Genomic DNA, 57,671 nt, shown 5'->3' with positions numbered 1-57,671 from the left:
TGCATCACTTCGGCAGCATCGATATCTTCGAGCACGTTTTGCACCTGCTCGAAGTTATCCGCCATGTTTTCATCAGCACAATCAACAATATGAAGCAGCAATTCCGCTTGACGCGTTTCCTGCAATGTTGCCTTAAACGCGGCAACCAGATCGTGTGGTAAATGGCGAATAAAACCTACAGTATCCGCTAAAATCACGGCACCGTCGGGCAGATCTAACTTTCTCAATGTGGGATCGAGTGTGGCAAATAGCTGGTCGGCTGCATAAACATCAGATGAGGTTAAGGCATTAAACAGCGTTGACTTGCCCGCGTTGGTATAACCCACTAATGAGACTGTTGGCATGTCACTACGCTTACGGGCGCGGCGACTCTGCTCACGTTGTTTATCAACACGCTCTAAGCGTTTATTGATATTTTTAATGCGGCCCCTGAGCAAACGTCTATCGGTCTCTAGCTGGGTTTCACCCGGACCACGTAAACCGATACCGCCTTTTTGGCGCTCAAGGTGAGTCCAACCACGCACAAGACGCGTCGACATGTGGCGCAATTGCGCTAGCTCCACCTGTAACTTACCTTCATGGGTCCGAGCACGTTGAGCGAAAATATCCAAGATCAGCGTGGTTCGGTCCAATACTCGGCACTGACACACCTGTTCAAGGTTTCGCTCTTGAGCAGGACTCAAGGCGTGATTGAAAATAACCACATTAGCCTCAGTTGCAGCCACTAATGCAGCTAACTCCTCGGCTTTACCAGAACCAATAAAAAACTTACGGTCTGGTGAGCGTCGACTTCCAGTAATGACCCCGACTGAGCGTGCTCCAGCTGACTCGACTAATAGCTGTAACTCGACTAAGTCTTCTCGGCGTTCCTCATCGGAAAAGTCGATATGGACAAGAACCGCTGTTTCTCCCGCCTCATAACGATCAAACAAGAAGCAAACTCCTCAAACTAAAACTTATTCGCCACTTGGCATATCGTCTTGCGCGCCATAACCGCCCTGGGCATTTTGATGGCCAGCAACGTTAAATGGACGAGCAGGTACTACGGTAGAAATAGCGTGTTTGTAAACCATTTGGCTCACTGTGTTTTTCAACAGAATGACAAACTGATCAAACGACTCTACCTGTCCTTGGAGTTTAATGCCGTTTACCAAGTAAATTGATACAGGAACGCGCTCGCGGCGTAGTGCGTTCAAAAATGGGTCTTGTAAAGATTGCCCCTTAGCCATTTTATTATTTCCTTTTTAATTTATATAAAAATAAATCGTTATCAGTGAAGTTTTTTGTTTAGTTTTAGTATTATACAGCAAGGGCTAATAAGCTAGCGGCATTGACGCATAAGTGTAACTAAATTCCCCTCAGCACCACTTTCAAGCCAATTCAACTCTGGCCAACTACGCAACCATGTTAATTGACGCTTAGCTAATTGCCTAGTAGCGGCAACGGCTTTTTCGACCATAGTATCATAGTCAAATTCACCATCGAGATACTGCCAACATTGTCGATATCCCACGCAACGCATTGAGGGCAAATCTAAATGTAGGTCACCTCTCGCTTTCAGCTGGGCGACTTCATCAATAAAACCTTGCTCTAACATTATCCGAAAACGCTGCCCGATTAACTCATGCAGCACTTTGCGCTCACGGGGCGCAATGGCAAATTGCACCACATCGTAGGGTAAAGGAGCCGACTTGGTTTGAGTTAACTCGGTCAGACTCTTACCGCTTATTCTATATACTTCTATCGCTCTTGAAAGCCTTTGTGGATCATTAGGATGAATTCTTTCTGCCGATACGGGATCTATCTCCCTTAATTGCGCGTGCAGTGCTTCCCATCCGTTTGCGTCCGCTTCGGCTTGAATATCGGCCCGAATCGCCTCATCGGCACTCGGTAACGGCGATAATCCTTCTAATAACGCCTTAAAGTACATCATGGTGCCGCCCACTAATACGGGGGTCTTTCCCATGCTAATAATCTGTTCAATCTCGCGCAGCGCATCGGCTCTAAAATCGGCGGCGGAGTAGCTCTCTGCCGGATCGCGGATGTCGATCAGTCGATGCGGACCTCGCGCTAATTCCTCGGCAGAGGGCTTAGCACTGCCAATGTCCATGCCACGATAGATCAATGCTGAATCAACCGAGATAATCTCACAATTATGCTTTTCGGCTAATTCGAGTGCTAAAGCGGTTTTTCCGGACGCCGTTGGTCCCATCAAAAAAACCACTTTTGGCTGTAATTCTTTATTCAATTGCTTGCTCTTCTAGCCACGATTGCCAAGGTAAGGATACTGCTTTATCGGCAATTTGCTGTCTTTTCTCTTCAGTTAACTGACTATAGGCCGCCCAAATATCCGCAGCCGAGGTAAATCCAGTTAAGCTCTGCTCTGCCAGCCACACAGCCAATGCATTAGGTGCTGGTGCTTCAAAACGTAGCGATTGCAACCACTCGGGGATCACCTTCGCTAACTGGCTATCCCTGAGATATGGGGGCACTTTTTTGATTATCAACTGCTGATAGCGAATTGTTAGTTCTAATCCTAATTGCCGGATAAGTGTTTCATGTTCTTCGAGTAATGCTGGCCAATCCGTATCGGCGGCTATCGACACTGGCATCAATAATGGCTGACCTATCAAACCAGTTGCCAGCTTTGTTTCTATCTCATGGCTACGTGTCGCTAACGCCACAGATTGAATCGGCAACAGACTCAAGTTTTGCCCCTGCGCTAATACCCAATATTGACCATTGAGTATGGCGGGCATTGCAAGCACGGGTTGATACGGCTTGTCCTGCACGCTATAGGATGGCGTTTGCAATAATTCGCCGTAACTGGCGATAGCCGCCTTAGAAGGAAGCTCGGCTCGGGCACGATTTTCCCCTGTCGAACCACTGCGAGACTCCCGCGGAACCGCCATACTGCCGTAGGCATTGCTTTGCACGCCAGAATACGGACGCGCGCTAGCAATATCCCGAGTACGCTCAGTAAGCTGAGAATCCCGTGATATCTCGACGCGAGAAGTATCAACACGTGAAGCTTCATTCCAAGTTGAATGCGTTTTAGATTCAGGCGATTGCAGCTCGAAGGCATGATGCTCTGTTTGTGTCTGCGTCCCAGATTCGGAGAGAGAGACCTCATCCCTAACCTGTGGCGAACTTGGCTCGAAAGGATGCTCAAAACCCAGTTCACCCGCTTCTTCGAGCGCCGATTGCAGTGCCTGCAGAATATAATCATGCACATAACGGCTCTGATGAAAGCGCACTTCGTGTTTCGCCGGATGCACGTTCACATCTACCTGATGGGGATCGATATCCAGCATCAACACATAACCCGGCTGTTCGACCTCGGCTTTTTGGGCAAATGCTTGGCGCACCGCATGATTGACTAAACGGTCGCGCACTAAGCGGCCATTCACATAAAAGTAATGGGTGTCGGTTAACACCGTTGACCAAGGCGACTGTAAATAACCACTTAAACGCAGGTCATCGTGTTGGCATTCGACCCGCAACGCCTCATCGGCAAACTGGCGCCCAGCAACCTGAGTCAATCGCTGTAAATACTGCGGCTCGTTCATCGCCGGACGACAGTTGCGCACGATTTTACCATTGTGAGTCAAGGTAAAGTGAATATCCCCACGCACTAATGCAATGCGTTTTAACCATTCATCGATATGGGTAAATTCGGTTTTATCGCTTTTTAGAAAACGTCTGCGGGCGGGCGTATTAAAAAACAGATCGACAACTTCAATAGTTGAACCAACAGGATGCGCGGCTGGCATCACCTTAACCGCCATGTCGACGCCTTCGGCATAAGCCTGCCAAGCTTCCGTTTGCTCGGCCGTGCGCGAGGTCAAGGTTAAGCGGGATACAGAACTGATACTCGCCAATGCCTCACCACGAAAACCAAAACTAAGAATCGCTTCAAGGTCGTCAAGAGAGTGCAATTTCGAGGTAGCATGGCGCGACAAAGCCAAGGCCAGCTCATCCTTTGGGATCCCCGAACCATTGTCGCGGATCTTAATCAGCTTGCTGCCGCCCTTATCGATTTCGATATCGATACGCGTCGCCCCAGCATCTAGGCTGTTCTCGACAAGTTCCTTCACCACGGAAGCGGGCCGTTCGACCACTTCACCAGCGGCGATTTGGTTGGCTAGTTGCGGCGGAAGGATCTGGATCCCCATAGACTTCATCCTATTAACTCTCAGGAATAACGAGTGTTTGCCCGAGTTGTACCACATCCGTCTTCATGCCATTGGCGCGCTTAATGCTAGCCATAGGCACTTGATAACGCTGAGCAATCGCCGAAAGTGACTCGCCGCGGCTCACCTTGTGCTTGATATTTCCCGAGGAGGATTTCGCGCTCGAGCTGGCCGTTGTGCCGCCGCTATTACGCTTCGCGAGCAAGGTATCTGCCGGCGGGTTATTGTGGAAATAACGGCTAACGCCCTTATAGATAGCGGTTGCGATACTTTCCTGATGGCGACTGCTATTAAGTAACCTTTCTTCCTTCGGATTCGAAATAAATCCTGTCTCCACCAGAATAGAGGGAATATCGGGGGATTTTAATACCGCAAGGCTCGCAGACTCAGGGCGACTCTTATGCAGCTCAGTCACTGAACCGAGATCCTTGAGAATATCCCCAGCAACTGAGTGACCAATAGCCATCGAACTGTTCATGGACATGTCGAGCAGAGTCATTGCAAGATACTGTTCATTATCGGTATTTTGAATAATTTCCCCTGCACCACCTAAGAGTTCTGAGTGTTTCTCTTTTTGCTCTAACCAACGACCAATTTCACTGTTCGCGCGGCGCATCGACAATACCCACACAGACGCTCCTTTTGGCTGAGGCGAGGTAAAAGCATCGGCGTGGATAGAAATCAGTAAATCGGCCTTACTGTTACGGGCGAGCTCGGAGCGCTTGTTCAAATTCACAAAGTAATCGCCGGTACGGATCATCACTGCCCGCATACCCGGCGTGTCGTTGATCTTACTGGCCACTCTTTTTGCTATCTCCAGTGCCACTTTTTTCTCGTAAACACCTGAAGGGCCAATAGAACCAGGATCGTCACCACCATGGCCCGCATCAATCGCTACCACAATATCACGGGAGGATTGCGCCGATTGAGTAACCGTTTTAACGGGAGTCGAACTCACCACAGCTGTTGCCGTCGTTAAGGTTTTATCCTCAAGATCCACCACCAAACGATTACCATAGGGCGCCGTCTCGGGAAGGGAAAACAAGTTAGCATTTAATGGCTTAACAAGATCGATCACCAAACGTAAATCACCTTTAGTGGGTGATTTGCTGACGCGAACCCCTTTAACCAATTTACTGTTGTTATCGATATTTTTCAGGCTCAGTTTTGTCGACGCCTTTTTAAGGTCGACCACTAAACGATTGGGCCCATCGAGGGAAAAATAAGTGTAGTTTGGCGCTTCACTCAAATCGAACACCACACGGGTCGACTCGGGGGCAGCCCAAATACGCACGCCCTCAAGCTGGTTAGCAGCATGAGCTGCTACAGCAAAAAAAGCGCACAGAAAAAGAGTAATAGTCTGAAAGTAATGCTTATTTTTAGTCATCTTTGTTTTTATTTTATTGCGGCTAATAGCTTTTTACCTGATTCTGTTAAGGCTCGAATTTGGATTTCACGTCCTTGGTTAACATAATTTAAATGCAGGTGAATATCGGCATCGGGCAAGAGTCCATGACCTTTGTCGGGCCATTCCACAATGCACAGGCTGCTATCGGTAAAGTAATCACGGATCCCCATGAACTCGAGTTCTTCTGGATCGTTTAAACGATACAAATCAAAATGATAAACTTCGACACCGTCTAGCTCATAAGGTTCAACTAAAGTGTAGGTCGGGCTCTTTACCGCTCCTTTATGCCCCAATCCTTGGATTAACCCGCGGCTCAGAGTGGTTTTACCCGCCCCTAAATCCCCCGTCAAATACAGAGTCAAAGGCGCTTGAATATGGCGGGCCAATTTTTGCCCAACCGCAATAGTCTCGTCTTCGTTATTTAATTGAAAGGTTAACTCTGTCATTTCCGCTTTTATCACTGCTGTTATGGATGGAGGAGGCAACTTAAGCGCGGGAATGTCCTGCGCTTAAGTTTTACAGCGCCTAGAGTAAATCACTATTTACTAATTGGCGAATAAAAGGCATCAAATCGCTGGCTAACATGCCCCGCTCACCCTGCACTGCAGCCAGATCCGCCGCGCAGCCATGAACGACAACCCCAACAACGGTCGCCTGCATGTTATCCATTCCTTGAGCCATAAGTGCGCCTATAATACCAGATAACACATCGCCGCACCCACCACTCGCAAGCCCCGGATTTCCAACAGGTGCCACGACCATCTGTTTTCCATCAAAAATGACAGTACCCGCACCTTTTAGCAGCACCACGCCACCATATTTTTGCTGCAGGGCACGCACGGCAGCGAATCTATCCTGCTCAATATCGGCGACACTGCATCCTAAGAGCCGTGCAGCTTCCCCAGGATGGGGCGTGAGTACCCAGTTAGTTTGCCTGCGCGGTTCTTGACTCAATAGATTTAGAGCATCGGCATCGAGCACACAGGGTTTATCGCTTAAGCCCGCGGCTTTAAACAAGTTATAACCCCAATCGTGTTTTCCTAAACCGGGGCCAAGTACCACCACCTGTGCCCAACCTAGGCGCAGATAGACTTCCATATCAACCAGTTCACAGCCCCAAAACATCAATTCGGGGCGCGAGACATTCACTGTTAATTGATGTTCAGGCCTACTGATCACAGTCACCAATCCGGCGCCCGCACGTAAACAGGCTTCACTAGCGAGGCGAATGGCTCCCGCCATACCAAAGTCACCACCGATCAGCGTTACCTTACCCGATTGCCCCTTGTGGCTGTCCCGTGCTCTTGCGGCAAAATGGCTTTTTAACATTTCACCGCCGACTCGCGTTGCATTCTCAGCATCGAAAAAAGGCGTTAATCCCAGATCGGCAAAGGTCAAATGGCCACAGTGGTGTCTCGCCTTACTGGTCAAAAGCCCCTGCTTTAACCCTCCAAAGCACAGAGTGACATCCGCCATCACGGCGACGTAAAGGGCAACGCCAGTATCGGCAACGATCCCCGAAGGCAGATCTAAACTCAGCACCCAAGCCTCACTCTGATTGACGGCATGGATCAGTGCAGCAATATCCTCACGCACGGCGCCCTTCACTCCCGTGCCCAGTAGCCCATCGATAATGACTGGCGCCTGCTGTATCGCTTCGATATTGGGGGAATCGATAACACCGCCCTGGTTAAGATAGGCAGAAAGTGCATGCTCGAACTCTGCAGTGCCTTGTGTCTTGAGCAAATAAACCTTGACCTGATGTCCTGCTTCTAAGGCTAGGCGCGCGCAAACAAGCGCATCGGCGCCATTATTGCCGCTACCCGCTAATACCAGTAAAGGCATTCCTTCAAGCTGAGGATGCCGTTCACGCTGTTGAGTAAAACACTCAAATGCCGCCCGCCCAGCACGTTCAACTAATTGATATAAAGTGGTTTCCCCTTCTGAAGCAGCGAGCAGTTCGGCGGCTCTCACCTGCTGCTGCGTATAAAGCGCTGTGGGTAAACTCGATAAATCTTGTGCCATAGAGAATCTCCTGCGCGACAAATAATCAAAAGGACTGCTCACCTAACACACCCTGTTATTGGTGAGAACCAAGCATTACTAGGTCAAATCAACCAATGAGATCAAGAAAGTAGCAAAAACCGCCCCAAAAAATTATGACGTAAATCAGTTGCCATGCAAAAAGCGTCCAAAGTGAAAAAGACTCATCCGGTAAAGACAACAAAGCCAGCATTGCGCTGGCTTTGAAAGGTCATTCGGCATCGGATTAGATATCATCCATCCGAATAGTGCTATGCACTAGACGTTGCTGCTGAGTTTTCTCTACCCGAATCAGACCCTCAAGTGCGGTGCGGGCATCTTCGGCAGTCGTTGAGTTAACGGTTTTTTCCAATAAGCCAATTAGTCGATTTTCTAAATCGAGGTGCAGATTCAGAACATCATCTTCAGTCATATTGGCGGGCAACATAGTGTCTTGGCAGCGCTTGGTAAAATCTTCAAATACAAAGTCTTTATACCAAGTATCTAATACTCTAACCGGCGCCTCATCCATATAATCGCGCAATTTTTCAGCCACATGTTTTTGATGAGACTCAAAATATTCCAGCATCATCTTCACGCGGGCAGAATCGGCCTGATTGTTCAGTCGGCCATAGAGTTGCGCCATATCTAAGCGGCAGTTCGCCACATACTCAAGTAAATCACGCAATTGTTGAATACGCATATAATGCACTCCAGTGTTAAGCCAACTACTTGGCGCTATTAACTTTGTCTGGATTCATTATGTAAGTAAAAGCGTTGCGAATATTTGAACAAGGTCATAATTTAACTTTCGCAACGCCATCTAATTTAGGAAATCTTGAAGAAACAAGGCGCAGATCACGCATTAACCTTGCTGTTTTATTTTTTACAAAATAGAAAACATCAGCGACAACAGCCGCAGAGCAGGCAAAGTGTGCCCATACTTAACCGCATTAGCATTAAAAATAACCGTGCAAACTAAGATTAATAGATTACAGCGATGAAAGTGCTAAAAAAGCGCTTGGAACAACCAAGAACGGAACAGACATGCGAAGCAGACAGAAGAGCAAAATAGCGCTACGTAAGTTGTGATATATCAGTTTGAAATGGAGAAGATTTTATGGGGAGACTTACGAGAAAAATTGGAGCAACATATCGGGTTCGAACCGATGACCTATACCTTGAAAAAGAAAGGTATCGCAATATTAAAACCACAACTGAGCTAATGCTAATTGAGAACTTGATTATGGGGAGATTCAGAAAATTGGAGCGACATATCGGGTTCGAACCGATGACCTATACCTTGGCAAGGTATCGCTCTACCAACTGAGCTAATGTCGCATAATTTTGTATTTAATGACTTGGTGAATCACTAAATTTTTATTTGGAGCGACATATCGGGTTCGAACCGATGACCTATACCTTGGCAAGGTATCGCTCTACCAACTGAGCTAATGTCGCATAATTATCGCTGTTACATCCGCTTTCAACATTCACAAAGGTATCGTCTATCAACCTTTATCAACTGAGCTAATGTCGCATAATTCTGTATTTAATGACTTGGTGAATCACTAAATTTTTATTTGGAGCGACATATCGGGTTCGAACCGATGACCTATACCTTGGCAAGGTATCGCTCTACCAACTGAGCTAATGTCGCATTTACATTTTAAGACTGTAACCGTCTGAAATTTGGAGCGACATATCGGGTTCGAACCGATGACCTATACCTTGGCAAGGTATCGCTCTACCAACTGAGCTAATGTCGCAATCACTAAATCACTTATATGAGCAGCGCTTCGTGTCCGCATCAAAAAGTTGAGGCCGCATTATATGAAAAATTTATGCGGCTGCAACCCCTTCTTGCAGATTTATCTGCTGATCGGTCAAATTTTAAATACTTTGCTGCGGTAATACTGTAATTCCGCGATCGACTCTTGGATATCTTGCAGCGCTTGGTGGGTATTTTGCTTTTTGAAACCCGCCATGGTTTCAGGGCTCCAACGCTTCACTAACTCTTTTACCGTGCTAACGTCGAGATTGCGATAATGGAAGTAGTCCTCCAGTTCGCGCATATAACGATTTAAGAAACGACGGTCCTGGCCCACGCTGTTACCACACATAGGTGAGGCGCCCTTAGGTACATATTGCTCTAAAAATGCGATGGTTTGCGCAACGGCCTGTGCTTCGTTCACTTGGCTGGCACGCACTCTATCGATCAGACCCGATTCACCGTGGTGTTTTTGGTTCCAATCATCCATGGCCGCCAGCACATCATCCGATTGATGAATAGCAATTACAGGCCCCTGACCGATAATATTGAGTTCTTGGTCTGTTACTAAGGTAGCAATTTCAATGACTCTATCGACATCGGGTTCTAACCCTGTCATTTCGAGATCGATCCAAATGAGATTATTCGCGTCCGCCGCCATAATTCAGCCTTATCATGTCAGTTAGCCTAAATTCAGGCTTTTTTATTCAAGAGCGTGTATCATACTGCTTTTTTCAGACACAAAAAATCATCTAATTGACGAAGACAAATCAGTGAGTAAAAAGAAACCCCTAAGCCAAGGCCAATTACGCCGTATGCGCGCCAATCACGAGAAACGTCTCAATCGTGACAATGGTGATAAAAATGCGCCTGAGTTACAGGATAGCTCACTCGGCCCAGAACAGAGCGGAACCGTGATCTCCCGCTTTGGCCAACATGCCGATATTGAAACCGAAGATGGCCAAATCGTGCGCTGCAATATTCGCCGCACCATTAAAAGCTTAGTCACCGGCGATAAAGTGATTGTACGCCTCGCCATTGAAACCCAAGCCAACAGTGGCATTGCCGGAATTGTAGAAGCGGTACACCCAAGACGCTCTTCCCTCTCGCGTCCCGACTTATACGATGGCGTGAAAATTATCGCCTCGAATATCGACCAAATTTTGATTGTGTCGTCCGTGCTGCCTAGCTTTACCACCCAGATTATCGACCGCTACTTAGTGGCAGCCGAAGACACGGATATTCCGCCGATCATCATTTTGAATAAAATTGATCTGCTAACGCCAGAAGAAGCCCCCACCATCGAAGCCGCCTTAAAACGTTACGAAGATATCGGTTATCCCGTATATAAGGTCAGCAGTAAATTAGGCGAGGGGTTAGATACCATTAAAGCCCTGCTGAAAGATAAGGTGAGCGTATTTGCAGGCCAGTCCGGTGTAGGTAAATCTTCACTGGTCAATGCCTTACTGCCCGAAGCCGAGTTATTGGTGGGCGATGTCTCCGACAACTCTGGGCTGGGACAACACACGACCACCACGGCTAAGTTGCTGCATTTACCCAGCGGTGGTGATTTAATTGATTCCCCCGGTGTGCGCGAATTTGCCCTCTGGCACTTACCCGCCCAACGTGTCGGTTGGTGTTTTATCGAATTTAGAGACTTTTTAGGTGGCTGCAAATTCCGCGATTGTAAGCATGGCGATGACCCAGGCTGCGCCTTAAAAGCCGCTGTCGATGCGGGTAAAATTAGCGAAGATCGCTTTAATAACTACCATCGTATTATCGCAAGCCTTGATGAGCAGCGCCACGCACGGCATTTCCGCGCCCAAAGCGATGAATAACTAACGCCATCGCCTCGCATAAAATTAACGTAAAACAAGTCTCAACCTAAGTTGAGCAACATAAAGGAAAGGAACATAAATTGGATAAAGTTAAAATTGCGCTGCAGTACATGCTGCCAAAGCACCTGTTATCTCGCTTAGTCGGTAAACTTGCCGCTTCCGAAGCTGGCGCATTAACGACTACCGCGATTAAATGGTTTATCAAGCAATATAAAATCGATATGAGCGAAGCGGCTCAGAGCGAACCCGAAGCCTATAAAAGCTTCAACGACTTTTTTACCCGCGCACTAAAGCCTGGTATTCGCCCAATTAATACTGCGGCCAATATCATGGTGCATCCCGTTGATGGCGCCGTCAGCCAACTCGGCCCCATCAAGGATGGCCGTATTTTCCAAGCTAAAGGCCATCACTATTCTTCACTCACTTTGCTTGGCGACCAAGCCGAAGATGCCAAACGCTTCGAAGGCGGGGATTTTGCGACAATTTATCTGGCTCCCAAGGATTATCACCGCATCCACATGCCGATAAAGGGCACACTGTCGAAGATGACCTATGTACCGGGCGAGTTGTTTTCCGTTAACCCCTTAACGGCGCGCCATGTACCAGGCCTGTTTGCTCGCAACGAACGTGTTGTGGCAATTTTTGAAACCGAGCTTGGCCCGCTAGCTATGGTATTAGTAGGTGCGACCATTGTGGCCAGTATCGAAACCGTGTGGGCAGGCACTATTACACCGCCAACGGGTAAGCAAGTGTTCACATGGGAATACCCAACAGTAGGTCCAGACGCCATTACCTTAGATAAAGGCGAAGAAATGGGCCGCTTCAAGCTTGGCAGTACCGTCGTCATGCTGTTTGCTAAAGATGCTATCGACACCTTCGCCGAAGGCGTTGAGCCCGAAGCAGTAACGCGTATGGGTCAAGCCTTTGCTAATCTCAAAAATCAGGCGTCAGCCGACTAACTACGGCGACCCAATTGAGCCAGACCAGTAAACCTTCGGGATTAATCGAATTACATTTAGCTGTGCTGATGTTTGGCGGCACAGCTTTGTTTTCAAAATTAATCCCCTTAAGCGCACTCGATATCACCTTCTTACGGTGTGTGGTTGCGGCCTTGGTCTTGGCATTACTCATCAAATTCCGTGGTAAATACTTAAGCCTTGCCAGCAAACAGGATTATCTGGTTGCTATCGGCTTAGGTGTGATAGTCAGCTTACACTGGGTCACCTACTTTGCCGCGATGCAACTCTCATCGGTCGCTATCGGCATGATTGCCTTCTTCACCTATCCAGTAATGACAGTTATTGCCGAGCCGTTATTAACTGGCAATAAAATCAAGCTGATGGATATTATCAGCGGTGTTTTAGTGCTGATAGGCGTAGTGCTATTGATACCCGAAGCCAATCTTGGCAACGATACAACCTTAGGGATTGCGGTCGGGATTGTATCGGCGATGTTATTTACCGCCCGTAACTTACTGCAAAAACGCTATTTTTCCCAATATAGCGGCCCCCATGCCATGTTTTATCAGACCTTAGTGGCGGCGGTGTTTCTTATGCCTTGGCATCAAACCGAGTTACAGACTATCTCCCTCGAGACTTGGGGCTTGATTGTGCTGCTCGGAGTGGTATTTACCGCGGCGCCCCATGCACTCTTTACCTCGGCATTACGCCAATTAAGCGCTAAAACCGTCGGGTTAGTCTCCTGCCTACAACCCTTCTACGGGGCCATGTTGGCATTAGTGATCTTAGGCGAAGCACTGAATCTCAATACCCTGATAGGTGGAACCATCATAGTTGCCACCGCCATCTTCGAAACCCATCAATCCCACCAGTCACAACGGCGAAAAAAGAACGTCTGAAACATACCAATCTTGGCCTAAGTTGGCTAAGATGAGTGCGTCTTTCGCCCCTAATTGCTTTTGCTTATATGCCACGTATTTTATTGTTCGTTATTGCTTTTTTCTCTTTTTCTCTCCATGCCAATTCGCCACTGCAATTGGATAAGCGCCTTGGCCTAAACAACCAAAATCAGCAACAAAATATTAGCATTGACGATCAAATTGTTGAGCTTAAAAACAACATTGATAGATTGGCAGCGAATGCCAGCAGTTTTCAGCAGGCTCAGCTCGATTTTGAAGAAAACAAAAAGGTCATCGACCACGGCTTAAAAGAAGCCGCTAAGCCCTTAAAACTCGATAAAGCCACAGATCTCAACCAGCAAGCCTCGATGGCTTATTTACGACTGTCGGAATTAAAAGAGAGCGAAACGGCTCTAGGCAATCAAGTCAGCGAACTGTTGCAACGCCACAATCAGCTGCCCTCCGTCATCGCCAACGCAAGACAGAATGTGCTGCAAAATAAGAAAACCGACTTGGCCCCACTGGATACGCCAACGGGCGAGTTACAGCAAACACAGCGGATTTTCTTCGAGCAAAGCCTCGCCACTAACGAGGCCGAGCTGGCCAGCAGCCAAAAGCGTATCGAACTCACTCAGTTGCAGTTACAGTTGGTTCGCCAGCAATTGAGCCAACAGGAAGCCTTTATTGAAACCATCAATAAGGCGATGAATAAACAGCGTCAACAACAAACCGATGCAACCCTGGCGAAGAATTTAGTGGATACCGCCAAGGTCGTGGATCCTGTGACCCGCAATATTGCCGACACAAACCAGATCTACGGCCAAAAACTCCAAACCTTAACCTTGCAAATCAACAATGTGGTTGAACAGCAAGAGCAGGCCGAACTGCAATATCAATCCCAAGCCAAACAGCTAGCGAATATCCAAGAGCAAATCACTTGGGTCAAAATGAATTCCGCCTTTGGCGAGCGTTTTTTGCAGATGTTGCAATCTCTGCCTAAGCCGCCAAACCATGAGAAGCTGCAAACTCTAATCGCCGATGCTCGCCTCGATAGGTATCACCTCGAGCAACAACAGGCACTCAACGAACAAGAGCTAGAGCAAACCAACCTCTACAACGAGGGACAAATTAAGCTACTGCGCTCACAACAAGCGCTGCTGACGCAGCTGATGCAGAGTTATGACCAATATTTAAGTGAGCTTGGCAAACTCAAAGTCAATTATCAGCAACTTAGCCAGCAACACCTGACCTTAAAAAACACCCTCAACGAGCACTTGTTTTGGGTACCCAACGCCGCGAGCATGAACAAACTCTGGCTCACCGATGTGCAGCGCAGCGCCCTGTGGCTCATCCAAGAGGCGCAGTGGGGACAATTAGGCAAAGCCTGGCAGGAGCAAAATGACTATTGGTCTTGGTGGATCATTCTGTTAGTGCTTTGCTTGGTCATCCAAGATTTAATCCGTCCTAAGTTCAAACGCTTACTCACCCACTATGTCACCTACGTGGGTAATGTAACGCAGGATAAATTTATCTACACCTTTAAATCCTTAGTCCTGAGCCTTGGTTATGCCCTGATCAAACCGCTACCCATAGTGGCGGCGGGATGGATTTTCTATCAATCCGAACGTAACTTTGTGCAAGCCGTCGGCATGGGGATTTTAGCGATAGGATTGGTTTACCTCTTGTATCGTTTGATATTTATCCTCGCCCTCGACAAAGGGGTCTTGGTTGGCCATTTCAAACGCCCCTCGAAACTTATCCAAGCAGGCCAGCTCAGACTCAAACACTTTGTGTTTGTCGCCAGCCCCCTGCTCGGCATTATGGGCTTTACCGAAGTCCTCGACGCATCTCTAATCCGCAATAGCATTGGCCGCGGTGCATTTATCTGTTTTTGCGTAGTTTTATTCTTGTTATACAAGGATATCTTGGTGCTAAGCCGCCAAAATAGCGACACTCAAAAGGATGGCAAAAACAAACGACTGCTGCAAAAAATGCTCTGGGCGCTATTGATCTCTGTGCCTCTGCTCAGTGCCGGACTCGCCTTCAGGGGCTACTATTTCACCGCCTTCCAAATGCTGTTGCAGTTACAGCTGTCCATCGTATTGGGATTAAGTTTCTTACTGCTTTATCAATTAATTAAGCGTTGGATGTTGATCGAGCGCCGCCGTATTGCCTTCGATCGCGCCAAGGCCAAACGGGCCGAACGGTTAGCACAGCGGGAAAAGGGCGAGACTCACCATGTTTCTAGCGATGGTCTAGATACCTACGAAGAGCCCGTCGTCGACCTCGAAACCATTTCGAGTCAGTCACTCGGGTTAGTGCGCTCCCTATTGCTATTGGCGTTTTTAGCAAGCTTGATTGGCCTGTGGACGCAAACTCATACGGCGCTATTTTCCTTCTTGGATGGCATCACCCTCTGGACGACAAATACCAGCGTCAACGGTGTCGAGCAGCAGCTGCCCATCACAATGAAATCGCTGTTATTGGGCTTAGTCATCGTTGGCTTCTCACTGATGATTGCGACCAATTTACCCGGTCTGCTCGAGCTGATGATCCTACAACGGCTCGACCTGACACCCGGTACAGGCTTTGCCATCACCACGGTAAGCCGTTATTTAGTGGTGTTTTTAGGCCTGCTGATTGGTTTTTCGAATCTCGGGATGGAATGGTCAAAACTGCAGTGGTTGATTGCCGCCTTGTCACTGGGTCTAGGTTTTGGTTTGCAGGAGATTTTTGCCAACTTTATTTCGGGCCTGATTATCCTATTCGAAAAACCAGTGCGGATTGGCGATACGGTGACGATCCGCGATCTGACGGGGACTGTGAGTAAAATCCAGATCCGCGCCACCACCATTATCGACTGGGACAGAAAGGAAATTATCATTCCTAACAAGGCCTTTATTACCGAGCAATTGATTAACTGGTCACTATCAGACCCCATCACGCGGGTGATAGTGCATGTGTCGGTTGCCCGCGACTCCGATCCGGCCAAAGTCGAGGCCACCCTGTATCAAGCGGTGCAGGAATGCGAAGATGCGCTACCGAATCCAGAGCCAGAAGTCTGGTTTGCAGGCTTTGGCAAACATACCCAAGATTACGAAGTTCGTGCCTATGCAAAAGAGATGTCGGCCCGTTGGCCGCTACGCCACGATCTGCATAAACGCATCACCCGTAAGCTTAAAGAAAACAACTTAGAACTCGCCTATCCGCAAATGGAAATCCATCTTAAAAATGGCCAGAATCGCGATCAGGTCGGCATTATCCGCAGTTAATAGGACGAAAATCAGATGCTTATTTTTGCTCACCGTGGTGCCAGCGGTTATGTGGCGGAAAATACCTTAGCCGCCATGGCCAAAGCCATCGAGTTAGGTGCCACAGCCATTGAGCTGGATGTGCATAATGTCGAAGGGGAGTTAGTGGTATTTCACGACCGCAGACTCGACAGTAAGAGCTCGGGCCAAGGTATCATCCACTTAGTCAACAAAGAGTATTTGGGCAAGATCACTGTCAAAGGTGAACCGATTCCCACACTCTGGCAAGTGCTCGAACTGGTTGCTGGCCGCGCCACAATCAACATCGAACTTAAAGGGGTGAATACGGTAGCGCCGCTACTCGAGCTTTATCCTAAGGCGATTGCCGAGCTGGGATTCAGCGCGGAGCAATTGCTGATCTCATCCTTTAATCATCCCTATTTACAGCACGTCAAACAGGCGTTGCCACAGGTATTAGTGGCGCCCTTACTTGCCAGTATTCCCCTCGATGGTGCGGCGGTGGTGAGCGAGTTGGCAGCCTACTCCCTGCATTTAGACGTGAGTTTTATCAGCAAGGCCCTAGTGGATGACGCCCACCAGAGGGGCGCTAAGGTGTATGTTTACACTGTCGATCATTGTGATGATATCCATGCCCTTAAGCAGATAGGGGTCGATGGTATCTTTAGCAATTACCCCGACCGTGCCATGCAGGCGCTGTTACAACCCACCAATACGGATTATTGCGGCTACTTCGAATAACCCCATGGCGTGGATTTAGCGGCTTAGGCTTGGCTATTTCGCTGCGCCCAATAACCGATAAAAATGAACATGGCGACGATCAGCAAGAACATCCAATGGGATGGCATGGCAACAATTTGCCTTGCCACCCAAGGCGTAGCTTTAACGATAAGCAACCCATAGCCAAAGGCATTCACAATAATAAAAACAAAGGTTCGCAGGATAAACGAATGGCCAAGTAAATGCCGCCTGAGGATACGATTCACATCGGCTGAAAACACTAAAATCAAACACACGACCATGGCCGTGGCGATATCGAAGGACCAAGGGCGAAGCATATTTCCTAAATGGCCAATAATGGCGACTAACTGATCAAACATAATCACTCAACCTAAAATAACGCTGCAAAATCAAAACAACTACAGCAGCGTATTGAAAAATAACGACAACCAAGCATAAAGGGAGACGAGATGGGGCACAAGTTACTCTTACTGACCAAGGCGAATGAGCAGTATCGCCAGCTTATTGAGGCGCAGCAGTTACCAGAGCTTGAGTTGCTCGATGATAATCCCGCGAATATTGCACAGGCCGACATTTGGCTTGCCGAACCTAAACTTGCCGCGCCGCTGCTGCCCCATGCCAAACAGCTAAAATGGCTGCAATCCAGTTTTGCAGGCATTGATGCCCTGATGGGCCCAAGAGCAAGAAAAGATTATCAACTCACTAACATTAAAGGCATTTTCGGCCCCTTGATGAGTGAGTATCTGTTTGGTTATCTGCTCGCCCACGTGCGAGGACACCAGTTCTACCAAGCGCAGCAAAGGCAAAAATCTTGGCAAGTGCAAAGTACTACGCGCAGCAGCTTGCAAGGGATGCGACTATTACTCTTAGGTACAGGTTCTATCGCCCAGCATGTGGCCAAGACAGCTAAGCACTTCGGCATGCATGTTACTGGGATAAACCGCAGCGGCCGTGAGATTGAAGGCTTTGATGCGATTCAACCGCTCTCGCAGCTTGCGCAATGCTTAAGCCAAAGCGATGTGGTAACCAATTTACTGCCCAGCACCCCAGAGACACGTTTGCTGTTAAATGCAGACATGCTCGCCACGCTCAAAGCCGATGCCATTTTAATGAATGTAGGCCGTGGTGACGTGCTCGACCTCGATGCCCTCAATACCCAGTTGATTGCGCGTCCTGAACAACATGCCGTTCTCGACGTGTTCACGCAGGAGCCACTCCCTGCGAGTCATCCGATTTGGGAAAGACCCAACGCCATCATCACGCCCCATATCTCGGCGCCGAGTCATCCTGAACAAATCGTGCGTATTTTTAGCGATAACTATCGCCGCTATATCGCCGCCGAGCCGCTACAGAATCAGGTCGATTTTATTCAGGGCTATTAATTTAGGGGCGAGTTAGGGTGGATGAATTAAAAGTTAGCTAATCCCGACTCTCACTGGCAAAAAACAAAAGGCAATCAGACTGCTGATTGCCTTTTGATTAAGGGTTATTGCGATAGACGTTAGACTTTAAAACTGCGCTTTAAAAACTGCCCAACTAGCACAGTATGGGAGTCCATTTCACCTATCACTTCATCGTTGAGGCTCACCATTTCGCAGCCGAGTTGATGACTGGAATGGGTAAATTGCGACACATTCACTACGCTGCGATTCATTTCGTTCGCCACGCTCGATTGTTCCTCCACCGCACTGGCAATATGGTGGGTCATATCCGTAATGGTAGTGATCGCTTCACGTATGGTACGTAGCGCCGCGCCCGCAAGATCCGCCGTGGTAATACATTCGCCAGCCGCATCAACGCCCTCCTGCATACTGCGCACGGCCTTGTGAGTGCCCTGCTGCAACAGATTGATCATTGTGTGGATTTCTTTGGTGGCATCATGGGTGCGCTGCGCTAATGCCCGCACCTCATCGGCAACTACGGCAAAACCTCGCCCTTGCTCCCCCGCCCGCGCCGCTTCAATCGCCGCGTTCAGCGCCAATAAATTCGTTTGTTCGGCAATGCCTTGGATCACATCCAGCACTGTGCCTATGTCTCGGCTGTGCCCTTCTAATTCAGTGATCACCTGAGAAGTTTCCTGCAACTGCTGCGCCATGGTCTGAATCGACTGAATGGTGGTGACGACGGTTTTATCGCCGTTGATTGTCTGCTGCGACGCCATTTGCGAAGCGTTCGCTGCATCGGCGCAGTTTGAGGACATATCCCCAAGCGTCGCCGTCATCTGTTGCATAGCCGTGGCAACCTGTTCAATCTCAGCGAGTTGTGACTGACTTGTTCCTTGAATTTCTTCACCTTTCGCCGCAGAAATCTTGGCTTGCTTACTCACCTTATCGCAGGAGTCCCGGGCGCGACCCAACACTGACTTTAACTCTGAGGTTTGCATTTGCAGCGCCAGATCGACAGCGCCCAAATCGTCGGATTGCCCCGTATAGATATGTGCCATCAAAGGGTTATCGTAGATTTTCTTTGCCTTAGCAACCAGCGCCCGATAACGCCCTAAGACCAAATTACCGCCGATGAACAGCACGAGGGCACTGATGGCAAGCGCCACAAATCCTACCGCCCCAATCTGCAACGCCAAATACAACATGGGCAACAGGGCGACTAAGGCGAGTAGCATCAACTTAGTCGGCATATCTAAGGTGCGTTTTAACGCTTTAACATTACCGCTTTTATTCAATTCGGCGTAGGCAGCTTCTGCTCTGTTGATCTGGTCACGGCTGGGTTTAGTGCGTACCGATTGAAATTCGGCCACCTGACCATTGACCATAATCGGCGACACATAAGCATCGACCCAATAATGGTCGCCATTGGCGCAACGATTTTTGACTATGCCTTTCCAAGGCTCGCCTTTACGGATGGTTTTCCAAAGATCTTCAAATGCTTGGGGAGGCATATCGGGATGGCGCACCATATTATGGGGCTGTCCCAACATGGCACTCAGCTCGTATCCCGCAACGGTGCAAAACGATGGATTGGCGTAGGTGATATGACTCTTAGTGTCCGTCGTAGACAATAAAATCCAATCCGCTGGATAGTCATATTCCCGCTGTGTCACTGGCAAATTCTTTCTCATGATAACCCTTGGATCTATTGTAAATTTATTATTCCATCGTCCATGAGTTATCCATCCTTGATCGCGTCCAATGACCCGTAATCGCTAAATCATCCCTCTTTTTCTTGTCTTCTGAGCACTGAGCATAGACTAGAAAATGTGCGATGTGTAACAAAACAGGAAACCAGCACAACAAGTTTACTACTAGGATTGCATTTGATAAGCGTTTTCATTTAGAATTAGCTCAATTCGTTTTGGAGTCCAAAAAATGTACGTTTGTCTCTGCCATGCCATCACAGATACGCAAATCAAAAACGCAGTAAGTCAGGGTGACTCTAGCCTTGCTGACGTTAAAAAGCGTTTAGGCGTTGCCGATCAATGCGGCAAGTGCGCAAGAATGGCCGTACAAATTATTCAGAACCAATTAGAAATTGAACCTAATTACTACGAAGTGGCTTAACTTCGAGCCTCCAGCTCCTTTTCTGTCAAACTAAACCTGTATTTCAATGCTTGTTCCTTGAGCGATGCCATCGCCTTAAAGGGGCTGTCACAAATCTCAGCGCAGATGCCTATTTTGCGATAATTGTATGACCCCTTAATGACACATCCCACGTCCCCCAAAGCATTAATTCTTTGAGTTCAATGGGATGCATATCTTTACCAGCGAATTATCTGCGTGTTAATAAATACGCGGCTTCATTCAGCCAAGGGACTTCTTTCTTAACGAATCTCGGGTTGTCCGCAAGCACGTCCTGACAATCCAAGAGCTGGATTTCAAAATCGTCACTTAAATGTGTTTCAACCCAAGTTGGCGACACCGCAAAAGGTGGCCCACTTAAAGCGTCCTGCGGGTAATCTAAAGTCACCAATAAACCCACACTGCCCGAAGGCAATAGCTGCGCTAATTGCTTGGCGTATTGCGCCCGCATACTCTCAGGCCAGGCAATCAAGGCCGCGCGATCATAAAAACCACTAACCTTGGCCGTAATCGACTGGGGTAAAGTGAAGATATCCCCTTGATATAAACTGACCTGCTCAGTGTGGTAATGCTGATGCTCGCCCAGCGCACTTTGCTGCATAGGTAATTGGTTATCTTCGAAAAACTGCTGCACTGCGAGTTCATTTAACTCGCAACCAATCACTTGATGCCCCTGCTCGGCTAAAAAGCACATATCTAAAGATTTACCACACAGGGGAACGAAGACTTGAGCCTCGGCGGGTAATGCCAAGTTATGCCAATACGTTACGAGAAAGGGATTGATATCTTGCTGGTGAAAACCAATCAGCTGTTGCTGCCACTTCTCATGCCAAAAACCGGGTTCCATAGGTATATCTCAAATGACTAAAGTTATCCTTACTCTAATGGCATTCACGGGTGGATGCAAAATCTCAGATACCGTATGTTAATCATAGAGATGTAAACAGTTAATGACTAAGCCAGTGCCGTTTGTACCCGGCGGAGCCAAACGCAATTCTCACACTGGCATTGGCGGCGCGACAAATGATGCGGACTTAGGGATGAGTCGATAAAGTCAACGGCGATCAGCAACTGCTGCTTAAGCTCGGCGACGGATTTTTGCTCGACGGCTACCAGCTCATCGTTCTGGTTCATCCAGATACATTCCATGCCCTGGTGGCAAGTGAGACACTGCTCATCGCGATCATTAAAAAATACCGCATGTGGACAATGGGTCACCTCCATTGACTGCAAAATTCGCTTACGCGGAAACTCTAACAACTCGATCAATAAAGCCTTATCTTGGGCGGGCATATGCCCTCCTTTCATCCACTTTGTCCACGGGAAATTTAACAAAAATGTATCCCATCCAATGTGCTTAAGATTACCTAGACTCCATACGATTTAACTTGATATAAATCAAAGTCAGCGACGAAATGATGGGATAGGTAAGCCCTAAAAATCACAAGTTTATCGCAGGCAACATCAGCCACAGCATCCTAAGCCGATTTGCTTATCAGCCTCGCTTACTGTTTAAATAACCAAAACAAGGAGTCGCGCATTGCAAACACCCCAATTACAACATTTTTACATTTCCGAAGAGCAATCCATTTACTTGCTCAAAGCCAACGATGCCCGTAAACACAAGGCGTGGATCCGTTTATGTAAACAACAGTTAAGTAAGTTGGGTTATCGCGACATTGAGTTTATCGGTAAGGGGGCTTACGGCTTTGTGTTTGCGGGGATTAATCAGGCCGACGAAGCCCATGTATTTAAATTCTCAAGAATTAATCTGCCGCAGCATATTCAAGATCGCTTAGAGGAAGAAGCCTTTATGCTGTCCTTACTCAAACACCCTAACATTCCGGGGGCGATCAAATTTGAGCGGGTCGGCAAACAAGGGATCTTAGTGATGGAGCGTGCTAAGGGCGAAGATCTTGAGCAGCTTTGCCGCCGCTTAGGCGCCCTCCCCCCCGCCATGGTGATGAGTATTGCCCGCCAACTGGCCGATATTCTCTACTATCTGCGAACGGGTAAACCCTTAGTGCATGGCGACATTAAGCCCTCAAACCTTGTCTATGATATTGAAAGCCAACATTTATCCTTAATCGACTGGGGCTCGGCGGTATTTGCGCAACGGGATGAATATAACAAGGCCGTTGAAGACAATGTGATGACGCTGATGTCGAGCGATCAGCAGCACACTAACGCCCGCATGGGGGACGTGTATTTTATCGGTGAAGAACAGCTAAATGGCGCGCTCTCCAGCCCACGTTTCGACGAGCAAGGCGTAGCAGCGACCTTGTATGCCTTGGCCTCAGGACAGGCGAGTCGCTTCGGCGCACAGGTGATCCCGCCCACCAGCATAGGCTTACCCATGGAGTTGGCGCGCACCTTGGAAGGCATGCTCAGTATTGATGCCGTGCAGCGCAATCTGGCGGGGGATTATTTTCTCAAAAGCATGCGCCACAGCCATAGAATACACTTACCAGAGTTGCCCAAAACCGAACTGCTGGGTGAAATCCCAGTCTGGGTACAATCCCGCGAAAAAGATGTCGAAACCGTCAGTTATAGCTCGCGTAAATCCTTTTTAAAGGAACATAACGCGCAGGATCCCATCGCTAAGATGGATGACATTCAGCTCGAAAAATACTATCGCAACTTCTTAGCCGGCATGGGCGATACAGAAAAGGGCTTTATCGCCGCCGTGGGGCGACTCGGTCAATACCCTATCGTGGGTGGCCTTGCTATCCATTGGCAGGAAACAGGCGTGTTTATCGACTCCAACCTTGCCATCTACGATGCTAAACAAAAGAGTGCGCTTATCATCGCCGTTAATAATATGGTGACACTCGCGCGGGGAATTAAGCGTATCGGGGTGTTTAAGGCCTGCTTCTTTAACGCTAGGGACACGCTGCATATCGAGCGCGAAAACACCTGCGAGCCCTTTGTCGCCAGCGCCGATCTCCAACTGCCCTTCGAAGTCGGAGATGTACCGACCCTTGAAGATAAATCTCGGCTGCACTCTTACTTTGAAGACGGTAAAGATCCGGATGAAAACCTCGAATTACCGAGTGAAATCATGGAGGAATTGGCACGTATCAACCAAATCCACCACACGGGCTGCATCATTTTCGAGGCGCTGCCGAATCACTTAAAGATCCACAGCTACTTAAAACTGCTCAATCCACGTAAACAGGCGGCGTTTCGCGCTAGCCTCGACCGCATTTTGCATTATGTAGGTAAAATTCAAGGTCATGGGGTATCGGGCTTTATGAAACTGCCCTATAAAAATACTCGCCGCTTTACCCATATTGAGCGTAAAGCCGAACATTTTTATCCTAGAAACCCAAAAGAAATAGGCGCATAACGAATCACCTCGTTAGCGCCTATGATGCTGAAAACCAAACTTAGATAGGTGAACCTGGCGGCAATCTCAAGGGTTTTGGAATGAGTTTGCTGTTGGCATCCGTGAGTCCTGCACTCAGCCCCAGTTGCAACCAAGTGTAGTGGGAGGCCACCTTAGCATTCGCGCGATTCGCTTTGGCTTTAAGCTGTTTAATCACGAATTGGGCGCGCTCGTAAATTGCCGCCTTCACCTCTGCTGAGGTTTGCGGATTGTGATACGCAGACAAGAGTTCATCAATCACCACCGCATTTACCCGCATCCACACACCTTCAATCAGAGCGAGCTTATCTTCTTGATAAAGGGTCGCGGCAAACAGCTTATTGAGTAAGGTTTCGACCGAGAGCTGTTCATTATCTGCCATAGCCCCTTGGCTGACGCGATTTAAGCGCTGTGGCATCAGCATCTGACCCACAGTATGGCGCGCTAACACTTCCGCCATGCCGAGGGGATCGCTCACGACTCCAAGCCCAGACTCGAAGGACTCCCGCGTCGCTTGATAATTGCCCGCTTTAGGCACTAGCGTATCGAGTAAGGTTTGCGGAACCGTTAAACTGGCCGCATCTAAGGTGCTGAGCAGCGCATCGAGGGCCGACATTTGTAACTGCGGCGCAATGTAGCTCCAGCGACTGCCCTCACCGATAGACAGATAGTTATAGTCAGTGCCGCCAATAAACTTAGTGACCGCATCGATTTGATAACGGTTAAGCAAATAGATAGGCACAAAGGCATCGGCTAATTCACCCTGTGGCTCGCCCGGCAACAGTGCTGTGCTGCTAAAACCTTCGATGGCCTTAGCGCGAATACGGTTCAAATCCAGCAGCTGCGCGATAGGGTCGTCACCGCTGTCCCACAAACTCGCATAGGCTTGGCTGGCATCCGCTTGGCGCGAATCGGCTTCGCCAATATAGCGCAGCCCTTTTCGAGCCACTTCGGCCAATAACTGATTTTGCAGCGCCTTCTGCGCCGTGGCATCGCCTTCATCGCTATAGCCGTAAGCGATAGCAAAGTTATCCCATGGCCCGACACCTACACCATAAGGTGCTGATATATCAATGTCATTGCCTTTCAGCATAATCCTAGGATGGGGATAATCCATCACTGAGGCGTCCTGATTGGTCGAGGCGGCAAAGTTATGATCTAAGCCTAAGGTATGGCCGACCTCATGGGCGGCAAGTTGGCGAATACGTGCTAAGGCTAAGTCATTAGCCGCTTGCTCGGCGGCGCTTCTATCACGCCAGCCCGCAGTTAAGCCTTTGGCAATCAAGTAATCTTGGCGCACTCGCAAGCTACCTAAGGTCACTTGGCCTTTGATGATTTCGCCGGTACGCGGATCGGTTAGCGCCGCGCCGTAGGACCATCCGCGCGTGGCGCGGTGTACCCACTGGATCATGTTGTAGCGAATATCCTGCGGATCGGCATCGGGCGGCAAGAGTTCAACCTTAAAGCCGTTGATAAATCCCGCTTGGGTGAAGGCCGTTTCCCACCAGCGTGCGCCATCGAGTAGTGCCGAGCGGATAGGCTCAGGCACACCTGGGTCGAGGTAATAGGTGATGGGCTTGACCACTTCGCTCGGTGCAGGGCCAGGATTCACCTTTTGCAGTCGGTGGCGCAAAATAAACCGCTGCACCAATGGCGCCGAAAACGGTGTGGCATAGTCGCGATACTCATCGGATAAATAGCCGCTCATAGGATGATAAGCGCGGGGTTGATAGCCCTCATCGGGCAGCTCGACAAAGGAGTAGCGCATCCGCACCGACATTAAGGTGCCATCGGGCGTCACCTTAGCCACTTGCTCACCCGCCGCATCGGCTTTAAAGGTAAGCTGCACATCCACATCACTATTCTTTTCAAAGGATTTCACCCCAGCGGGTAAAATTGCCGAGCGGGATAAATCGAGGCGATAATTCCCTTGCCCGCGATGCAGGAGAGCATCCGCGACGCCATGCAGATCGTTGAGTACCAACTCGCTGAGCGCCACCATATCTGGCTTACCATCGAGTAACTTACCCTGCCACAATACCGAATCGGCAAAGGCCTCATCCACGGCGCGCTTTTCGGCGGCATCTTGGGTATTAGCGCGATACTGGGTATTCAGTTGCTTAAGTTGAATATAGGGACCTTGGCGCTCAAACTGCACCATGCGGGTTTGACCTAATTGACCACGGTCGAGACCGATATCGTTAGAACCGACCCCTTCAGGCAAGCTAGTCACCAATAAAAAAGGCTGATTTAAACGGCTCACCTCGAGGTATAACTCTCCCTCGCTTGGCTCATAGTAAAGATTAAGAAATCCCTTAGCGGCTTGGCTCTGCTTAACGACTTTAGTGCTCGGCAGATCCGCGGCGACGCTCAGCGCGGGTAAACCTAAGAGTAGGATGGCGAGGGCTAGGCTATGGGGTTTCATCTTTCCTCCTGATTAGGCTGTCTACATGGTCATGTTACACAATAAGTGAACCACGCGGGGCCATCATTGGCCCCGGGCAAACAATTAATGATGATTATTCTTATGTTTTATCCAATGCGATAAGGTTTCAAACAGTTCAGTTAACACTATCGGCTTAGTAATATGGGCATTCATCCCAGCCGCGAGACTCTTTTCTCGATCGCCCGACATCGCATGGGCCGTCATAGCGATAATAGGCAGCACGTCGGCACTAAAGCGTTCACGCAGTGCCCGCACCGCGGTTAACCCGTCCATCACTGGCATTTGAATATCCATTAATACCGCATCGAAGGGGCGAGAGTCGATAATATCGAGGGCAATTTGGCCATTCCCTGCAACAACGACTTCGTATCCTGCGCTCTTTAGCAGCTCAGTCGCCACCTGTTGGTTGATAAAGTTATCTTCCACCAAGAGCACAAGCCCTGTGTGTTCGCCCTCTTCGACAGGCACTTCATCAATAGGCTGCACCACATTAAGCCTTGGCTCATCGGCAAAGGCGGCGATGATCTCATCGAACAGACTCGATGCCTTAAAGGGTTTTTGCAACACGGCAAACACATTGGCACTGTCGACTTCGTGCTGTAAAGGTTCCGCCGCATAGGCGGTCATCATGATGATAATGGGGCGTTTCGCGATACGGCCTTCGGCCACCATGGTATCGATGGCGCTGATCACATCGCCACCATCCATCTCTGGCATCATCCAATCGAGCAACAATAAATCGATAGGATCCCGCGACAACTTATACAGCGCCTCGGCGCCGCTTGCTGCCGTATCCACCTCGAAGTGGAAATCGCGCATCAACGCTGAGTAAATTTGCAGCGCCGTCGGGTTATCATCCACCACAAGTGTGCGTAAATTATTGAGTTTTTCAGGCACCACTAAGGGCTCAACCTTAGCCTCTTCGGCAATCTCAAAGCTGATGGTAAAGCTGAAGGTACTGCCAACGCCTAACTCACTCTGCACCTGCATCTTGCCACCCATCATGGAGACCAAATGCTTACTGATCGATAAACCTAATCCCGTACCACCGTACTTACGGGTCGTCGAACCATCGGCTTGGGCAAAGGCATCGAACAGTTTTTCCTGCTGATCTTTACTGATCCCAATACCCGTATCCCGCACCCAGAATTTTAAGGTAATTCGATGGTCGCGCTCGCCCACATCTTCGCAGCCCAGTTCAATCTCACCGGATTGGGTAAACTTCACCGCGTTCGATAACAGGTTAATCAACACTTGGCCTAAGCGCAGCGGGTCGCCCTTAAGAATGAGGCCTGCCGTGACTGGCGCATACAGTAATAACTCGACGCCTTGCTCCTGCGCCTTAAGCGCATTGAGATCGAGGGCATGGTCGAGCACTTTATCCAGTGGGAATGGCACCCGCTCTAGCTCTAACTTACCCGCTTCAATCTTAGAGAAGTCGAGAATATCGTTAATAATCCGCAGTAACGACTGCGCCGAGAATCCGGCCTTTTCGAGGTAATCCTTCTGCTGCGCCGTCAGCGAGGTACGCTGCGCTAACTGCAACATGCCGATAATGGCGTTCATAGGCGTGCGGATTTCGTGGCTCATGTTGGCCAAGAACTCACTCTTATACAGGTTCGCCAGTTCCGCGTCCTGCTTCGCCTCCAGCAGTGCCACTTCGTTACTCTTATGGCGCGTGATGTCCTTGTGGGTACCGACCATACGCTTAGGCTGACCATCGGCGGTAAATTCCACCACCCGGCCGCGGGAAAGCACCCAGTGATAACTGCCGTTTTTGCCTAAAATCCTAAACTCGATCTCATAGGCATCGACGGGATTTTGTAGATACTGATTACGGTATTCTTCGACGCGAATCCTATCGTCGGGATGCGTCAGCTGGTCGATAGCCGACACTAACGCAGGGAATTCATTGGGTTTATAGCCCAGCATCGAATAATAGGATGGGTTGCAAATAATATGCTCTGAATCCAGATACCAGTCCCACAGACCGTCTTCTACCGCGTCCATCGCTAAATGGTAACGCTCCTCCGACAGGCGTAACTGCTCGGCGGACTCGTACTCACGCGTCACGTCGCGCCACACGGCAATCAAGCCTTGCAGTTCGCCACGGCGGTTATAGAAAGGCAGTTTAAGGGTATCGAGCAATACAGGTTTGCCCGCTAACTCGACTTTCTCTTGATAACGCAGCGGCGTGCGATCTTTTAAGATCTGCTCATCCTCGGCGCGAATACGAATGCCCATCTCTGGCGAGGTTAAATCCTCCGACGACAGACCAATCATCTCGCTTTCGGTGTAACCCAGCATCCGCTCGGCAGCCTTGTTACAGCCGAGGTAATTGCCTTCTTTATCTTTAAAGACAATGGCTTCTGGGATGGAGTCGAGTAAGGAGCGCAACAACGCATATTCCCGCTCGCGGCGCTCGGTCGCATCTTTTAAGCGCTCGGTGCGGCGCGCGACCAATTTGTCGAGTCGCTTATTCTGCTCGGCCAAATGATGGGTATATTGCTTGTTTTCCTCAAAGATGCGGCTCACCAGCAGGAACCAAGGTTCCCACCCCGGAGTGATTTTTTCCGGCGGTTTACGCGGCTCTTGGGAACAGCCCTCTAAGTGCGACAACAGGCGCGATGCTGGGCTCACGAAGGAGCGGCGCGTTTGCCAGTGCACTATGGTGACCAGCACCGACAGAGCGATCACTACTAGGATAAAGGTCAGCTGCAGTTTTTCGACCGAATCTTGGAACAGGTCGTCTTCATTTTGCAGATACAACAAGCGCCACGGCGCGTTATGCAGCGCAACCGAGTGAATATAGTAACCGTTGCGAATAATGCCTTCATGGGCATCGAACAATTCGGACTCGGGGAGCGAATGCAGCTCAGACGGAATACGCTGGCTAATGTGATACACCCGATTGATATCTGAGCCATCGAAGTCGCTGTGGGACAAAATATTGTTCTGCTGATCGAGTAGGATCACAGTCCCCGGCATTTTGAAGTACACCCGAATTTGCCGCGCCAATGAGGCCAAGGTCATATCGAGGTTAATTGAGCCCATAAACTCATCATCGAGATAAACGGGCACACCTAAGGTGGTCAGCAAGCCTTTGCCCGTCGAATCGACATAGGCCTCACTCCAAAACACGCTGCGCTGCGGGTTCATCGCCGGGGTAGCGTATTGGAATTGTTTCTTATTGAGCAGCTCATCCCTAAAACGCTGGTCGCCGTTGGTCCAAGGGAAGTAGGACATCATCCGCTGGCGCGATAAATAATAAATCGCCGAGGCTTTAGGTGCAGCTTCCTTAGCGACGGGGAAAGACAGCGACAACTCGAACAGCATTTCCAGCTCTTGGTAGAACTTATCGCTGCGGCCATCGAGGGAGCCTGCGCCCGTGATCCGCCCCATGTTGGTAAAAGGTTTACCGCCCTTTGCGTAGTTAGGCTCTAAGGTAAAATACTGACCACTCTCGTTAAATTTGCCGTATTGCGGTAAACGATCCTTACGCACTAGCTCACCTAAGCGCAGGTGATCCACGGCCACATCCCGCAGACTCTTGACCGCGCGGATGCTCGACTCCAACAGCAAGTCGATTTGCAATACGTGACGCTCGACCTGTTCTTCGCGCTGCTCCATTTGCTGGGTTTTCTGGCGATCGAAAAACATCCATGCCGTCAGCAACGACAGGACAATCACGCCGATATAGGTATAAAAAACGGCGCGGTTATAGTTCTTTTGGATCGGCGATTTTAATTGGAGATCCGGCTCACTCGATTTCATCCACTACCCTTGATTGCAGCGCTTGATTTTAGCCATCGGTGGCAAAAGTGACTGAGTACATTTATGGCTTCATATATTAGCAGGAAGAAACCCCGAGTCGCATCAAATAATTGCCGTACGAAGGCTGTCAAAGTCTATGATTAGTTGCTTGAAAAATCATAGAAATGCGTAAAAACAAAGGTCCCACGAGTGAGACCTTTTGTAACAATAAAGTAAATAGCTAGAGATGTTCTTCGGCGTATTCGGCCAAGCGTGAACGCACCACCCCATTCAAGTACAGGTTGGCGCTGCCTTCAAAGTCTTTAAAGCGTTCAACAATGTAGGTTAACCCCGAGGTTACCGCGGTGAGATAATTCGAATCGATCTGCGCTAAGTTACCGCAACAAATCAATTTTGTGCCTTCTCCCATCCGAGTGATCATGGTTTTGATCTGCGACGCCGTCAGGTTTTGACATTCATCCAAGAGCACGATGGAGTTTTGGATCGAGCGGCCGCGCATAAAGTTGATCGACTTAAATTGGATATTCGCCTTCTCCATGATGTAGTTCAAACTGCCAGTGGGATTCACATCATTCTTATGCAGCACTTCTAAGGTATCGGTAATCGCCGCCAGCCATGGCATCATCTTCTCTTCTTCGGTACCGGGTAAGAAGCCGATGGACTCGGCAATTTCTGGCGTATTACGAGTCACAATGACCTTATCGTAACGATTGCGCTCCACCACCAGCTCCAATGCCGCCGCCATTGCTAATAAGGTTTTACCGCAACCCGCGGGTCCCGTTAAGATCACCAGATCGATATCGGGATCGAGCAGCGCCTGCAACGCCATCCCTTGGTAAACATTCTTAGGTTTAACGCCCCACGCCTCGAGGTTTTTTAAGCGTTCGCGGCCCAGATCTAAAATATGCAGATGGGTATCGCTACGCTCGGTGACACGACCACAAAAATCAGATTCGGTATCAATCAGATACTGGTTTATGTAGAAGGGTTCGTTGTCTAAATCTTTCAGGGGGACTTCGTGAATCGTATGTCGACCATGGCGCTCGGTGGATACCTTGTTTAAATGCTCCCAAAAATTCCCTTCGAATTGATAAAAGCCCTTGCTGAGGAAACGAATATCATCGATCAGCTGGTCGGTTCGATAATCCTCAACCAATTGAATGCCCGCGCCCTTGGCCTTAAGACGCATATTGATATCTTTGGTCACTAACACAACGGTACGTGGATGGTGGAGGTTTTGCAGGTGCAGAGCGGTATTGATAATGCGGTTATCGTTGCCATCCCCCGGCAGGGCGCCTAGGGTAAAATCGACAAGATGGTCAGGGAAAATAGACAGCGCCCCTATCGCATCGGCATGCCCTTCTCGACTCGGTAAAGGGACACCATTAATGATTTGTTCCGGTGTTGTATCACCGCCTAGGGTATCTTCCAGCGCCCGTATGGCAACCCTAGCATCCCGACTCACATCACTCTTTCGATCTTTAATCTGGTCTAGCTCTTCTAGCACTGTCATCGGAATGACCACATCGTGCTCTTTAAACGAATAGATCGCCAAAGGTTCATGTAGTAACACATTGGTATCCAGTACAAACAACTTTCTGTCGTCTTGTTCCATGGCGCCTCCAGAGTGCTCGATTGTTTTTATGCTACATCTCTTTCCCGGTGAGTGGATATGGCTCCTATGTCAGTTGGCGAAGTAAAGAATGATCTTAAAGTTCAAGCCTCTACTTAATAAAGACGGCTAGCGGCTTAAACTAATATTGGCACCATTCTCTCTGAATGCCAACCGAACGAACCTGTGTTTAAGTCGGTGACTCGAGGGCAGTGTAGGTCCCTCGATATGACAGTAGCATGACAAATCATCGTACGACTACAGAGAATTTTCTTCACTGTTCAATTTGTAATCTAGTGTGTGGGGAATTAGGCTCTAACGGGTGAGAGGGCGATTCAAATATCCCTAGTATTGATATAACATACGCGCCCTTTGTTAGAGTCCGCCCAGAGATGAGAATTTAAGATGCCGTTTGCCTTAGGACAACGTTGGATAAGTGATACCGAGTCAGAGCTTGGTTTAGGAACAGTCGTACAAGTTGAAGGCCGTATGGTCACAGTGTTATTCCCTGCGACTGGTGAGAACCGTATGTTCTCGCGCAACGAAGCCCCCCTGACCCGTGTCATATACAACCCTGGCGATACGGTTGAAAGCCATGAAGGCTGGAGCCTCTCGGTTGAAGAACTCACCGAAAAAGACGGCCTCGTCGTCTACCACGGAATCCACAGCGAAACAGGTGATAAAACCAGCCTGCGTGAGACCCTGTTAAACCACAACATTCGCTTTAACAAACCGCAGGATCGCCTGTTTGCTGGTCAGATTGACCGCCTAGACCGTTTCGGTATTCGTTATCAATGCCAGTTACTGCGTCATCAACTGGCGACCTCAGATTTACTCGGCTTACAAGGTCCACGCGTCGGCCTTATCCCCCACCAGATGTGGATTGCCCATGAAGTGGGTCGCCGTTATGCGCCGCGTGTATTGCTGGCCGACGAAGTAGGTTTAGGTAAAACCATCGAAGCGGGTCTGATTATCCATCAACAACTGCTCACTGGCCGCGCCGAGCGGGTGCTGATTATTGTGCCGGATACCCTGCGCCACCAGTGGTTAGTAGAGATGCTGCGCCGCTTTAACCTGCGCTTCTCGGTATTTGATGAAGACCGTTGTGTCGAGGCCTTTGCCGACCATGACAATCCTTTCTACACCGAGCAGTTAGTGATTTGTTCCCTCGAATTACTGCGTAAAAAGAAACGTCTCGACCAAGCACTCGATGCCGACTGGGATCTGCTGGTCGTCGACGAGGCTCACCACTTAGAGTGGACCGAAGAAGCCCCGAGCCGTGCCTACCAAGTGGTTGAAGCATTAAGCGAAGTAGTGCCTGGCGTATTGTTGTTAACGGCAACACCGGATCAACTCGGCCATGAGAGCCACTTTGCGCGCCTGCGCCTACTCGACCCGGATCGTTTCTACGACTACGATGCCTTCCTCGTCGAAGAAAACAGCTACAAAGATGTCGCCGTTGCCGCCGAAGCCTTAGCGGGCGACGCAAAATTATCCGATGCCGCCATCAACAGCCTCACCGAATTACTCAGCGAGAAAGACATAGCGCCGAGCATTCGGTTAATTCAAGCCGAAGATATTGATAACGAACTGCAACAAGCGGCCCGCAGCGAACTGCTGCAAGAGTTGCTCGACCGCCACGGTACAGGTCGCGTGCTTTATCGCAACAGCCGCGCCTCGGTAAAAGGCTTCCCGAAACGTATTTTCAACGCCTATCCCCATGCAATGCCTGAGCAGTATCTTACCGCTGCCCGCGTGAATGAGATGATGGGTGGTCGTAAGACCTTAGAAGCGAAAGCGGCACAAGCCCTAAGCCCTGAAAAACTCTACCAAGAATTTGAAGACAACAGCGCCAGTTGGTGGAAGTTCGATCCTCGCGTGGATTGGTTAATCGAGTTTTTAAAGTCGCACCGCAGCAAGAAAGTGTTGATCATCGCCAGTGGCGCCGATACCGCCCTGAGCTTAGAAGAAGCCCTGCGTACCCGTGAAGGCATTCAAGCTACCGTATTCCACGAAGGCATGTCGATCATCGAGCGCGACAAGGCGGGAGCCTACTTCGCCCAAGAAGAAGGCGGCGCCCAAGCGCTGATCTGTTCTGAAATCGGCTCCGAGGGTCGCAACTTCCAGTTTGCCAGCCACTTAGTGCTGTTCGATCTGCCATTGAACCCAGATTTATTAGAGCAACGTATCGGCCGTTTAGACCGTATCGGTCAAAAGAACGATATCCAAATTCACCTGCCTTATCTGCAAGATACGGCGCAGGAGCGTCTGCTCAACTGGTATCACCAAGGTCTGAATGCCTTCGAGCTCACCTGTCCAAGTGGCCATGTGCTGTACAGTGAATTTGCCGAAGATCTGTTGAATGTTCTCGTCGGCGGGGATGAAGATGAGCTAACCAATCTGCTCAACCACACTCAAAGCCGTTACAAAGAACTGAAACACGCTATGGAGCAAGGCCGCGATAAGCTGCTGGAAATCAACTCCCACGGTGGCGATAAGGCCAAGGCGATTGTCGAGCGTTTAGCCCAAAGCGATCAGGACACTAAACTGATTGGTTCGGTGATCCGCTTGTGGGACATTATCGGTGTCGATCAAGAAGATAAAGGTGAGAACTCTATCATCCTGCGTCCAAGCGAACACATGATGTTCCCAACCTATCCGGGACTGCACGAGGATGGCGTGACGGTCACCTTTGACCGTGATACTGCGCTCTCCCGTGACGATATCGCCCTGATCACCCAAGAGCACCCGTTAGTGCAAACAGGCTTAGATCTGATCACTGGCTCTGACACAGGCACGACGAGCGTCGCGATTTTGAAAAACAAAGCCTTACCCGCAGGCACCCTGTTCTTAGAACTGATTTATATGGCGGATGCTTCGGCGCCTAAATCGAGCCAGTTATATCGTTATCTGCCACCAACGCCTATCCGCGTACTGCTGGATAAAAACGGCAACGATTTATCTGCTAAGGTGGATTACACCAGCTTTGACAAACAGTTAAGCGCGGTTAACCGCCATATTGGCAGCAAGTTAGTCACAGCATCACAACCGATTCTGCATCCATTATTTGCTAAGGGTGAAGAATATGCCCAAGCCGCAGTGAACGAGTTAGTGGCGCAGGCGCGTGAGAAAATGACCAGCCAACTGACGGGCGAATTGGACCGTTTAGAATCCTTGAAAGCGGTTAACCCAAATATCCGTGAGGAAGAGTTGGAATACTTGCGTAATCAAATGCAGGAACTGAGCACTTACCTCGACGCGAGTCAGCTACAGCTCGACGCGATTCGTATGGTACTGGTTAGCCATGTCTAATCCGTAATAACGGTAAGCAAGAGTCTCCTTAGGCTCGCTTAAGCGAATATGCAAACGCCCAGCAAATGCTGGGCGTTTTTATTTTCTCTTCACGATAAGTATGGCTGTAGGCTGGGCCTAGGCACTGCTGTGCGCGGTCGCCGTCACGAGCTCAAGCAAAAATTGCTTCTGCAACGCCGCTTCAGGTTATACTCTAGCTAATTGAATTTATGAGACTACACAGGTGGTTATCAATTCTATGGCGCGTATTATCCCCTCGGTATTGAGCCTAGCCTTAGCTCTCGCCAGTGCGAGCTTACTCGCCGCCGATCCCAGCACTCAAGCGCCAGCCCCCAATACTCAGGTGCCAGAAACAAGTACTCAGGCTCCTGAATCTGCACCAGAATCCAGCCCGCTGGCGCCAGAATCTAATGCTCAGGCGCCAGAGACAACTCCCCAAAACGCCGAGACGAACCAAGCTAGCAAAACGCCCAATGGGCAAGCTGCGGCGAAAAGAGCGAGCAGTTATTTACCCGCGAGTGAAATCAAGCAGATCACCATAGATGATCAACCGCTCGAACTCTTAGTTCGTTCATGGGAAGGCCGCAAAAAACTCGGCGCCGCGATTATCTTACCCGCCACCAATGGCACTGCCGATGCGCCCGGATTAATGGCTTTTGTCAGACGTAATATTAATGCTGCTGGCTGGGCCAGTTTAAGCCTTACCCCGCCCACAGAGCCGCCCGCCCCCAACTTCGCCACTCCGGCGACCGAAGTGACCTCCGCAGGGGCGGCGCAGTTAAGCAGTCCTTCGAATAAACCGAGCCAAAAAGTGAAACCCGAGCAGAGCAATAAGCATTTGCTTGAACAGGAAGACTTTTTAGTCAAAAGCATGTCTCAGCTCGACAGCGTAGGCACCGACTTTCCCGGTAAACGGGTGCTGATCACCGCCGATCAAAGTGCGGGATTATTGATAAGTCTATTAAGCCAAAAGAAAATTGCCGATCCCGATGTATTAATCGTCATCAACCCCTACAGCGAAGATGAGGCGCGTAACCAAGCCCTTGCCGAAAAACTGGCCAAGCTCACTATGCCAATACTCGATATTCAATCGCCCGATGGTCACCCCGCATCGTTAGAAACGGCGGAGCAACGCAAAAGCCTCGCCGTGACGTTAGAGGCGCCGAATTATCGGCAAACGACATTGGCATTAAATCTGGATAACGAGAGTGCATGGCAGAACTGTTTGAGCGCCATAAGGGGATTCGCCGCCCGTATGAGCGGCGCCAATTGAGGTGCAAGCCTTTCTAAAGCTTAAGTAATCCGTTATGGGGCGTTATCGAAATAGAGTTACGCTGCTACCAACCCGATTGGCGATCTTGATAGGCTTTGTTGGGATCCTTTAGCTGACGCGTCGCTGCAATCGCGCGATTTTTGCCGAGTAACAGTCTCACTTGGCTCCACGACTCACGGCAAAGAAGTGCACGAATCGAAGCCGTCCAGCTACGATTGATGCTCAACTTGATCGCCGCTGCGGCATCGGGGGAGGTGTTGAGAAGCTCCTGAGCCAATTGCTGCGCGCTTAACATCGGATGATCACTTAGCTGAGTCACTAACCCTAAGCGACTCGCCTCTTCGCCCGACAACACTTTGGCCGTAAGGCTGAGTAACATTGCCTGATCCTTGGGCATTATTTGCCTCAGCGCCACTAAGCCTGCCATGTCCGGCACGAGTCCCCATTTGGCTTCCATAATAGATAACTTGCTGTCTGGGCTCGCTATTCTAAAATCAGCACCTAAGGCGATTTGCATGCCACCGCCATAGCAGCAGCCTTCTAACACCGCGATGACCGGCACGGGTAAACCTTGCCACCCAAGGGAGACTCTCTGCGCTAAGTTGGCATTGCCAGGCAGCCATTTAAACAGCAATTTGAATGCTTGCATCGGTGCCGACATCACGCTCTTTACGTCCAGCCCCGAGCTAAAATGGCCTCCAGCTCCAGATAAAATAACCAGTCGAATCTGCAAATTTGATTTAATACGTTTGATCGCTCTATCCAACTGGCTAAACATTAAATAATTAATTGCATTATATTTTTCTGGTCGATTGAGCTGGACATATGCAATGCCATTCTCAATCGTTACTTGCACACAAGGCTCACTCATGAAATATTCCGTTACTGGTCAGGCCAGAACGAATGTTAACACGTTTGGAATAATTCACCAAAGGATGTAACATAAGCCTAAATTTTGACATCCGTCAAAATACTGTCGACTGTCATTAAGTTTTACTGGGTGAGTATGCTAGGCTTGCGCTGAAGCATGAGAACCTCAAAAGTATTAACCCCTTATGTTCAACCATGGGTGCAACTTGTCGTTTTAACGAGTCATCTTCTCTGAACATCGGTTGCATCACCAACGGCGCTGCTTACCCACAAATTTGCATAATCGTGTCGAGATGGGTCCCGTGGGGAAACAGCCTATTGCAGGATTGAGCATCGAGCTATTCGCAAAAATCGATGCCCTGCTTACGACAAATTCGCGAAATTTGATTTAATTCTCCAAGGCTTTTTACTGCCAGCGCCTCGCGCTCGAGAGATAAATAAATTGAATTAGCAAATAAAATCTATAGGTTACATATAGATGTTATAAATCAAACTTGCCCGAAGAGCTTAATTCGTCATTCAAAGATTTAGAATTAGTGTTATCTTCAATAAATGGGCAATTAAGGATCAGTAGTCAGCATGACAATCTCTGTACTCATCTGTGACGACTCCGCCATGGCGCGCAAACAAATGGCTCGCACCCTACCGAAAGAATGGGATGTCGAGATCACCTACGCTACCAATGGCGCCGAAGGTTTAGATGTCATTCGCGCAGGTAAAGGCGAAGTTGTCTTCCTCGACCTTAATATGCCAGTCATGGATGGTTATGAAGTGCTGCAAACCGTGCAGCAAAACGATCTTCCCGCGCTGATTATTGTGGTCTCGGGTGATATTCAGATCAAAGCCCATGAAAGAGTGAAAGCCTTAGGGGCATTGGATTTTATTCAAAAGCCCGTCAGTGCCGACGCCATCAGTAATATCCTGCAGGAATACGGCATCCTCACCCTAACGCAGAAAGATCAGGCGGAAGAAACGCCGATGATCAAAGTCGATATGCGTGACGCCTGCCAAGAGATCGCCAACGTCGCCATGGGGCGCGCCGCCGATCTGTTAGCCAAACTTCTCGATGTTTTTGTCCTCTTACCAATTCCAAACGTGAACGTGCTCGAAGTCAGTGAGCTGACGATGGCGCTCAAAGCGACGGAAGAAAGCTCAACGGTATCAGCCCTCTGCCAAGGATTTATTGGTGCGGGCGTAGCGGGTGAAGCCCTGCTGCTATTCCACGATTCGAGCTTTCAAGACATGGCAAAACTCATGGGGCTAGCCAATCCAGAGGACATTAGCACCGAGATTGAAGTGTTGATTGACACCGGCAACGTATTGATTGGCGCCTTCCTAAACGGGATCTCAGAGCAGCTCGACATGAAGTTCAGCCAAGCTCACCCTGTAGTGCTAGGCCGCCACTGTACGGTGAATGATCTTATCCATGATAACTCGGAAAAATGGCACAGAACCTTAGCAATGGAGATTAACTATCGTATTGAAAACCATAATGTTCAATGCGATTTGTTACTGCTATTTACCGAAGACTCTATTCCGACGCTCAGTTATAAGCTCGGTTATTTACTCGATTAATCAGTTGGATTTTACCTTATGTCAAACGATCAAAGCGCAATGAACGAACTCCATTGGCTTATCGATATGGTGCAAACCATCGAAGTGGGTCTAGTGGTATTAGATCGCGATTATAATATCCAACTGTGGAACGGCTTTATGGAAAACCATAGCGGCGTATCCCCTAATTCGATTAAAGGGCAAAACCTGTTCACCCGTTTTCCTGAGCTACCAGCGACTTGGTTAAAGCAAAAGATGGAATCGGTTTTTATGCTGAAAAATCGAGCCTTTATCAGCTGGGAACAAAGACCCTACGTGTTTCAGTTTAAAAACTACCGCCCCATTACCGGACGGGCCGATTTTATGTACCAGAACGTGACGCTGTTGCCTCTGGCCTCACTAACCGGAAAAATCACCCATATCAGCGTGATTATTTATGATGTCACCGATATCGCCGTCAACAAGCTACAGCTCAAGGCCGTCAACGAGCAGTTAGAACGCCTCAGCCAGACCGATGGCCTGACACAGCTCCACAATCGCCGCCATTGGCAACAATGTTTAGAGCATGAGTTTGACCTCCACGCCCGTTATTCGGGGATGTCGAGCTTGGTCATGATAGACATAGACCATTTCAAAAGAATCAACGATACCTACGGCCATGTCGCGGGTGATAAGGTGATTCAGCATATCGCCCATATCCTAAGCCATTCATTACGGGAGACCGATTGTGTCGGCCGTTATGGTGGTGAGGAGTTTGCGGTGGTCATGCCCAATACCTGTGGCGCCGATGCCCTCAACTTTACCGAGCGTTTGCGGGAAAGAATTGCCGACTCCACCATAGTGTACGAAGGGCTGAAGATAAAAGTCACAGTAAGCCTAGGCGTGTGTGAAATTGGCAAACATATTACCAGCAGCTCTGGCTGGATTTCATGCTCAGACAAAGCCTTATACGAAGCCAAGCAAAAGGGACGTAACTGTAGCGTCCTGCACACCGCACAAACTAGTGGTTACTAAAACCAAAAAGCCCATCGATGATGGGCTTTTTGTTACTGAAATCTCAATGGTCGCGAATTAGTGCGGGAAACCGTCATCTTCTTCGTCGTCACCTTCTTCGTCGTCGATATCGTCACCAACGAAGTAAGTGCCCCAACCGTCGTAATCCACTTTCTGTTTAGCCGCGAGTTGCAGTAACTGCTCGGTCGCTTTGTCCAGTAAAGCCACTTCCAGCTTGTGGTAAGCAATAGCATCAAAACAGAAAATCACTGAGCCATCTTCCAGCTCCATCTCTTCGGCGTCGTTGACTTCAAAACCGAGTTTGAATGCATCAACGGCGGCTTTTTCTAAGCGGTCGAAGTTGCTAGATGAGAAATGGTGCTCAATGGTGTATTCCGCATCTGGCTCTGAGCCATCGTCAAGCAGGGCTTGCACTATGTCACGATTCTCGGCAAGTTGGGCTTTTAATTGACTTTCAATAGACATGGATTTGTCTCCGTTAAGGTAAAACTGGCTCAAGTTGACGCTATTATACGTCATCGCCTTCGAGAGTTTTACCCATTAATGTTGCCGCTTCACGATTTATCTCGTTAAATTTGGCTGACATAGTCTCATACACTTGAGCAGAAAAGGCCTTCACATCGGCTTTATCTAACCCTTCGGTCGGGATAGGCGCCATCATCTCAATGATCACCACCCCGTTATCCCAACGGTTTAAATTAATATGGCTCTGACAAGAGGCAAGCACTGGCACTATCGGCACCCCTGCGGCAATCGCCGTATGAAACGCGCCAGCCTTAAAGGGGAGCAAACCGCGGCCACGTGAGCGGGTACCCTCAGGGAAAATCCACACTGATAAACGGTTCTGTTTAATCTTTTCGGCGGTTTTAGCCATGGTATCGAAGGCACTGTTGCGATTTTTTCTATCGATCAGAATATTGCCCGATAACCAGTAGATCTGCCCGAATAGCGGGATCCACACTAAGCTCTTTTTGCCTAAGCTGACCGTGCTTTTCGGCACTGCTTTAGTATGAGTGAACAGATCGAAGTTATTTTGATGGTTCCCTAAAAAGATATAAGGGCCATCCTGAATTTCTTTATGCCGACGCACTATGACTTTAAGCCCTAGAATAGGGGCGACGGATGAGAAGATCTTGGCGAACATATGTACATTGTCACGGTGACGGGGCCGCATCAAGCAGACCAATCCACCAAAAATAAACGCGAGTAACAATGACACAGCCAACAACACAGATCTGACGAGTAACAGCACGACATACTCCAAGGATGAAAGTGGCGACAGTATAGCCACCCAGCCCTAGGGACTCAATATAATGTTTACATCTGTAAGCTGAGTTGCTAACAATCCAAACAAAAGCCCATCGATACACGCGCAATCATGCACGACGATGGGCTTTTAAATCAATATCTAAGCTTAAACGGCTAAGCTAAAAACCTAGTTTGCGACCTGGCGCACTGCCGCGGTTTGACTTAAGCCTAAACGGAAGACCAAGGCACTAAGGGCCAAAGTCGCGACAATTGCCGCGCCGCTCGGTAAGTCCAACGTTGCCGAGAGCACCAGCCCCAGCAAGTAACCCATAAGGCCGACCAGATAAGCGTAAAATAGGCCGTTCTTACCTTGGTACTTGTTGAGCGCAAGAGCAGGCAAAATAAGCGTGCTAAACACTAAATAGACCCCTACCAGCTCTACCGACAAAGTGATCACTAGCGCAAATAGCAGATAGAATCCCGCACCGTTTAAGATCTGTGGCCGCAGAAAAATCACCGCTAACACAGCCGCATAAACCACAGTCGGCAACACTAATTGCGACCAACTCACCCAAAGGATCTGGCCCGACATCAATTGCTTTAACAGCTCAGCCCCGTGGGGATCGTTCGCCAGCAATAGCATGGCCGCCACCGCCGACAACACGTAAAAGCAACCTATCATCGCCTCTAGCTCACCCGCCATCCGCTTAGATAACCAAGCGATAAAACCCGCCCCCGCAAGGGCGAATAAGGCTGGCATCCACACATTAGAAAATGGCATCTCTTCTAACCTGTGGTCCATGTGCGCCACAATCGCCCCCAACGCGGCGACTTGCGCAATGGCTAAATCGATAAAGATAATCCCACGCTTAAGCACTTGTTTTCCAAGTACAATATGCGTTGAGAGCACTAAGATCCCCGCTGCCAGTGCTGGCAGCAGGATCGACATCAGTTCCAGATCCAACATAGGCTTATTTCACCCCGTTTAAGAGGGCAATCGCGCTGTCGTAGAGGCTGAAGAGATCTTGACTCGCATCATTGCCACCTACCGACATTGGCAACATAAGCACAGGTAGATTAGCCTTTTCACCCAACCACTTAGCACCACGCTCATCCTGATAGGACGCCACAACTACCGCCAGAATATCGCCCTGCTCGGCGCGGCTCAGCAAACTGGCTAAATGGCCGCTAGTCGGTGCCAGACCGGGTTTAGGCTCAAGATCAGCAGCTTGTTCAATCCCCAACCAGTTGAACAGATATCTAAAACTGGTGTGATAGGCGATGACCTTTTTGCCTTTTAACGCTTTGGCCTGCTCTTCCCAGCGGGGGATCGCCGCCTGCCAACGAGTGCTAAAGTCCGCTAATGCCTTTTGGTAATTTGCCGCCTCGCTCGGGTCGAGTTGGCTCATCTTAGCGCTGAGCGCATTCGCGACGCTTAGCAAACGCGTCGGATCGAAGTGGATATGCGGATTTCCCTGAGCATGCACATCCCCCATGCTACGGTCCACACTCGCTAACTTATCTAAGGTATCGATTTGATCGGCGGCGAAAAACAGCCCCTGATCGGTAGAGCGAACCTTAGCGTTAGCCGACTTCATTTGCAGCATTGGCAGCCAACCGATTTCTAAATCGGCGCCCGCACAGACCACCAGATCCGCTTGGCGCATTTTGGCGATCAAACTCGGACGCGCCTGCACTTGATGCGGATCCTGTAAGGCCGTGGTTGCCGAATAAATGCTGGCGTTTGGAGCCAACTCTTTTGCCAATGCGGCATATTCGGGTTCACAGGCAAACACATTCAGCTCTGCGTGGGCAAAGCCTGAACAAGCGAAAGACAGGGCCGCTGCGGCCGCTTTAACAAAATTAGAATTGATGCGCACCGTGAGCCCCCAGAGACATAATGTATTGAACAGTGAAAACATTGTCGTCTTCGATTCCATCGAAGTTAGTTCCCTTCTGATTGGTGTACTGGAAACGTACCGTCGAGAAATGGCTCGAATGCCACGCCAGACTCACCTCAGATTCCTTTAACTTCTGTCCATGGAAATGATCGCCATGGAGCTCTTGGGTATCCACCTCGCCGTAACGCACACCCGCAGACCAGCTAGGCGTGAATTGATATACGCTGCTCAGATACCAACCTTGGTGATAATCCTTGCTCGGTGCATCTTCGGGATGAAGGTCGCTCGGCACAAAGTCCGTCACACGGTAATACTCGCCGCTCAGAGTCAGGTTTTGGTATTTATAGTTACCATTTGGCGCCCATTTATACACAAAATCAGCACCATAGGTGTTTTTACCTGTGTAAGATGCCGCATGGCTGTGGTCATGGCCTTCCTCGGCGGTTTCGTCTTCGTGCTCATCGCCCTCTTCATGGGCTGTGACTTGGCCATTTTCGTTACGTAGGTAACTTAAGCCCGCCTGCCATGAACTGTTATCACCAATGTCACCACCGATTTTGGTGTAAAAGGTGTATACGCCCACATTTTTAAACTCACGTTCGCCGTGTTCATCGGCGGCGCGCATGCTGTCGCCCTTGAAGGCTTCGGCGCCTAAGGTCCAATACAGATCCGTTGGCGCCACAAAGTTTAAGCGCACACCGTCGTCAAAGTAATGGCCACCAAAAAAAGCGCGGTAAGCAATAGGACGGTCGGTGAATGAATCCGTGTGTAAATGCTGGTTATTTAAATAACCGATATCCGATAAGAAACGTCCGCCACGGATTGAGAACCCCGCTGGCATCGCCATAGTTTGGATAAAGGCTTCTTCGAGATTAAGCTCAGTTTCACCGTCGTGCATCTCAACAACGGCAGTGACTTTGCCGTAGAACATGTCGTCAATGTTGGCGCTCATCGCCAGCTCAGTTTCACCTAAACCAAATCCTTCGGCGGTTTCGGCCAATGGACGCTCGGCCGTTTGATAATAGCCATTCAGCACTGCGCTGATCGCCGGATTAGTTAAACTTGAGTCAGCGGCAAATAACGTCGGTGAAGCAAATGCGCACGCCAAAGCCACCAAAGAAATTCGGTTGTTAAAAACAGTCATGATATCTCCAAAATACAACTAGCGCTCGATGACTCATCCAAGTCATCAAGAAATACAATAAGTTATAATGTAAAAGTTGATTTAGCGGAGAACAGGTGGCGCGCGGCTTAGGTAAACACTGACGTGTTTGGAGAAGCTAACGGGTAAGACAAATTCACAGACATCGAACCGCTGTACCGCTAAATCGAGCTTAAGCGGTTGGGTGAGCAGAATTTTATTCAGCTGATGTTGATGGAAGCACAGGGTACAGTGCGTCTTTGCCCCATCATCAAGGTGGGTCACACTATGGGCTGAGGCAACAAAAGACAGCAACACCAATACGGCTGCAAGCCATATCGAAATTGTGCGTCTTATGTGACTGTGCAGTCTCACTCAGTCGTCCCCATAGTAAAAAAGTGGCACAAGTTTAAGTCAGGCCACTAGCAAGTTGCAATAAGGTAATAGGCGCCCAATGCGTTACAAGATATTTACCATTGCAACTTTAGGATGAAAAACGCACAACAAAAAACCGGCTCAAGTTGGCAAAAAGAGTTATTTAAGATTAGCTTAAGTCAGTAAAACTATGATGTGCCCAGTGTAATACTGGCTAATATGTCATTCTATTCAATCCAGCAAAAGGCAACCCAAATGCTAGCATTCTTTCGTGAAAACTTAGGATTAATCTTAGGGATAGTGATTTTCGGCGCAGTAATTTTGGGCGGGATTTATTACGTAGAACACTCACTCGAGAGCCAAGAGCAGGTTATCCAATAACTCAGCCCTAGCCTAAACCAAGTTGAGCCTGTGCGATACCCCCTGCGCGGCTCGACTCGGTTAATCTAACACCCTCACCTCTAGCGATACTTTTGCCGTTGATCGCTATCGTCTTGCTTCTCTGGCGCCTCAATCGTTTGTAGTTGATCCATAAAATGGCTCACCAGCAGCAACATCACACAGAAGATCATCACAGGGATCAAAAAATGCCGCGTCGAGGCATCGAAATAACTGTACAAGCCTGTCAGCACACTCGCATAAAAGCCAAATAATTTTAACTTCAACAGTTTAGGATTGTGTCCCAGCCACGCTGAACAATGGGGACATTGCACTTGAGCGTGAAAGCCCTTTCCGCGCTGTTGGGTGATTTGGGCAATTTTGATCGACTGATGGCAATGGGAGCACAGCATTTAGAGTAGGTTCCTCGACATGGGGCGCTAAGTTTATCAGAATTTCCCGCCACTCAGTCGAACTAATTAGCGCAGCGTTTTAAAACCTCACTCCCATAGCGAAAGCTGCAAACCAGCGCACAAATTTTATACTCGGATAGCATTTTATGCGGTTCTAATTTTACAGTGTTTAGTGCAGCTCCTATTATGTACCTACCTATTTTTATTGAAGATAACGCCTATGCGCCGCTCACTCATATTCATGTTCGCCCTCAGCTTTCCCCTGCTATTGAGTACCGAGGTTTTCGCGACGGATGCAGCCGAACCCGTTGCCGCCACTCAAACCGCTACCGTCCCTAACGAAGCCCAAAACGAATTAATTACGCTAAAGTCAGCGATTAAAGAGGATATTGCGCGCTTATCCCAATCCCAAGGTGAGTTGCGCACCATTGTTGAATATCGCATTCAAAACAAGACATTGCAGCTACGCAATAAGATTAAAGTGCTGTTAGAAGATGAGAACTACGATAAAGCCTTTATGTTGGCATTGGTGCAAGAGCAGCTGACATTTAATCTTAAAATCAACGACTACTTCAATGATATCGTCACCAAGTTGTCCCATAAACTCGGCTCGGCGGATGATGAGTCGACCTTACTCGAAATCTCTAAACGTGAGCTAGATAAGGACAACAACTACAAACAACGACTCGAGACCTTAAACTGGCTCGGCCAAATGGGCGAAGATGTCGCAGCGCAGAAAGCAGAGCTGACCCAAATTCTCTTAAGTCGCGCCGATAACTTCGATAGCTTTGTCACTTTTACCCAGCAGCAGTTACAAAATGCAGTTAACGCCGCCACTAATGCCGGTAAAGATGTGACCGCCGCGCAAACCAGTCGCGTCATGCAGCTAAAGGACAGATTGGCGCTCAATAGCCAGAGCCTTAGCATAGATATCGACTTACTCGATGCGCTCGAGCAAAACACCGCCTCACTGAAAAAGACCCTGTTCAGTATCTCAGGCGATATCACTCAGGATGTCTTGAGTATCGATGTGGCCTCAAGCTTAGTCGAACAATGGCTGCATACGGCCAAAGAACAGTCCATCAACCATGGCCCGACTTTAGTCTTTAAGCTATTTATCTTCTGTATGATCCTGTTTGTCGCAAGCCTTGCGGGCAAACTGGCGAAGAAGATTGTGAGCAATACCGTTAGTAACTCTAAGTTAAATTTTAGTAAGTTACTGCAAGACTTCTTTACCTCGCTCTCGGGAAAAGCGGTCTTCACTATCGGTGTACTGATAGCCCTCTCCCAGCTTGGGATTGAGTTAGGCCCGTTATTGGCAGGCTTTGGTATCGCCGGTGTGATCATAGGTTTCGCCCTGCAGGATTCACTCTCGAACTTTGCCTCGGGCATGATGATTTTGATCTATCGTCCCTACGATGTGGGTGACTTGATTAGCGCCGCTGGTGTAACGGGGCGCGTAAGCCATATGAGCCTAGTCTCCACCACAATTAAAACGTTAGATAACCAAAGGCTTATTATTCCTAACAACAAGATTTGGGGTGATACCATTAACAATATTACCGCCGAGCACCAACGCCGCGTCGACATGACCTTCGGCATTGGCTATGGCGACAATATTGAGCACGCCGAAGCCGTGCTTAAGTCGATTGTTGAGGCGCATCCTAAGGTGCAAAAAATCCCTGCACCGCTAATTAAGCTGCACGTTTTAGGGGAGTCCTCGGTCGACTTTATCGTCCGTCCTTGGGCTAAACCCGAAGATTATTGGGATGTGTACTGGGATATTACCCGCGAAGTGAAAATGCGCTTCGATGCCGAGGGCATCAGCATTCCTTTCCCGCAGCGCGATGTGCATATTTACCAAACCAGTAAATAACGCTTCGCCAAGGCGATAACTACACAAAAGGCGCAATCCTAGATTGCGCCTTTTTGATTATATTCAAACCGTTAAACGATTAACCTAAACCGGTAATCTCGCCATCCGCGCCGATATCAATCTTTAAATAGCCCGGAACTAATCCAAGCCCTGGCATAGTCATCACATTCCCCACCAGCGCGGTAATAAATCCGGCTCCAGCATTTAACACTAACTCGCGCACAGGCACGATAAAACCCTGCGGTACGCCTTTAAGTTGAGGGTCATGGCTAATGGATAAGGGTGTTTTTGCCATGCAGACGGGTAAATCGGCGTAACCGAGGGCACTGAGTTCTTGTAATTGCAGCTTAGCCGCCTCGGATAAACTCACCCCAGCAGCGCCATAGCCAACTTCAGCCAAGGTCGATAATTTCGCCTCAAGCGCCATGTCATCGGGATATAGCAGGGTAAACTCGCTTGGCTGCTCACAGGCGCGCATGACGGTTTGCGCCAAGGCCAATGCCCCCGCCTCACCTTGGCTGAAAGCCTCGCTAAGCTCGCAGCCAAAGGCGGCGGTGCCCGCAACGGCCTCAATCAACCAGTTAAGCTCGGCATCCGTATCGGTTGCAAATCGATTAATAGCCACCACAACGGGAATACCGTAACGCGCCACATTGTTGATATGCCAGTTTAAGTTGGCAAATCCCGCCTCGAGACGGGTTTGGTCGGGCGCATTGATATCCGCATCCGACGTCAAGCCGCTATTTGCCTTCAATGCCTTTAAGGTGGTCACTAACACCGCAGCGCTCGGGGCTAATCCAGACTGGCGCGCCTTAATATTACAAAATTTCTCAAACCCCATATCGGAGCCAAAACCGCCTTCCGTCACCACAAAATCGGCCAGTTTTAAGGCGATATCGTCGGCAATCACCGACGAGTTGCCATGGGCAATATTCGCAAATGGCCCTGCGTGAATAAGACAAGGCGCACCGTTTAAGGTCTGCATCAAGGTGGGTTTTACCGCATCCGCCATGATCGCCGTCATCGCGCCGGCAACGCCAAGGTCTTCCGCGCTAATAGCCGCACCTTGGCGATTGACTGCCAGCACAAGCTTGCCAATGCGCGCGCGCATATCCGCCAGATTACGACTGAGTGCCAGAATCGCCATTAACTCAGAGGCGGCGGTAATATCAAAGCCAGAAGTGTAAGCTGGGCCATTATTCTCACCTAGCCCAACCTCTATTTCACGTAAACAGCGATCGTTATGATCGACCACCCTGTGCCAACGGATCCCATTTGGCGCTATATCTAAGTAACTCAGCCCGGACTGCTGCTCAAATTCGGCCTTACCTAAACGTGTTTCATGATATAGCCGAGAGGCTATCGCCGCCGCGCCAAGATTATGGGCACTGCTGACGGCATGAATATCACCTGTTAGATGCAGATTCAGCTCCTGCATGGGCACCACTTGGGCGTAACCGCCACCAGCGGCTCCGCCTTTCACCCCAAATACTGGGCCCATACTGGGCTGACGAATACAGGCGCACACCTTGTTACCTAGCGCTTTGAGGGATTGGGTTAAACCAATGGTGGTAACGGTTTTGCCTTCGCCGTGGGGCGTTGGTGTCACGGCGGTGACAATGATCAGTTTGCCCTGTTGCTGCTCGGCTAAACGCTGCTGCACACGTAAATCTACCTTGGCTTTAGTCGTGCCAAATAGCTGCATCTCATCGGGCAATAACCCAAATTCGGCGCCAAGCGCTGCGATATCTTTTAGGTGCGCACGGCGCGAAATATCCATATCGGTTAGCATGGGTCATCTCTCCCTTGGGTATTTTGGTATCCCCGCTCGGCATGCGAGCAGGAAATACAAAATAGATATGCAAAATCGGTAAGTATCAGCAACGGCTGATTGAATATGGCGGATATTAGGTGATTAGCTTTAAGATATATAGCCATCGAAAGGGTTAATGAGCGATTCCTTAATCTGCATCAAATAAATCGACTCGGGTCCTTTCCCCTACAAAATACAGATTCCCAAAAGAGAAACAACATGAGCGGAGCCCCTTTTAGTTTTTCAGAGTTTGTTGCCGGCTTTTGGCGAATGCACAGTTGGCAAATGTCACCTGCCGAGCGGCTTAACCTGATAGAACAGTATTTAGACCTAAGTGTGACCACTATGGATCACGCCGATATTTATGGCCAATACCAGTGCGAAACCCTGTTCGGCGAGGCGTTAGCGCTAAAACCCGCCTTAAGGCAGCAGATGCAATTGGTCAGCAAATGTGGCATTAAGCCCGCCTTCGATTGTCGCCCAGAGCGCTACGTAAACCACTACGACACTTCCAAGGCACATATTATTGCCAGTGTGGAGCAATCACTAAAGCAGCTGAAAACCGATTATTTAGATCTGCTGCTGATCCACAGACCCGATCCTTTAATGGACGCCGATCAAGTGGCCGAAGCCTTTGCTGACTTAAAACAGGCGGGCAAAGTGCAACACTTTGGGGTATCTAACTTCACCAACACGCAGTTTTCATTATTGCAGTCGAGATTAGCTGAGCCTTTAATCACCAATCAAATCGAAATTTCACCGCTAACAATGGCGAGTTTGCACGATGGTACTCTCGATTTATGTCAGGAGCGGCACATTCGGCCTATGGCTTGGTCGTGTTTAGGCGGCGGTAAGATCTTTGATAATAACCATCCACAGGCGATTCGCCTGCAACAAACCTTAGCCGTCATCGCCGATGAGATTGGTGCCCAAGATATCAGTCAAGTGATTTATGCCTGGGTGCGGATGTTACCGAGTCGGCCCGTGCCGATTATTGGCAGTGGCAATATCGAGAGGATAAAAACAGCGGTGGCTGCACAGTCACTCACCCTAGACAGGCAGCAATGGTTTAGTATCTGGCAAGCATCAACCGGACACAGCGTGCCTTAGCACTGTAAACAACACCAACAAAAACGGCGCCTTAGGCGCCGTTTTCATCATGCTTAAAGCTGCACTTCACCACTGAGGTGCGGTCTGCGACCTTTACTGTCTCGTAGCTCAAATACCCACTTATCTTGTGATTTTTCGTAACCAAATCCCACTTCTGCGGGCATCAGTAACGGCAGCTTAAAGGCCACATCGACCACAAAGGGGCGTTCACCAATCTCAGGCATTAATTCCGCTAAACAGCGCGCCTTAGACCACATACCGTGGGCCAGCACACGGTCAAAACCGAAACGTTTGGACAGCACGGGATGCAGGTGGATCAGGTTATAGTCGCCTGATGCTTTAGCATAACGACGACCTAAATCTTCACTCAATTCCCATGATTGGGGTGAATCCCAAGCCATTTCAAGCGCCTTAGGTGGGCGAACACGGCGGCCAGCGGTCTCGATACGATAGAGGTAAGTCGACAACGATTCCCACACCAGCTCTTCGCCCACAAATGCCTTAGAGACAAATTCAAACTCTAAGCCTGAATCGGTTTCACGGCTGGTCGTTAACGCGCATTCGAGGGAGAACACTTCATCGACTGTCGTCGGACGATAGACTTGAATACGGTTCTTTAAATGGATCATCCCCAGCAGCGGGAAGGTAATACCATCGTGGGTAAAAATCACCGCATGCAGGCGAAATGCCATCACATACAAATAGGTTGGCGGTAATATTTTACCGTCGAAATTAAAGCCACACACTTGGGCATATTGGCTAACTTTGGCCTCGGACACTTGCACATTGGGCGCCGACACCTTGATATAAGGTAAGGGCTGTTGATCCCAACCGGGCTTACGACCAAAGAAAATCTTGCGATAAAGAGAAAACAGCGAGGGCATCGCGTTCAATTCAACACAATATGCATTATTCAAGTCTGAGTACCTTTTAATTAACTATCCCTACGCACGAATAACCAGAAATACCCCGTACAGATGCATAACATCTGAAAAATCAAAAAGCTCACGAGTGTAAAACAGGCAAAACTGTGTCTAAAAAGGGCTGATGCTGACTCACCGAATGGACAATTATACCCAAACAACCTGAAGATGAGGATTCAGCGGGAATGTAACGCTCTTTAGGCAAGGTCATTTATTGCTCCTGCATAAATGACATTCACACCTTCCATGGTGCTTGCGGTTATTTGCGGACCTAGTGGACTAAGTTAAAAATAACCAACACAGCATAAAGAGCGTTAAAACCCGCCGAGACGGAGCGCCTAGGGCACTCCACTTCGGTGTTGCATCAATTCACAAGGTGTTCACATTCCTTCATTGATGCGCCTTGAATTGAAGCCCCCTAGACGCTCTGAAACTCATATCTTCAGGTCGCTTGGGTATATTAGAGTCAGGTTTATCGAAAACGGCGTGATTATACCCCAGCGGATAGAGTTCTGGATATCCCCAACTTTACTGTGATTTTTTATCCTATTAAAAATCAATATATTATAAAAACATGGCCCTGCATGACTTTGCCTTATCCACACTGCGAGTGCGAAAATATTACGCCTGTGCCACACTATCGCCCCCAGTCTTTAACTTAGTTAACCCGTGCAAGATAAGAATTTCGATAAACTCGCGCAAAAGTTCGCGAAGAACATTTATGGCACCCCTAAAGGTGAAATCCGTGCCGCCGTATTATGGCGCGATCTCGCTCCCGCCTTGGCACAATTGGGCGATAAAAAATTGCGGATTTTAGATGCGGGCGGCGGCTTTGGTTATTTCAGCCAAAAGCTGGCACATCTGGGCCATGAAGTGGTGCTGTGCGATATTTCCGCTGAAATGCTTGCCCAAGCGAAAACACAAATCGATGCCAGCGACACGCCATTGGCAATCCGTTTGGTTCATGCACCGATTCAGGATCTATCAGTCGACGAACATGGCAAGTTCGATCTTATCCTTTGCCATGCCGTAGTCGAATGGCTGGCCGATGCGAAAACCACCATGGAAGGCTTGCTGACTATGCTTAAGCCCAATGGGCTGTTTTCACTGATGTTTTACAATAAAGAAGCGATGCGCTTTCATGCGTTAGTGTCGGGTAATTTCGACTATGTTGCCGCCGATCTTAAAGTGAAGAAGAAGGTGCGCCTCACGCCCACGCACCCGCTTTATATTCATGATGTTAAACAATGGTTTGCTGAATGGCACATGACCCTGCTGCGCGAATCTGGCGTGCGAGTCATTCACGACTATTTGAAAAAACATCAGCCTGCGGATTTTGACTATCAAAAGTTGCTGACGATGGAGCTCGAATATTCCCAACGTGAGCCCTATATTTCGCTCGGCCGATATGTGCATTTTCTGGGGCAAAGCGCCGCAACCGACACATCCGCATAAGCTCGCGAAACAATAAAGGACGCCAAGGCGTCCTTATTGTTTAAAAGCCGTTGATTAGACACTCGCTCTGCGCACTAAGTGTGTTCACCCCCAGTGCGTTTAACACCAGTGCTTTCAACCCCTGTGCTTTCAACACCAGAGTGCCAACCCCAATCATCCGTCACGCAGCGATATCAGTCACATTGCTCACGCCAACAGGCGATTACGGTGGCGCCCTTCTGTTTAAGTAGCTGCACCACGCTTTTATCACCCACCACATGGCCGGCACCCACCACCACAAATAGTGGCTCACTGGCGGCTTCTGCGGTCATCAATCTCATCATGCCATCGGCCATGACTTTATTACGCTGCCAGAGAATTTTATCCAGCATCAGGGTATCGCCCTCACCGCCAAGCTGCTCCTGCATCAAAGTATCAAGTGCAGTTTCATCACCGGAGCGCCACGCCTCAACCAGCGAGAGTAGTTCGGCATCAGAGGCATTAATGGCTTCGCGCACCATAGACCACTGGACTTGGCTATCGAAGGAGGCCAGTAATTGGAACTGCGACTCAGCCGTCTCTAACTGATACACAGGCTTACCCGTACGTCCAAGTAACTGCATATCGACACCATAGTCGGTGCTAAAGCCTAAGCTATTGTAACGTAAAAGATTAAGTTGAGATGCCTGCAACCAAGGTGCAAAGGCTTGAATCGACTGGCATAAGCTTGCCTTGTCTTCACAATAGTGGCGCATCACCTCTACCGTTTGCTTATCTCGGCTCTGCCAATCGAGCCCCTGTTCATGAGTCGCCATACCATACTTTTGCAATAGGGCGCGGCTGTCGATTTTATTAGTATCGATTTCAACCACTAATCCCTTGGATTTGGTAAATGCCGCCTCCACTTGCGCTGGCATAGGATAAAAATCGGCACGGCCAATATGGATTGAACCCAAAAGGTAAGCGGATTTCCCCTGCCATTGCACCTGATAAAACGGCGGTTTATCCGTTTGCGCCGCCCAACTCGGCCCGCAGGTAAACATTGCGACGCCACACAGCGCCAGTAATAGTCTCCACCGACTTGTTGCCATATCCTTTGCCCCTTATAATTCCTGCAAATTTTGCAATGAGACGCTGTTATGCCACACACTAAGGTTATAGAGCAACTGAAAGAAAACCTTCAAATCGCCTATCGCCAAGCCATAGACGCTGACACTAAGTTAGATGAGTTGAAAAAAGCGGGCCATGGGAAATTCACTAGTATTTTCACAGCCGAACAAGGCTTTATGGTGTCGAGCAACCGCTTTTTGCCCTATGTGCAAGAATTAGTGGATGACCTCACTAAGCTGCAACAACAGAGCAGCCTAGATCCCGCCGCACTAGAAACCTTAGTGCGCCAACTGGCCACCCTACTCAAAACCTTGCACGCCTTTAAAAAGCAGAGCTAATTCAATAAACGCTGAAATATCATCAATTTCAGCGTTTGCTCTCATTTCCAACCTACGGATTTTCGGCAAACAAAATTGTCATCATTTTGTCATTTCTAAGTCATAGACTCCGCAAACATTGTCGTGGGGGCTGAAGTAATGACGAGTTTAGATCTGGCAAAAGAGCTTGATAAGATAATCACAAAGGGGGCAATCAGCCCGCTTTTTCAGCCCATATTCAATATCTTGGAACACAAGATCCACGGATTTGAAGCCCTGAGCCGCGGGCCAGAGCACAGCCCACTCTACTCACCCATTCCGCTGTTTAAAACCGCGGAGCATCAGGGCAAATTGAGCGAGCTTGAGACCTTATGCCGCCGTATTTCGCTGGAACAATTTAAACTGCGCCAGTTCCAAGGCCGTTTGTTTATCAATATTTCCCCTAAGGCCCTGCTCGATCCCACCCATCCTAAGGGCATGACGCTGCAACTGTTACAGCAGCTTGGGATCTCACCTTCACAGGTGGTGATTGAGTTATCGGAGCAATATCCCGCCGACGATATCGACTTACTGAAATCTTGCCTGAATCACTATCGCAGCCAAGGCTTTATGACCGCTATCGATGATTTAGGTGCGGGTTACTCGGGTTTACGTCTTTGGTCTGAGTTATCACCCGACTATGTGAAAATCGATCGCCACTTTATTCACCAAATCGATTCGACCCCGGTTAAACAAGAATTTGTGCGCTCGATAGTCGAACTGTGCCAGAGCCTCACCTGCAAAGTGATTGCCGAAGGGATTGAAACCCAAGAAGAACTCGCCGTACTCAAACAGCTAGGCATAGTCTATTGTCAGGGGTATTTGCTCGGACGCCCCGAGGCGCAGCCGAGTCGCGCAATGAAAGCGACCTTAGTGCTGAATAATACCCAAGTTCAGCCCAGATACAGCGAATCCGCCGAAAGCCTCTGCACCAGCGCAATTACTGTGGTACCGACACTTAAGCTTAAACACTTAAGCGATACTTTTAGCTCTCAACCCGCCTTACAGGCCGTGGTTGTGGTGCAAGATCAACTGCCGCTGGGGATTATCAGTAGAGCGACTTTGCTGGAACTTTTTAGCACGCCCTATGGTCGAGCCCTTCATGAAAACCACGCCGTAAGTGAAGTGATGGACCCGCAAGTGTTGCAGATTGAAGCCAGCGAGCCCCTGTCGATTGTGAGTCAATTACTGACCTCGGAGAGCGCCAATACTGTCGCCCAGCAATTTATCATTCTGCGCCGTGGCAAGTTGCTCGGCATTGGCCACACTAAAGATTTACTACAGCGGATCACCGAGCACAGGATCAAGATGGCAAGGCATGCCAATCCGCTAACGGATTTACCCGGTAATGTGCCTATTCAGGAAGAACTCAAACGCCTCAGAAACCAACAAAAGCCTTTCTACTTGGCCTATTTTGACCTCTGTCAGTTCAAGCCCTATAACGATATTTACGGCTTTTGCCGCGGCGATGAGGTGATCTGCGAGGTTGCCAATCTGTTAGTTAAATACAAGACGGACAACTGTTTTATCGGCCATGTCGGTGGCGATGACTTTGTGGTGATCAGCACCTGTGAGCAACTCATCGACCGCTGCCAACGGATATTGACGGATTTTGAGGCCAATAAGTCGCTCTTTTATAGTGCAGAGCACTGGCAAGCCCAAGAAATGCTCGCCGATGATAGGCAAGGACAAGCCTGTTATCACAAGCTAATCAGCCTCTGTGTCGGCGTGCTTACCCCCGCCCATACCTATAACTGTAATGAACATAGCCTATCGACCTTAAGTGCCAAGGCAAAAAAACAGGCAAAATCCGCAAGTAACGGATTTTGCCTGTTAGAAGAACTCAATATAACCCAAGCCCTAAGCGCTTAGGCGAGAGTGGTGACAGATGCGCCTAGAGTTTAGGTGCGATGGTTTTCTTTAACCAATCGCGCAGCATTTCAGTCTCATACATAAATGGCTTGTCAGTGATAGGTTGAATGCCCGTCATAAAGCCCATGTCTGAAAGCTTTTCGTCCCCGGCGATGATCACTTTGTCATTCTCAAGCACTTGATAACTAAAGGTCATGCGTGGTGGATAAATCTCTTTGATCACCCGTAAATCATCGGCTGTAGCACCAAAGGTTGGGCGCATATCACCGGCTAAGTCGACATCGGTCACCGTCATCTCTAACTTTTGATTCGGTTTTAAAACCTTTGCCGCTTCTTTATTGATATTGGTGGTTAAGGTATCGAATAAACGCTTTTCATAACGGGACTGAATTTCACCCGATGATTTAATATCACGGAAATCCTTTGGGTTTTGCCAAACAATCTTAACCACCCCATCTTCTGTCACTGGGTCGGTTTTCGCCTCGTCTGCGGCCCATACAGCACTGCAACTCAACACGCTGGCGAGTAATAAGAACTGAACTTTCATATTTGCCTCCTAGGCCTAATTGTTTCTGCCATATACCGTACAAAATCTAACCTGAACTTCAGCTTAATGCAAAATCGTATTTATGACAGCATAGACTAAGTAAGCTTTTGTATAGATTGGTAAATAATTTAAGCTAATCGCTATCAATCCGTATCTTTTTGTATCTTAACGCACCAAACGAGTGCAAAGTTATTAATTTGTGATCATTTAACGCGCATCTTACTTAAAAAAGTATTATCCTTCGCTCAATCTTTTATGACCACGACTCAAAAATGAAATTCCCCGTTGTACCCGTGTTTGTGTTAATCCTCTTTACATGCTTTGCCAGCGCCATTTGGTTTATCTCTTCGGGAGAGAAAGACACGCGCCCCGAAACCTGGTCATCCTTTATTTATACCCATGGTTATGATTCTGGGAAGTATAAGAAAATGGATAATTTCGACAGTTATGAAGCCTGTCGTGACTATGCCAAGGAGCAATCTTCCTTTTACGATAATGTGCCTTGGGAGTGTGGTCTAAAGTGCGGCTTCGATTCCCGTAAACAGGGTTTTCAATGCCAAGAGATGCGAAACGAGCAGTAAGATAGCGGTTCAGCCAAGGTTCAAGATCCCTCCAGTATGCTTAATTTCTCAGCAATACCTTTGGTTTTGTTTGTCATGGATGCACGATGAAAGCCAAACGACGATTTAAAGACTAACCGATTATCGGTAATTTAAATTTGGAGTGATCTATGAAACTAACAACCGCAAAGCTACAACAACCTATGATGGCAAAGCTTGCCTTACTGACACTGCTCGCCCTAGGCACACTCGTCAGTTTACCTAGCCATGCCACCACCCTCAGCGCTGCGCAGCAGCAAGTGGTGAAATCGCACTTTGATAAACTGGCTCAGTCACAACAGCAGGCAGAAGAGCGCATGACTGAACAGCTCGACCAAGACTTTAGCCGCGAATTAGCGGAGCAAGAGCATCAACTGATGCGCCAAACTTGCCCTCGCTACGGCATGACCTTCGATATCAGCAGCAATGCCTGCTTACGCTCGTAAGCCAAATTAAAACGGAAAACGCGCACTAAGCTCAGGATATTGCTGCTTTAAATCTTTGGGCTTAGTGCTAAATTTTTTACCCGCAGGTGTCGCCTTACCCGAAGGCATAAAAGGCAACTCCTTACCCGTTCTGTCTTCAAATAGTTGACCCGCGATCAAGTCGTAATCTTCAATAAAAGGATAGGCGTAGCCGTCTTTCTCGGGCCATGCTGGTAACTGCGCCAAAGTGTCAGGATTGGCAATCACCGCCTCATAACGGGCCTGCCCAAGTGAG

General features: G+C 48.9%; 49 protein-coding genes and 4 tRNA genes (2 of these 53 only partly in view). 20 read left to right on the top strand and 33 right to left on the bottom strand.

From position 1 onward, the window contains the following. From hflX to orn, 13 genes are all read right to left on the bottom strand, one after another. Positions 1-932, bottom strand: the 5' portion of a protein-coding gene (gene hflX, locus N7386_RS03055; RefSeq protein WP_086904174.1) for a ribosome rescue GTPase HflX. Its footprint begins 376 nt before the window's first position; only the first 932 of its 1,308 coding nucleotides appear in the window; it begins with the start codon at positions 930-932; its stop codon lies beyond the left edge, outside the window. Positions 933-956: 24 nt separating this feature from the next. Continuing rightward, entirely contained in the window at positions 957-1,229 is a 273-nt protein-coding gene (hfq, locus tag N7386_RS03050) for an RNA chaperone Hfq (protein ID WP_011070934.1), read from the bottom strand. A gap of 92 nt (positions 1,230-1,321) precedes the next feature. After that, positions 1,322-2,248, bottom strand: coding sequence for a tRNA (adenosine(37)-N6)-dimethylallyltransferase MiaA (gene miaA, locus N7386_RS03045; RefSeq protein ID WP_089068521.1), 927 nt, complete (start codon positions 2,246-2,248; stop codon positions 1,322-1,324). After that, positions 2,241-4,175, bottom strand: a complete 1,935-nt coding sequence (gene mutL, locus N7386_RS03040) for a DNA mismatch repair endonuclease MutL (RefSeq protein ID WP_279767015.1) — start codon at positions 4,173-4,175, stop codon at positions 2,241-2,243. Before mutL ends, miaA begins: the two co-directional genes overlap by 8 nt. 13 nt (positions 4,176-4,188) lie before the next feature. Continuing rightward, on the bottom strand, positions 4,189-5,580 hold the full coding sequence (locus N7386_RS03035; RefSeq protein ID WP_011715786.1) for an N-acetylmuramoyl-L-alanine amidase: 1,392 nt from the start codon (positions 5,578-5,580) through the stop codon (positions 4,189-4,191). A gap of 8 nt (positions 5,581-5,588) precedes the next feature. Further along, positions 5,589-6,047: a tRNA (adenosine(37)-N6)-threonylcarbamoyltransferase complex ATPase subunit type 1 TsaE gene (gene tsaE, locus N7386_RS03030; RefSeq protein WP_011621395.1), complete on the bottom strand. Its 459-nt coding sequence runs from the start codon at positions 6,045-6,047 to the stop codon at positions 5,589-5,591. Positions 6,048-6,126: 79 nt separating this feature from the next. Further along, complete coding sequence (locus N7386_RS03025; protein WP_279767014.1) at positions 6,127-7,626, bottom strand: NAD(P)H-hydrate dehydratase; 1,500 nt, start codon at positions 7,624-7,626, stop codon at positions 6,127-6,129. Between the two features lie 244 nt (positions 7,627-7,870). Next, complete coding sequence (locus N7386_RS03020) at positions 7,871-8,326, bottom strand: hypothetical protein (protein WP_011621393.1); 456 nt, start codon at positions 8,324-8,326, stop codon at positions 7,871-7,873. 562 nt (positions 8,327-8,888) lie between these two features. After that, a tRNA-Gly gene (locus N7386_RS03015) sits at positions 8,889-8,964 on the bottom strand. A 44-nt stretch (positions 8,965-9,008) separates the two neighbouring features. Continuing rightward, positions 9,009-9,084: transfer RNA gene (locus tag N7386_RS03010), tRNA-Gly, on the bottom strand. Between the two features lie 123 nt (positions 9,085-9,207). Then, a tRNA-Gly gene (locus tag N7386_RS03005) sits at positions 9,208-9,283 on the bottom strand. A gap of 33 nt (positions 9,284-9,316) precedes the next feature. Beyond that, positions 9,317-9,392 (bottom strand) — tRNA-Gly (locus N7386_RS03000). Positions 9,393-9,509: 117 nt separating this feature from the next. Further along, positions 9,510-10,055, bottom strand: a complete 546-nt coding sequence (gene orn / locus N7386_RS02995; protein WP_086902935.1) for an oligoribonuclease — start codon at positions 10,053-10,055, stop codon at positions 9,510-9,512. Between the two features lie 112 nt (positions 10,056-10,167). Between orn and rsgA the strand changes: the two genes are divergently transcribed. The 5 genes from rsgA (at position 10,168) to N7386_RS02970 (ending at position 17,100) form a co-directional block, all read left to right on the top strand. Then, positions 10,168-11,232 (top strand): small ribosomal subunit biogenesis GTPase RsgA, encoded by a 1,065-nt coding sequence (rsgA, locus tag N7386_RS02990; RefSeq protein WP_086902936.1) that lies wholly within the window; start codon positions 10,168-10,170, stop codon positions 11,230-11,232. An 80-nt stretch (positions 11,233-11,312) separates the two neighbouring features. Further along, positions 11,313-12,191, top strand: a complete 879-nt coding sequence (gene asd, locus N7386_RS02985; RefSeq protein ID WP_279767013.1) for an archaetidylserine decarboxylase — start codon at positions 11,313-11,315, stop codon at positions 12,189-12,191. Positions 12,192-12,205: 14 nt separating this feature from the next. Next, on the top strand, positions 12,206-13,090 hold the full coding sequence (locus tag N7386_RS02980) for a DMT family transporter (RefSeq protein WP_279767012.1): 885 nt from the start codon (positions 12,206-12,208) through the stop codon (positions 13,088-13,090). 68 nt (positions 13,091-13,158) lie between these two features. Beyond that, positions 13,159-16,362, top strand: coding sequence for a mechanosensitive ion channel domain-containing protein (locus N7386_RS02975; protein WP_089068528.1), 3,204 nt, complete (start codon positions 13,159-13,161; stop codon positions 16,360-16,362). Positions 16,363-16,377: 15 nt separating this feature from the next. Beyond that, a complete protein-coding gene (locus tag N7386_RS02970; protein ID WP_279767010.1) occupies positions 16,378-17,100 on the top strand; it encodes a glycerophosphodiester phosphodiesterase in 723 nt (240 codons plus the stop codon). Between the two features lie 23 nt (positions 17,101-17,123). Here the strand turns inward: N7386_RS02970 and N7386_RS02965 are convergent, their stop codons facing one another. Continuing rightward, a complete protein-coding gene (locus N7386_RS02965; protein ID WP_011621386.1) occupies positions 17,124-17,459 on the bottom strand; it encodes a DUF3392 domain-containing protein in 336 nt (111 codons plus the stop codon). Positions 17,460-17,549: 90 nt separating this feature from the next. Here N7386_RS02965 and N7386_RS02960 point away from each other — a divergent pair, with 90 nt between their 5' ends. Beyond that, a complete protein-coding gene (locus tag N7386_RS02960; RefSeq protein WP_279767009.1) occupies positions 17,550-18,482 on the top strand; it encodes a D-2-hydroxyacid dehydrogenase in 933 nt (310 codons plus the stop codon). A 119-nt stretch (positions 18,483-18,601) separates the two neighbouring features. On the opposite strand, the gene N7386_RS02955 is transcribed toward N7386_RS02960, so the two are convergent. After that, positions 18,602-20,176 carry a PAS domain-containing methyl-accepting chemotaxis protein gene (locus N7386_RS02955; RefSeq protein WP_279767008.1) on the bottom strand — a complete coding sequence of 525 codons (1,575 nt, stop codon included), beginning with the start codon at positions 20,174-20,176 and terminating at the stop codon, positions 18,602-18,604. A gap of 247 nt (positions 20,177-20,423) precedes the next feature. On the opposite strand from N7386_RS02955, the gene N7386_RS02950 reads away from it, so the two are divergent. Continuing rightward, positions 20,424-20,615 carry a bacterioferritin-associated ferredoxin gene (locus N7386_RS02950; protein ID WP_011715776.1) on the top strand — a complete coding sequence of 64 codons (192 nt, stop codon included), beginning with the start codon at positions 20,424-20,426 and terminating at the stop codon, positions 20,613-20,615. A 208-nt stretch (positions 20,616-20,823) separates the two neighbouring features. Here the strand turns inward: N7386_RS02950 and N7386_RS02945 are convergent, their stop codons facing one another. Further along, positions 20,824-21,480: a thiopurine S-methyltransferase gene (locus tag N7386_RS02945; protein WP_279767007.1), complete on the bottom strand. Its 657-nt coding sequence runs from the start codon at positions 21,478-21,480 to the stop codon at positions 20,824-20,826. Positions 21,481-21,587: 107 nt separating this feature from the next. Further along, a complete protein-coding gene (locus tag N7386_RS02940) occupies positions 21,588-21,926 on the bottom strand; it encodes a hypothetical protein (RefSeq protein ID WP_086902944.1) in 339 nt (112 codons plus the stop codon). 247 nt (positions 21,927-22,173) lie between these two features. Between N7386_RS02940 and N7386_RS02935 the strand changes: the two genes are divergently transcribed. Continuing rightward, positions 22,174-23,982: a protein kinase gene (locus N7386_RS02935; RefSeq protein ID WP_279767006.1), complete on the top strand. Its 1,809-nt coding sequence runs from the start codon at positions 22,174-22,176 to the stop codon at positions 23,980-23,982. A 40-nt stretch (positions 23,983-24,022) separates the two neighbouring features. Here N7386_RS02935 and N7386_RS02930 read toward each other — a convergent pair whose 3' ends face one another. From N7386_RS02930 to N7386_RS02920, 3 genes are all read right to left on the bottom strand, one after another. Next, entirely contained in the window at positions 24,023-26,425 is a 2,403-nt protein-coding gene (locus N7386_RS02930; protein ID WP_279767005.1) for a zinc-dependent metalloprotease, read from the bottom strand. Between the two features lie 84 nt (positions 26,426-26,509). After that, complete coding sequence (locus N7386_RS02925; RefSeq protein ID WP_279767004.1) at positions 26,510-30,220, bottom strand: response regulator; 3,711 nt, start codon at positions 30,218-30,220, stop codon at positions 26,510-26,512. 220 nt (positions 30,221-30,440) lie between these two features. Then, positions 30,441-31,835 (bottom strand): PhoH family protein, encoded by a 1,395-nt coding sequence (locus tag N7386_RS02920; protein ID WP_011627270.1) that lies wholly within the window; start codon positions 31,833-31,835, stop codon positions 30,441-30,443. 402 nt (positions 31,836-32,237) lie between these two features. Here N7386_RS02920 and rapA point away from each other — a divergent pair, with 402 nt between their 5' ends. Both rapA and N7386_RS02910 read left to right on the top strand, forming a co-directional pair. Beyond that, positions 32,238-35,144, top strand: a complete 2,907-nt coding sequence (gene rapA, locus N7386_RS02915; protein WP_279767002.1) for an RNA polymerase-associated protein RapA — start codon at positions 32,238-32,240, stop codon at positions 35,142-35,144. 238 nt (positions 35,145-35,382) lie between these two features. Further along, the gene (locus tag N7386_RS02910; RefSeq protein WP_279770951.1) at positions 35,383-36,417 is read left to right on the top strand and encodes a DUF3530 family protein; all 1,035 of its coding nucleotides are present in this window, start codon (positions 35,383-35,385) and stop codon (positions 36,415-36,417) included. A 64-nt stretch (positions 36,418-36,481) separates the two neighbouring features. Here the strand turns inward: N7386_RS02910 and N7386_RS02905 are convergent, their stop codons facing one another. Next, complete coding sequence (locus N7386_RS02905; protein WP_279767001.1) at positions 36,482-37,288, bottom strand: crotonase/enoyl-CoA hydratase family protein; 807 nt, start codon at positions 37,286-37,288, stop codon at positions 36,482-36,484. A 578-nt stretch (positions 37,289-37,866) separates the two neighbouring features. On the opposite strand from N7386_RS02905, the gene N7386_RS02900 reads away from it, so the two are divergent. Together N7386_RS02900 and N7386_RS02895 are read left to right on the top strand one after the other, a co-directional pair. Beyond that, the gene (locus N7386_RS02900; protein WP_279767000.1) at positions 37,867-38,862 is read left to right on the top strand and encodes a response regulator; all 996 of its coding nucleotides are present in this window, start codon (positions 37,867-37,869) and stop codon (positions 38,860-38,862) included. Positions 38,863-38,880: 18 nt separating this feature from the next. Continuing rightward, positions 38,881-39,855 (top strand): sensor domain-containing diguanylate cyclase, encoded by a 975-nt coding sequence (locus N7386_RS02895; protein ID WP_279766999.1) that lies wholly within the window; start codon positions 38,881-38,883, stop codon positions 39,853-39,855. A gap of 57 nt (positions 39,856-39,912) precedes the next feature. On the opposite strand, the gene rraB is transcribed toward N7386_RS02895, so the two are convergent. The 6 genes from rraB to N7386_RS02865 all read right to left on the bottom strand — a co-directional run bounded on the left by rraB (position 39,913) and on the right by N7386_RS02865 (position 44,520). Continuing rightward, positions 39,913-40,320 carry a ribonuclease E inhibitor RraB gene (rraB, locus tag N7386_RS02890; protein WP_011715766.1) on the bottom strand — a complete coding sequence of 136 codons (408 nt, stop codon included), beginning with the start codon at positions 40,318-40,320 and terminating at the stop codon, positions 39,913-39,915. Positions 40,321-40,363: 43 nt separating this feature from the next. Continuing rightward, the gene (locus N7386_RS02885; RefSeq protein WP_279766998.1) at positions 40,364-41,107 is read right to left on the bottom strand and encodes a 1-acylglycerol-3-phosphate O-acyltransferase; all 744 of its coding nucleotides are present in this window, start codon (positions 41,105-41,107) and stop codon (positions 40,364-40,366) included. 183 nt (positions 41,108-41,290) lie between these two features. After that, complete coding sequence (locus tag N7386_RS02880; protein WP_086902950.1) at positions 41,291-42,070, bottom strand: metal ABC transporter permease; 780 nt, start codon at positions 42,068-42,070, stop codon at positions 41,291-41,293. 4 nt (positions 42,071-42,074) lie between these two features. Next, positions 42,075-42,983 (bottom strand): zinc ABC transporter substrate-binding protein, encoded by a 909-nt coding sequence (locus N7386_RS02875; RefSeq protein ID WP_089068540.1) that lies wholly within the window; start codon positions 42,981-42,983, stop codon positions 42,075-42,077. Then, positions 42,967-44,148 carry a membrane protein gene (locus N7386_RS02870; RefSeq protein WP_011715763.1) on the bottom strand — a complete coding sequence of 394 codons (1,182 nt, stop codon included), beginning with the start codon at positions 44,146-44,148 and terminating at the stop codon, positions 42,967-42,969. Before N7386_RS02870 ends, N7386_RS02875 begins: the two co-directional genes overlap by 17 nt. Before the next feature lie 81 nt (positions 44,149-44,229). Beyond that, a complete protein-coding gene (locus tag N7386_RS02865) occupies positions 44,230-44,520 on the bottom strand; it encodes an ABC-type zinc uptake system zinc chaperone (protein WP_086902952.1) in 291 nt (96 codons plus the stop codon). Positions 44,521-44,775: 255 nt separating this feature from the next. Between N7386_RS02865 and N7386_RS02860 the strand changes: the two genes are divergently transcribed. Next, on the top strand, positions 44,776-44,901 hold the full coding sequence (locus N7386_RS02860) for a hypothetical protein (protein ID WP_011621366.1): 126 nt from the start codon (positions 44,776-44,778) through the stop codon (positions 44,899-44,901). 80 nt (positions 44,902-44,981) lie between these two features. On the opposite strand, the gene N7386_RS02855 is transcribed toward N7386_RS02860, so the two are convergent. After that, a complete protein-coding gene (locus N7386_RS02855; protein WP_011621365.1) occupies positions 44,982-45,311 on the bottom strand; it encodes a hypothetical protein in 330 nt (109 codons plus the stop codon). A 220-nt stretch (positions 45,312-45,531) separates the two neighbouring features. Here N7386_RS02855 and N7386_RS02850 point away from each other — a divergent pair, with 220 nt between their 5' ends. Further along, positions 45,532-47,187 (top strand): mechanosensitive ion channel family protein, encoded by a 1,656-nt coding sequence (locus tag N7386_RS02850; protein ID WP_011715761.1) that lies wholly within the window; start codon positions 45,532-45,534, stop codon positions 47,185-47,187. 79 nt (positions 47,188-47,266) lie between these two features. Here N7386_RS02850 and N7386_RS02845 read toward each other — a convergent pair whose 3' ends face one another. Then, the gene (locus N7386_RS02845; protein ID WP_279766995.1) at positions 47,267-48,979 is read right to left on the bottom strand and encodes a formate--tetrahydrofolate ligase; all 1,713 of its coding nucleotides are present in this window, start codon (positions 48,977-48,979) and stop codon (positions 47,267-47,269) included. Positions 48,980-49,219: 240 nt separating this feature from the next. Between N7386_RS02845 and N7386_RS02840 the strand changes: the two genes are divergently transcribed. Further along, the gene (locus N7386_RS02840; protein ID WP_126512383.1) at positions 49,220-50,110 is read left to right on the top strand and encodes an aldo/keto reductase family oxidoreductase; all 891 of its coding nucleotides are present in this window, start codon (positions 49,220-49,222) and stop codon (positions 50,108-50,110) included. 53 nt (positions 50,111-50,163) lie between these two features. Here the strand turns inward: N7386_RS02840 and N7386_RS02835 are convergent, their stop codons facing one another. Then, positions 50,164-50,994, bottom strand: a complete 831-nt coding sequence (locus tag N7386_RS02835; protein ID WP_084796712.1) for a MaoC/PaaZ C-terminal domain-containing protein — start codon at positions 50,992-50,994, stop codon at positions 50,164-50,166. A 708-nt stretch (positions 50,995-51,702) separates the two neighbouring features. Here N7386_RS02835 and N7386_RS02830 point away from each other — a divergent pair. Further along, complete coding sequence (locus N7386_RS02830) at positions 51,703-52,488, top strand: methyltransferase domain-containing protein (RefSeq protein WP_126512382.1); 786 nt, start codon at positions 51,703-51,705, stop codon at positions 52,486-52,488. Between the two features lie 173 nt (positions 52,489-52,661). On the opposite strand, the gene N7386_RS02825 is transcribed toward N7386_RS02830, so the two are convergent. Then, positions 52,662-53,558, bottom strand: coding sequence for a TraB/GumN family protein (locus N7386_RS02825; protein ID WP_279766994.1), 897 nt, complete (start codon positions 53,556-53,558; stop codon positions 52,662-52,664). 48 nt (positions 53,559-53,606) lie between these two features. On the opposite strand from N7386_RS02825, the gene N7386_RS02820 reads away from it, so the two are divergent. Both N7386_RS02820 and N7386_RS02815 read left to right on the top strand, forming a co-directional pair. Beyond that, the gene (locus tag N7386_RS02820; protein ID WP_086902958.1) at positions 53,607-53,915 is read left to right on the top strand and encodes a prephenate dehydrogenase; all 309 of its coding nucleotides are present in this window, start codon (positions 53,607-53,609) and stop codon (positions 53,913-53,915) included. Between the two features lie 138 nt (positions 53,916-54,053). Then, positions 54,054-55,805: a GGDEF domain-containing protein gene (locus N7386_RS02815; RefSeq protein WP_279766992.1), complete on the top strand. Its 1,752-nt coding sequence runs from the start codon at positions 54,054-54,056 to the stop codon at positions 55,803-55,805. A 22-nt stretch (positions 55,806-55,827) separates the two neighbouring features. On the opposite strand, the gene N7386_RS02810 is transcribed toward N7386_RS02815, so the two are convergent. Further along, positions 55,828-56,352, bottom strand: coding sequence for a DUF3016 domain-containing protein (locus N7386_RS02810; RefSeq protein ID WP_279766991.1), 525 nt, complete (start codon positions 56,350-56,352; stop codon positions 55,828-55,830). Positions 56,353-56,624: 272 nt separating this feature from the next. Between N7386_RS02810 and N7386_RS02805 the strand changes: the two genes are divergently transcribed. Then, a complete protein-coding gene (locus tag N7386_RS02805; protein ID WP_011715752.1) occupies positions 56,625-56,933 on the top strand; it encodes a hypothetical protein in 309 nt (102 codons plus the stop codon). A 149-nt stretch (positions 56,934-57,082) separates the two neighbouring features. After that, a complete protein-coding gene (locus tag N7386_RS02800) occupies positions 57,083-57,397 on the top strand; it encodes a hypothetical protein (RefSeq protein WP_279766989.1) in 315 nt (104 codons plus the stop codon). 6 nt (positions 57,398-57,403) lie between these two features. Here the strand turns inward: N7386_RS02800 and N7386_RS02795 are convergent, their stop codons facing one another. Next, positions 57,404-57,671 carry the 3' portion of a DUF4240 domain-containing protein gene (locus N7386_RS02795; RefSeq protein WP_279766988.1) on the bottom strand. Its footprint extends 242 nt past the window's final position, so 268 of the gene's 510 nt are visible here — the last part of the coding sequence; the start codon falls outside the window, past its right edge; it ends in the stop codon at positions 57,404-57,406.

It is taken from the genome of Shewanella sp. GD04112 (assembly GCF_029835735.1).
Taxonomy (GTDB): domain Bacteria; phylum Pseudomonadota; class Gammaproteobacteria; order Enterobacterales; family Shewanellaceae; genus Shewanella.
Note: the sequence above shows the minus strand (reverse complement) of the source record. Positions and strands in the feature narration are given on the sequence as shown.

Coding starts and splice junctions, on each gene's coding strand:
- hfq (WP_011070934.1), bottom strand. CDS start 1,229: ATGGCTAAGGGGCAATCTTTACAAGACCCATTTTTGAACGCACTACGC.
- mutL (WP_279767015.1), bottom strand. CDS start 4,175: ATGGGGATCCAGATCCTTCCGCCGCAACTAGCCAACCAAATCGCCGCT.
- N7386_RS03035 (WP_011715786.1), bottom strand. CDS start 5,580: ATGACTAAAAATAAGCATTACTTTCAGACTATTACTCTTTTTCTGTGC.
- tsaE (WP_011621395.1), bottom strand. CDS start 6,047: ATGACAGAGTTAACCTTTCAATTAAATAACGAAGACGAGACTATTGCG.
- N7386_RS03025 (WP_279767014.1), bottom strand. CDS start 7,626: ATGGCACAAGATTTATCGAGTTTACCCACAGCGCTTTATACGCAGCAG.
- N7386_RS03020 (WP_011621393.1), bottom strand. CDS start 8,326: ATGCGTATTCAACAATTGCGTGATTTACTTGAGTATGTGGCGAACTGC.
- orn (WP_086902935.1), bottom strand. CDS start 10,055: ATGGCGGCGGACGCGAATAATCTCATTTGGATCGATCTCGAAATGACA.
- N7386_RS02975 (WP_089068528.1), top strand. CDS start 13,159: ATGCCACGTATTTTATTGTTCGTTATTGCTTTTTTCTCTTTTTCTCTC.
- N7386_RS02970 (WP_279767010.1), top strand. CDS start 16,378: ATGCTTATTTTTGCTCACCGTGGTGCCAGCGGTTATGTGGCGGAAAAT.
- N7386_RS02965 (WP_011621386.1), bottom strand. CDS start 17,459: ATGTTTGATCAGTTAGTCGCCATTATTGGCCATTTAGGAAATATGCTT.
- N7386_RS02960 (WP_279767009.1), top strand. CDS start 17,550: ATGGGGCACAAGTTACTCTTACTGACCAAGGCGAATGAGCAGTATCGC.
- N7386_RS02955 (WP_279767008.1), bottom strand. CDS start 20,176: ATGAGAAAGAATTTGCCAGTGACACAGCGGGAATATGACTATCCAGCG.
- N7386_RS02950 (WP_011715776.1), top strand. CDS start 20,424: ATGTACGTTTGTCTCTGCCATGCCATCACAGATACGCAAATCAAAAAC.
- N7386_RS02945 (WP_279767007.1), bottom strand. CDS start 21,480: ATGGAACCCGGTTTTTGGCATGAGAAGTGGCAGCAACAGCTGATTGGT.
- N7386_RS02940 (WP_086902944.1), bottom strand. CDS start 21,926: ATGCCCGCCCAAGATAAGGCTTTATTGATCGAGTTGTTAGAGTTTCCG.
- N7386_RS02930 (WP_279767005.1), bottom strand. CDS start 26,425: ATGAAACCCCATAGCCTAGCCCTCGCCATCCTACTCTTAGGTTTACCC.
- N7386_RS02925 (WP_279767004.1), bottom strand. CDS start 30,220: ATGAAATCGAGTGAGCCGGATCTCCAATTAAAATCGCCGATCCAAAAG.
- N7386_RS02920 (WP_011627270.1), bottom strand. CDS start 31,835: ATGGAACAAGACGACAGAAAGTTGTTTGTACTGGATACCAATGTGTTA.
- rapA (WP_279767002.1), top strand. CDS start 32,238: ATGCCGTTTGCCTTAGGACAACGTTGGATAAGTGATACCGAGTCAGAG.
- N7386_RS02910 (WP_279770951.1), top strand. CDS start 35,383: ATGGCGCGTATTATCCCCTCGGTATTGAGCCTAGCCTTAGCTCTCGCC.
- N7386_RS02905 (WP_279767001.1), bottom strand. CDS start 37,288: ATGAGTGAGCCTTGTGTGCAAGTAACGATTGAGAATGGCATTGCATAT.
- N7386_RS02900 (WP_279767000.1), top strand. CDS start 37,867: ATGACAATCTCTGTACTCATCTGTGACGACTCCGCCATGGCGCGCAAA.
- N7386_RS02895 (WP_279766999.1), top strand. CDS start 38,881: ATGTCAAACGATCAAAGCGCAATGAACGAACTCCATTGGCTTATCGAT.
- rraB (WP_011715766.1), bottom strand. CDS start 40,320: ATGTCTATTGAAAGTCAATTAAAAGCCCAACTTGCCGAGAATCGTGAC.
- N7386_RS02880 (WP_086902950.1), bottom strand. CDS start 42,070: ATGTTGGATCTGGAACTGATGTCGATCCTGCTGCCAGCACTGGCAGCG.
- N7386_RS02870 (WP_011715763.1), bottom strand. CDS start 44,148: ATGACTGTTTTTAACAACCGAATTTCTTTGGTGGCTTTGGCGTGCGCA.
- N7386_RS02860 (WP_011621366.1), top strand. CDS start 44,776: ATGCTAGCATTCTTTCGTGAAAACTTAGGATTAATCTTAGGGATAGTG.
- N7386_RS02855 (WP_011621365.1), bottom strand. CDS start 45,311: ATGCTGTGCTCCCATTGCCATCAGTCGATCAAAATTGCCCAAATCACC.
- N7386_RS02850 (WP_011715761.1), top strand. CDS start 45,532: ATGCGCCGCTCACTCATATTCATGTTCGCCCTCAGCTTTCCCCTGCTA.
- N7386_RS02845 (WP_279766995.1), bottom strand. CDS start 48,979: ATGCTAACCGATATGGATATTTCGCGCCGTGCGCACCTAAAAGATATC.
- N7386_RS02840 (WP_126512383.1), top strand. CDS start 49,220: ATGAGCGGAGCCCCTTTTAGTTTTTCAGAGTTTGTTGCCGGCTTTTGG.
- N7386_RS02835 (WP_084796712.1), bottom strand. CDS start 50,994: ATGCCCTCGCTGTTTTCTCTTTATCGCAAGATTTTCTTTGGTCGTAAG.
- N7386_RS02825 (WP_279766994.1), bottom strand. CDS start 53,558: ATGGCAACAAGTCGGTGGAGACTATTACTGGCGCTGTGTGGCGTCGCA.
- N7386_RS02820 (WP_086902958.1), top strand. CDS start 53,607: ATGCCACACACTAAGGTTATAGAGCAACTGAAAGAAAACCTTCAAATC.
- N7386_RS02815 (WP_279766992.1), top strand. CDS start 54,054: ATGACGAGTTTAGATCTGGCAAAAGAGCTTGATAAGATAATCACAAAG.
- N7386_RS02810 (WP_279766991.1), bottom strand. CDS start 56,352: ATGAAAGTTCAGTTCTTATTACTCGCCAGCGTGTTGAGTTGCAGTGCT.
- N7386_RS02805 (WP_011715752.1), top strand. CDS start 56,625: ATGAAATTCCCCGTTGTACCCGTGTTTGTGTTAATCCTCTTTACATGC.
- N7386_RS02800 (WP_279766989.1), top strand. CDS start 57,083: ATGAAACTAACAACCGCAAAGCTACAACAACCTATGATGGCAAAGCTT.